This is a genomic window from Marinobacter sp. G5_S1_61_S3 (assembly GCF_054968585.1).
Genome location: NZ_JBQKUK010000008.1, coordinates 115343 through 173013, shown reverse-complemented (window position 1 = coordinate 173013; position 57671 = coordinate 115343). Strand labels below are relative to the sequence as shown.

Sequence of the window (57671 nt, the reverse complement as noted above, 5' to 3'; positions counted from 1 at the left end):
TGAATAATGACTCCATGGCAACGTTGTCCATGGGTACGCGTGGGGCTGAGGAGTAAGCATTATGGCAGGGCTTATCAATATTGGTCTGACCGGTATCCTCGGACACCAGGCGGCGCTGAACACCACCGGTAACAACATCACCAATGCCAACACGCCGGGCTACAGCCGTCAGGAGGTGCAATTTGAAACCCAGTCGGCGCAACGCACCGGCGCGGGCTCTATCGGCACTGGTGTCAGCATCACCAACATCCGTCGCCTGGCGAACGAATATCTGACGCAACAGGTGCGTGAAGACAGCTCTTTGTTCGGTGAGCAGGAAGCACTGAACTCGGAGTTGTCCCGCCTGGACAACCTGCTTGGCGGCGAAACAACCGGCTTGAGCAATGCCCTGAACAATTTCTTCGCGAGCCTGCAGAATGCTGCAGAAGATCCGGCCTCGTTGCCCCAGCGCCAATTGGTGTTGAGCGAGGCGCAACAGGTGGTGAACCGATTTGAAGCCCTGAATCAGGAGTTCATTCAACAGCGGGAATCCGTCAAGACCCAGATGGAGCAGGGCGTCAAGGACGCCAATACGCTGTTGAAAAGCATTGCACAGCTGAACCTGGCGATCTCCGAATCCCCCGGCTTGGCCCAGGGCCGTGAACCCAACGAGCTGCTGGACAAGCGCGACGAAAAACTGCGTGAGTTGTCTGAACTGGTCAACATCAGTGTGGTGCAAGCAGAAGGTAGCCAGGTGAATGTCTCGCTGCGCAATGGGCAGGCGTTGGTGGTTGGTGACAGGGCGGCACAACTGGGAACCCGCGATAACGCGGAAGACCCGACCAGATTGGAATTCACCCTGACGACTGGTGGCCGGACCCTGAACGTGGACAGCCAAATCAACGGTGGCAAACTCGGCGGCTTGCAACGGTTTGAGTCAGAGGCCCTGCAGCCTGCCTTCGCCGAACTCGGCCGGGTTGCGATTGCCTTGTCCGAAACCCTCAATCATCAGCATGAAATTGGCATGGACCTTGAGGGTGACCTGGGTGGTCTGTTTTTCAGTGACGTCAACTCCCAGGCGGCCCAACGCGGCCGGGTAATTGCCAATACCAGTAACGGAGCTCCGCGGGACGCTCAGCTTGCGGTCGAGATTATCGACAGTTCCCAGCTTCCCGCGGGCAGCTGGTCGTTGCGGTTTGGTGGCGACGGTCGGGATTTCGAGTTGGTGGATCGTGCCACGGGTGAGGTGGTTAACCAAGGCCGCCTGCCGGACCCTGTTCAGTCCGAAATATCCATGCCGGGGTTCAATATCCGTATCGAAGGGGGCACCTTCAATGCCGGTGACAGCTTCCTGATCGAGCCGACCCGGAACGCGGCGGCCAATATCGGCCTGGAACTCGATCGTGAAGAGGACCTTGCATTTGCAAGCCCGGTAAGGGCGGAAGGTTCTGCCAGCAATACCGGCGATGCCACTATCAACCAGGGCAAGATGCTGGATGTCAGGGATCCGTTTACCAATTCGTTGCTGAGCAATTTCCGACAGGACGGACAACTGGACCCACCGCTGGATATTCAGTTCCGGGACGATGGTGGCCAGTTGGTCTATGACATTGTCGACGCCAATACGAACACGGTGCTGCAGGCCGGTGATGCCGCGGCCGTGCCTCCGGTCAATGTGTTCCAGTCAGGCCAGTCCAATAAGCTGTTCACTGAGGATCCGCGTTCGCCGGACTATTTCGGCTTTCAGTTCGAGATCTCCGGCAACCCGAGGCCCGGGGATTCGTTCAGCATCAATTACAACTCCAACGGTGTATCGGACAACCGCAATGCTGAGTTCCTGGCGGCGTTGGGAACCGAGAATACCCTTAACAGCGGTAGCCAGAGTTTTGCTGAAGGCTACGCAGGGTTGGTGGAAGCTGTTGGTGTGAAAACCCGACAGAGCCAGCTGGATAAAGACGCCGGTAGCACGCTACTGGAGCAGTCCACCAATCAGCGGGAATCCGTCTCTGGCGTCAACCTGGACGAAGAGGCCGGCAAGCTGATCCAGTATCAGGCGGCTTACAACGCGTCCGCCCAGGTGGTGAGCGTGGCTCAGGATTTGTTCAATACCCTGTTACAGAGTTTCCGGTAACAGTGCGAGGTGATGTGACATGATCAGAATTTCATCACAACAGATATTCTCCGGCGGTATAAACCGGCTGCAGGAACTGAATAGTAGCCTGAACCAGACCCAGGAGCAGATTTCGACGGGCAAGCGGGTCAATAAACCGTCAGACGACCCGGTTGCGGCGGCGCGTATCCTGAAGCTTGATCAGGAGCTGTCCCGGATCGAGACCTATCAGCGCAACGCTGGGCTCGCAGAAAACCGGTTGCAGCAGGAGGAAAGCGCGTTGGCCAGTTCGGTGGATGTTATCCAGCGGATACGGGAGCTGACCGTCCAGGCTGGTAACGGCTCGCTGTCACCAAATGATCGCAAATCCATCTCCTCGGAAATGAAAGAGCGCATCGGGCAGCTGGCCAACATCGCCAATACCCGTGATGCGTCCGGCGAGTACATTTTCAGTGGCTTTCAGGGTTCCACCGCGGCTTTTGGGAAAGACGCATCCGGCAGTTGGGTGTACCAGGGTGATGAGGGCCAGCGGGTGCTGGAGATCGACGATGGCGTAACGGTGCCTATCAGCGATCATGGTAAAGGCATCTACTCTTCGGTTCCCGCAGCAGTGTTTGCCGAGAGTGACCCTGGCAATGCGGCCGCCGCTCGAATCGATGGTATTCAGGTGATCAATGATGGCGCACTGTCGGCGGTTTCACCGGACGATATCACCATTACCGTTGATACCGTTGCGGGAACGGTCAGTGCTGTGAATAGCCGCACCGGCGATCCCCTGACTGTGACTCCGGCGGCGTATACCAGTGGTGAGTCCTTCGAAGTTGCCGGTGTGCAGGCGACGATTACCGATGCGGGCGATGGCGATGAGTTCACCCTTCGCGCGGGGGAGAGGCAGTCGGTTTTTGCCACCATCGAAAACCTGATTGACGGCCTCGATAACATCGACAAAGGTTCGCCGGCCGGGCAGGCGGCCTATGACGACCTGATCGCAGCGTCTTTGCAGAACCTGGACAATGCCCAGGAAAGCATTGTGCAGAAGCAAACGGAAATCGGCGGGCGCCTGAACGCCGTGGACTCTACCAAATCGTTCCTGGAAGACTCGTCTGTGTACAGTGAGGACATCCGTTCGCAACTGCGTGACGTGGACTACGCCGAAGCTATCAGCAACCTGAGCTTCCAGAGCTTCGTGCTGCAGGCTGCACAGCAGTCGTTTGCTCAGGTCTCTCAGCTGTCGTTGTTCGATCGCTTGTAAAAAGCCTGCCGGAACAAGGAAGTCCGGCACTTGTTATTGCTTTCAGATTCAACCTCAGTATAATCCCCAGCACTCTCCGATGGCGGCGTGGTGAAATTGGTAGACACGACGGATTCAAAATCCGTTGGGGTAAAACCCGTGGCGGTTCGAGTCCGCCCGCCGCTACCATTTACGATCCGCACAGTGCGGTGTAAACAGTCCATCCAATGAACGTCTCCGATTTTCACTTTGATCTACCGGATGAGCTTATCGCCCGGTATCCCCTCAAAGAGCGCAGTGCGTCCCGGTTGCTCAGTCTCGATGGGCTGTCCGGTGACACCAGGCACTTACGGTTTACCGATCTTCCAGGCCTGCTTCAGCCGGGCGACCTACTGGTCTTCAACGACACGCGAGTGATTCCCGCGCGCCTTTTTGGCCGCAAGGAAACCGGCGGTCAGGTGGAAGTGCTGGTTGAACGTGTACTTGGAGAGCACGACATTCTCGCTCACGTACGGGCCTCCAAAGCTCTAAAAGAAGGCCAGAAAGTGCTGCTTGAAGATGGCACACCGCTACGGATGAGCGGAAGGGATGATGCGTTGTTTCACCTGCATTGTGACAGCGACGAACCCGTCCTTGAGGTTCTTGAGCGGATCGGTCATATGCCGCTGCCTCCCTACGTGGATCGCCCGGATGAATCCTCGGACCGCGAACGCTACCAAACGGTGTACGCCCGGGAAGCCGGTGCGGTGGCGGCTCCGACCGCCGGCCTGCATTTTGATGACCGGATTCTGGCCGAGCTTGAATCGCGGGGCATTGAAACCGCGTTTGTAACCTTGCATGTGGGCGCTGGCACATTCCAGCCGGTGCGTGTGGAGGGTATTGAAGATCATGTGATGCACAGTGAAGTGGCCCATGTATCGCAAGAAACGGTTGATGCGGTGAATGCAGCCCGAGCCCGGGGAGGTCGTGTCGTAGCCGTTGGTACCACCTCTGTGCGGTCCCTGGAATCCGCCAGTCGCGGCGGTGTGGTTCGACCTTTTCAGGGCGAAACCGATATTTTTATTTACCCCGGCTATCGTTTCCAGGCCGTGGACGCCATGGTGACGAATTTTCACTTACCGGAGTCAACGCTGATCATGCTGGTCAGCGCGTTTGCCGGTTATCAGAACGTGATGTCGGCCTATCAAGCGGCTGTCGACGAGCGTTACCGCTTTTTCAGTTACGGTGATGCGATGTTTATCACAGCGCAGGAGCCAAGCCTGGGCGCCCTCTCTTCCTGTTCAGGGAAGGGCAGCCAGAATCCGGAGAACGATGATGAGTGACCAGTGTTATATGTCCTTTGAAAAACTCGGGGAAGATGGCCGTGCACGACGCGGACGCCTGACGTTTCCCCGGGGTACGGTGGAAACCCCGGCTTTCATGCCGGTGGGCACCTACGGCACCGTCAAGGGTATGCTGCCGAGGGACATCAAGGATATTGGGGCCGAGATCATCCTTGGCAACACCTTCCACCTGATGCTGCGGCCGGGTACGGAAGTGGTGAAGGCCCATGGCGATTTGCATGACTTTACCCAGTGGCAAGGCCCGATCCTCACAGATTCCGGCGGATTCCAGGTGTTCAGCCTGGGCGAGATGCGCAAAATCACCGAAGCGGGCGTGACATTCCGTTCGCCAATCGATGGTTCACCGGTAGAGCTGTCACCGGAGATCGCCATGCAGGTGCAGCGCGATCTCGGGTCGGACATTGTGATGATTTTTGACGAGTGTACGCCGTACCCGGCCACCGAGAAGCAGGCGAGTGAGTCCATGGAGCTGTCCCTGCGTTGGGCTGCCCGGAGCAAACAGGCACACGCCGGTAATCCGGCCGCGCTGTTTGGCATCGTTCAGGGAGGGATGTACGAATCGCTGCGGGACCGCTCACTGGAAGGGCTGACGGAGATCGGATTCGACGGCTACGCCATAGGTGGATTGTCGGTGGGCGAGCCCAAAGAGGATATGATCCGTATCCTGGATCATCTGCCACCCAAAATGCCGGAAGACCGCCCCCGTTACCTGATGGGCGTAGGGCGGCCCGAGGATCTTGTGGAAGCAGTGCGCCGCGGCGTAGACATGTTTGACTGCGTAATGCCCACGAGAAACGCGCGCAACGGTTACCTGTTTACCTCCACCGGCATCATCAAGATCCGCAACGCCAGGCACCGGCACGATACCGCGCCGCTGGACGATCAATGCGACTGCTACACCTGCGAGAACTTTTCGAGAAGTTATCTGCATCACCTCGATAAATGTGGAGAAATGCTCGGCTCGCAACTCAATACTATCCACAATCTGCGGTACTACCAGAACGTGATGGCTGGATTGCGTGGCGCAATTGAAGCAGGTACATTGTCGGACTTTATTAGCGACTTCTATGCCCGCCGCGGTGAAACCGTGCCTCCAATGGCGCAGTGACTGCGGGATAAGCCGATTCTGAACCGCTACCTGAACTTTTCTTAAAAACGGAGATAGTCAATGAAATCAATCAAGTTACTTGTTGCTGCACTCTTTGCTGCGATGCCGGCACTGGCCATGGCACAGGATGCGGGTGCCCAGGGTATGGGAGTGATGGGGCAGGTGATCTTCTTTGCCGGCTTTATCCTGATTTTCTATTTCCTGATCTGGCGTCCCCAGTCCAAGCGTGCGAAAGAGCACAAAGCGCTGATGGCTGGCCTGAACAAAGGCGATGAAGTGGTTACCTCCGGCGGTGTGGCCGGCAAGATCACCAAGGTTTCCGATGACTTTATCGTGGTTGAAATCGCTGACAACGTTGAGATCAAGGTTCAGAAAGTTGCTGTTGCAGCGGCACTTCCGAAAGGAACTCTGAAGGACATCTGATCGACCGGTTTTCGACTCAGGTCTGAATTTGCCAAGCTGAAACATCACAGCCGGCCGACTGGCCGGCTTAAAGGGACCCCATGCTGAACAAGTATCCGCTCTGGAAAAACCTGGTTATCGTGATCGCGCTGGTGATCGGGTTCGTCTATGCCTTGCCTAACGTCTTTCCTGACGACTTTGCCGTACAGATCACCGGTGCCCGGAGCAGTACCGAAGTCGATCAGCGGATTCTCGACAGGGCTGTTGATGCACTCGAAGCCAAGGGGATCCAGGTCAAGGAATCCGAGTTGCAGGAGCGCGACGCCCTGATTCGCCTGAACGACGCCGAATCCCAGCTGAGGGCTCGGCCGGTGGTGCAGGAGGCGCTTGGAAGGGATTATCTGGTAGCCCTGAATATGGCGCCGTCAACACCGGGATGGCTGGAAAGCCTGGGTGCGGGCCCGATGAAGCTCGGCCTCGACCTGCGGGGTGGTGTTCACTTCCTGTTGGAAGTGGATATGGAAACCGCCGTCGACCAGCGCCTCGAAGCCATGTCTGGTCAGATCAAGCGCGAATTGCGTGAAGAGCGTGTGCGCTACCGCGGTGGCGATGTGGAGGGCAACCGTTCCATTGTTCTGAGCTTCCGCGACGAAAGTTCCCGCAGCGAAGCATTTGACCTGATCCGTGACCAGTACAACCAGTTCCTGCTCGATGAGCAGACAGAGGAAGGTGAGTACCTGCTGGTGCTGTCCATGTCGGAAGCCGAAGTGAAGTCCATACAGGACTACGCACTGGAGCAGAACCTGACCACCATCCGTAACCGGGTCAACGAACTTGGCGTGGCGGAGCCTCTGGTGCAGCGCCAGGGTGCGGACCGCATCATTGTGGAATTGCCTGGTGTGCAGGATACCGCTGCGGCAAAGCGTGTACTGGGTGCTACTGCCAACCTGGAGTTCCGTCTTGAGGCCCGCCAGGATGCGTCATCAGCTGATATCGAGACGTTCCCGTTCCGTGACAACCCTAACCGTGAAGCCCGTCTTGAGCGGGAAGTGATCGTCACCGGTGACAATGTCTCTAACGCACAGCAGGCCTTCGACGAGAACGGCCAGCCACAGGTCAACATCACCATGGACTCGGTGGGCGGCGATCTGATGAACCGTGCAACCCGCAACGCCATTGGGCGTCGCATGGCGGTCCTGTTTATCGAATACCGGACAGAGACGGAAGAAGTGGTTGTGGATGGTGAAACCCGCACGGTCGACAACCGCGTTGTCGAAAAGGGCATCATCAGCCTGGCGACGATCCAGTCTGCGCTGGGAAGCAGTTTCCGGATTACCGGGCTGGATTCCATCCCGGAAGCGGCGGAGTTGGCATTGCTGCTGCGAGCCGGTTCGTTGGCTGCGCCAATGTACTTTGTTCAAGAGCGGACGATTGGTCCCAGCCTTGGGCAGAAGAACATTGATGCCGGCATGATGTCGGTCCTGCTCGGCTTTGTGTTGGTTCTCTGCTACATGGTGGTGTACTACCGTGGCTTTGGTGTGATCGCCAACATTGCGTTGACGCTTAACCTGATGCTGCTGATCGCCTGCATGTCGATTCTCTCAGCAACCCTGACGCTGCCGGGTATTGCCGGTATCGTGCTGACGGTGGGTATGGCGGTTGACGCCAACGTGCTTATCTTCGAGCGTATAAAGGAAGAGTTGAAATCGGGCATACCGCCACAGTCGGCGATAAACTCCGGTTATTCCCGGGCCTTCGTTTCGATTTTTGATGCCAATATCACCACCCTGTTGGTGGCGGTGATCCTGTTCGCCATGGGGTCCGGCCCGGTGAAAGGGTTCGCGGTGACACTGTCGATCGGTATTCTTACGTCGATGTTCTCCGGGCTGATGGTCAGTCGCAGCATCGTAAATCTTGTATACGGCGGTCGACAGGTTGAAAAGCTGTCGATTGGGGGGAAACTGGCCAATGTCTGAAGTTGAGAAGAAACCTATCGATTTTATGGGCTTTCGGAAGATTGCTTCCGTTGTGTCCATTGCGCTGATTGTTGCTTCCATTGCGTTGCTGGCAGTGCGCGGCCTGAACCTCGGGCTGGACTTTACCGGTGGTACCTCCGTTGAGCTGGAATACCAGCAGGCGCCCGCTCTGGACAATGTTCGCCAGACGTTGGAAGGCGCGGGATATGAGCAGTTTGTGGTCCAGAACTTTGGTTCGGACACCACAGTGCTGGTGCGGATGGCGGAGTCCGAGAACGACAAGTTGGCCGCTGAAGTCACGGCCGCGTTGTCGGCTGGTGGTAATGAGCTTGAACTGGTGAGCTCCGAATTTGTCGGCTCCCAGGTTGGCGACGAGCTGAAGGAAGACAGTGGTCTGGGAATGCTCATCGCGCTGGCAGTGGTGCTGATTTACGTCGGTATGCGGTTCCAGTTCAAGTTCGGTATTGCCTCTGTTGTGCCACTGGCCCACGACGTCATCATTGTTCTGGGTGTGTTTGCCCTGTTCCAGTGGACGTTCGACCTCAGTGTGCTTGCAGCGTTGCTTGCGGTTATCGGTTATTCCCTTAACGATACCATCGTGGTGGCGGACCGGATTCGCGAGAATTTCCGCAAGATGCGTGAAGGGGGCTCCGAGCACATCATCAACGAGTCCATTCACCAGACCATCAGCCGGACCATCAACACGTCCGGTACGACATTGGTGGTGCTGTTCGCCCTGTACTTCCTGGGTGGTGAAGCGATCAACAACTTTGCGCTGGCTCTCATCATCGGTGTGGTGGTGGGTACCTACTCATCCATCTATGTGTCAGCAAACCTGCTGGTTGCCCTGGGTGTGGCACGGGAGGACCTGATCGTTCCGCCGAAGGAAGGTCTTGCTGGGCAGGAAGAGGAAGAAGAGCAGCCGCCCGAGTGGTTGAACCGGATGTAAGTCGGTCAGCCACAAAAAAGCCGCAACACCAAATGGGGTTGCGGCTTTTTTTATGCCTGGCCGTTGGCCTTTATGCCTAGCGAGGCAGTCGGCCCCGGAACGGGTGAAGTGTCTTGAGTACTTCACGGAACAGCTTGGGGTTTGCGACGATCAACTGCTTTGCTTTCTCCGTTGAGGGGTTGCCGGAGAAATCGCCGGTCAGAGCGCCGGACTCCAGTGCCAGCGTGACGCCGATGGCCAGGTCAGCCGGCTCAGGACGGAAAATAACAGCGGCGTCCAGATGGCCGGAAGCAACCCGGGCGATATCAAGGGCCACGCAACCTGCGGTTCGGAACATGCTGCTGTCACGGGCCAGCAAGGATGCCATCTCGCCCCACATCAGTGGGTCGTCAGAAGAGCGGGTCTGGTCGAGAAGGTTGCTGACCACGGCTGCACGGTCGGCATGCTTGACGTCGCTGGTACGCACCCGCCGACTGTTTAGTGCAGCACCGTGGCCGCGACTGGCAGAGTATTCCTCACCGGTGACCGGATTGATCAGCAGCAGGTTCTCGGTGCGGTTGTTTTTCTTTTGCAGCAACGCAACGGCGAAGTCAGGAATGCCGCGCAAAAAATTCTCACGTCCGAGTACCGGGAAAATGTGCCAGCTCTTGTCGTTACCGTCGGCGTCCGCCTCATTCAAAGGAGCGATGGCGTGGTCCTTGTAGGCTTTGTCGAGCTGTTCGGAAAAATTGTCGTAAATGGACTGTTCGACCCGCTCCAGTTGCTTGCGGCGGTCTTCGCTGTCGCCGTTGGGTTCCTGGCGTTCGAAGTGTGCTTTCAGATAGTCGGACCCCTGACGCGCGACGCGCAGGGCCATTTTGATTGCTGGTTGCATCTGAGTGTTCATTATCCGGGTGTGTGAAGGCCGCATAGCATATCAAAAACTGACCCGCCTTGTATGTTTTTCCACTCCGCAATGTCACGGATGGCGCTGTATCAGGGCATGTCCGGAGAGGCGGGGAAGGGGGTAGATCTGCTATCATGCGCACCTTTCCAGTTTTTACAGAGATTCTACCGCCATGCACAAGCCAGCTAAGCCCCTGGAGGGCCCTGACACCTACAACGACCAGATCCGGATTGTCCTGGTTGAGACGTCCCATTCCGGTAACATCGGTGCGGTCGCCAGGGCCATGAAAAACATGGGGCTGGGAAACCTGTGGCTGGTAAATCCTGCGTCCTTTCCTGATGAGGCCTCCTACGCCCGTGCAGCGGGCGCTTCCGATATTCTCGACAAGGCCACGGTTGTTTCGACTCTGGACGAAGCCATTGCCGATTGTGTGTGCGTTATGGGTACCAGCGCGAGAGGGCGAAAGGTCCCCTGGCCGGTTATCGCTCCACCAGACGCAGCGGCCAAGGCTTCGCAGCAGTCAGAAGCGGGGCAGGTGGCGCTGGTCTTCGGACGTGAGAACCATGGGCTGAGCAATGAAGAATTGCAGCGTTGTCATTTCCACATTCATATCCCGTCAAATCCCGATTACAGTTCCCTGAATCTGGCCATGGCGGTTCAGGTAATGTGCTATGAATTGCGTATGCATTATCTGAAAGGCCTTGAAGGTGGCGACGGCAGCCCATATCTCAAGCCTATGATGGCGCCCGGCGATGAAGGTTGGGATGTGCCGCCCGCGCCTGTCCGCGATGTTGAGGGTTTTTTCAGTCATCTTGAACAGGTGCTTGTGGATGTGGACTTTCACCGCCGGGACAATCCCCGTCAGTTGATGACGCGGCTGCGGCGGCTGTTCCAGCGTGCCGGGCTGGATCAGATGGAGATCAATATCCTTCGGGGAATACTGACCGCCGTACAGAAATCGGCTGGTGCTGCGGATACCGCAAAAAATACGTCAAAGGCTGGTTCAACGGCCGGTGAACAGGAATAGGGTTATGTTTGAACGTCTAAGGGAAGATGTGAACAGCGTGTTTCATCGTGATCCCGCCGCTCGCAATACTTTCGAAGTGCTGACCAACTACCCGGGTTTGCACGCGCTCCTGTGCCACCGGTTCTCCCATTGGCTTTGGGGTCTTGGCCTGAAGTGGATTGCACGAACGTTTTCTTCGATCGCCCGTTGGCTGACTGGCATCGAAATTCATCCCGGTGCCACGATCGGGCGGCGTTTTTTTATCGATCACGGCATGGGTGTTGTCATTGGTGAGACCACGGTAATCGGTGACGACGTCACGCTTTATCAGGGCGTTACCCTGGGCGGGACCAGTTGGAACAAGGGTAAGCGCCATCCGACGCTGGGTGACGGTGTTGTGGTGGGTGCCGGTGCCAAGATCCTTGGGCCGTTTACGGTGGGCGAGGGCGCCAAGATTGGCTCCAACTCCGTGGTGACCAAAGAGGTTCCGCCTGGCGCGACGGTTGTCGGTATTCCTGGTCGGGTTGTGGTGAAGCGCAAAGGGGAAGATGACGCCCGGCGCAAGGAAATGGAAGAACGCATGGGCTTCGATGCCTATGGTGTGACCGAGGAAATGCCGGACCCGGTAGCCCGGGCCATGCGCAGCCTGCTGGATCATATGCATGCTGTGGATGACCGCATTGAGAATATGTGCAAAGCGCTTCGCAAGGTGAACAGTGAATACCAGAACGGCGAGTTGCCGCCGCTGCAGGAGGAGGATTTTGACTGCGTGCGGGACGACGAGCCGTCGCAACGGTGAATACTTGACTGTTTTGGTAGGTCAATTCATACTCGGCGTTGTTAAAGCCGAATCAATCCCTGACCGGGGCTGACGTTATGAGACTGACCACCAAAGGCCGCTATGCGGTGACGGCAATGCTGGATCTCGCCCTTCATGGGGATCAGGGGCCGGTGAGTCTGGCTGACATATCTGCCCGGCAGGAGATTTCCCTCTCGTATCTCGAGCAGTTATTTTCCCGCCTTCGCCGTCACAAACTGGTGACGAGTATCCGGGGCCCTGGCGGTGGTTATCGCCTGAGCCGTGAGGCAGACTCCGTCTTTATTGCGGAAGTTGTCGACGCGGTCAGCGAATCCCTGGATACCACCCGTTGCGGCAACAAGGGTGATTGCCAGAATGGCGAGAAATGCCTGACCCACCACCTGTGGTCTGATCTCAGTGATCAGATTCATCAGTTCCTCAGTGATATCAGTCTTGGGGACCTGATGCGTAAACGGGAGATTCAGGTGGTTGCCGATCGGCAGAACAGGCGCCATTCAGACGGCGACTCACAGACGATTAACACCGAGCGCCTTACGGATCAGGCGCCGGCCTGAACGACTATCCTGAAACTTCTATGAAAAAGCCCGTCTATCTGGATTATGCGGCCACCACGCCCGTAGACCCTGCCGTTGCCGAAGAAATGGTCAAATACCTGACGCCTGATGGTGTGTTTGGCAACCCTGCCTCACGCTCCCATGGCTTTGGCTGGCAGGCCGAAGCCGCCGTTGAAGGTGCTCGCCGTCAGGTGGCCAGTCTGATCCATGCAGACCCACGTGAGATTGTGTGGACGTCCGGCGCTACCGAGTCCGACAACCTCGCCATCAAGGGTGCTGTTACAGGCAAGAACAATCCGCACATTGTGACGTCGATGATTGAACACAAGGCGGTGCTTGATACCTGCAAGTGGCTTGAAGGGCAGGGTGTTGAGGTGACCTGGCTCAAACCGGGCGCGGACGGGCGGGTGTCCTGTCAACAGGTTGAAGATGCGCTCCGGGACAATACCGCTTTGGTCAGCCTGATGATGGTCAACAATGAACTGGGTAGCCAAACGGATATCGCAGCCATCGGTACCATGCTTCGCGAACGCGGTGTGCTGTTTCATGTGGACGCGGCGCAGGCGGCTGGCAAGACCGAGGTGGATGTGGGAGCTATGCCAGTGGACCTGTTGTCCTTGTCGGGGCACAAGGTATACGGGCCCAAGGGTATTGGCGCCCTCTATGTGCGGCGTTCTCCGGACGTGCGAATTGAATCGCAGATTCATGGCGGTGGTCATGAGCGGGGCATGCGTTCCGGCACACTACCTACGCACCAAATCGTCGGCATGGGCAAAGCCTTTGATCTGGCCGGCGAGAAACTCGAGCAGGAGAAGGCGCGGCTGGAATCCCTGCGGAAGCGTTTCATGTCGGGCCTTGAAGGTCTTGAGGGCGTGACGCTTAACGGCAGTGCCGAACATCGGGTGCCGGGTATCATCAACCTCTCGTTTGCCGGTGTCGATGCGGAATCCCTGATGCTGGGATTGCGTGAATTGGCGGTTTCGTCTGGTTCGGCCTGTTCTTCGGCCACTATTGAGCCTTCGTTTGTACTCAAGGGCATTGGGCTGGATGATGAGCAGGCGCATCGAGCTCTCCGGTTTTCCTTTGGACGCTTTTCGACGGAAGAGGAGGCAGACTTCGCAGCGGCGCAAATCGTTGACGTTGTTACCCGTCTCCGTTCAGTGCGGTAGGCAGTTGCCTCCGGACTGCGTATAATCCCAACCCTGAAATTTTTCTGAACCTGAATGGAGATAGATCATGTCAAATGAGCGCACGCTCTCGATTATCAAGCCCGATGCAGTCGCAAAAAATGTGATCGGCGAAATCTACACACGCTTCGAAAAAGCGGACCTGACCATCGTCGCTGCGAAAATGATGCACCTGACCCAGGAGCAGGCAGAAGGGTTCTACGCCGAGCACAAGGAGCGCCCGTTTTTCAATGATCTGGTTGCGTTCATGACCTCCGGCCCTGTGGTTGTTCAGGTTCTGGAAGGCAATGGTGCTATCCTGAAGAATCGTGACCTGATGGGAGCAACTAACCCCAAGGAAGCGGAAGCAGGCACCATTCGTGCCGACTTTGCATCTTCAATTGATGCAAACGCTGTTCATGGTTCAGATTCCGCCGCGTCAGCTGAGCGCGAAATTGCGTATTTCTTTAATGACAGTGAGATCTGCCCGCGCGGCTGATCAGGCTGTATCGGGCCGGACATACGTCCGGCCCGTATTGGTTATTTGATTGAGGTTATGAAATGACAGCTGTTGCTGAGAAAACCAACCTTCTGGGAATGCCCAAGGCCAAAATGGAGGCCTTTTTTGAGTCCCTGGGGGAGAAACGTTTCCGCGCAACACAGGTGCTGCAATGGATTCACCAGCGCGGGGCCGATGACTTCGATCAAATGACCAATATGAGTCGGGTGCTGCGGGAAAAGCTGAAGGCCGTTGCGGAAATTCGTGGGCCGGAGGTGGTGTACGACGAGTCCTCCAAAGACGGTACTCGCAAATGGGTCATGCGCATGGACAACGGCAACAGTGTTGAAACCGTGCTCATACCTGACGGCGAGCGCGGCACGCTGTGCGTATCGTCGCAGATTGGCTGCAGCCTCGATTGCACGTTTTGTTCGACGGGCAAGCGTGGATTTAACCGCAATCTTACCGCTGCCGAAATCATCGGGCAGGTCTGGGTTGCGCGTAAGGCGTTCATGCCGTTTGAACCCGGCCCGGACCGCCCGATTACCAATGTGGTAATGATGGGGATGGGTGAGCCGTTGCTGAACTTCGACAACGTTGTCGATGCCATGAACCTGATGATGGAGGACCTGGCGTACGGCATTTCCAAGCGACGTGTCACCGTCAGCACCTCTGGGGTGGTTCCGGCACTGGACAAATTGGGTGAAGTTACCGATGTTTCACTGGCCATTTCGCTCCATGCGCCCAATGATGAGTTGCGTAACCAGTTGGTGCCGTTGAATAAAAAGTACCCTATTGCGGAGTTGCTGGCAGCGACGCGTCGTTATCTTGCACGTCTGCCTGACAAGCGGAAGGCAACCATTGAGTACACGGTCATCGAAGGCGTTAATGATCAGCCTGAGCACGCCAGGGAACTCGCTGTTGTTCTTCGCGGCCTGCCGTGCAAGATTAACCTGATCCCGTTCAATCCGTTTCCCGAGAGCGATTTTCGCCGTCCCAGTAACAACGCGACCCGCCGTTTCCAGGCAGTCCTGAACGAGGCCGGCTTTATCGCCACGGTGAGAACCACTCGCGGTGATGATATCGATGCAGCCTGTGGTCAGCTGGTAGGGATGGTGGAAGACCGCACCAAGCGTAGTCAGCGTTATATCCAGGTGCAGCAGGTCAGTCCGTAAACCCGGTGCCGATATGCACCTTCCAATTCAAGAGGAATTGCCGACTGTGACATTTATTCCAGTGAAAAGGATGCGAGCCGCGCTTGTCGTGGTATTGCTGGCGATGTTTGTCGCAGGGTGTGTGACCAATACCGATAGCCGGTTTGCCCGCGAGGCAGATCGCGACAAGGCCGTCAGGAATTATGTCCAGTTGGGTACCGCCTACATCGGCCAGGATAATCTCGAAAGGGCCCGGCATCACCTTGAACGAGCACTAGAATTGTCTCCCGATGACCCCGGGGCGCTGGCAGCCATGGGGCTGATCTATAACGCCGAGGGCGAACCGGAACTGGCTGAGCGGTCGTTCCGGGAGTCACTCGATAGTGATCAGGGCTATACCCGCGGGCGGGTTTATTACGGTGCCTTCCTGTACGGTGCGGGCCGATTCGAGGACTCCCGTGAACAGTTTCTGGCCGCGTCGAGGGATACGTCCTACAACGACAGGGCATCCGTGTTTTTTAACCTAGGATTGACGGAAGAGAGAATTGGCAACCTTGAGGGCGCCACGACGGCGTACCGGCGCGCCGTTGAATTATCCCGTGGTGATGCAAAGTCACTGCTTGCGCTGTCACGGACGTTGGTCGAATCCGGAGAGCTCCAGGCCGCCTCTCGTCACTACAGCCGCCTGATGACGTTGATGCAACGGAACCAGAATCTCCGCCATTCTCCTGAAAGTCTTTTTACCGGCATCCGCATTGCCCGGCATCAGGGCGACAGGAACCGGGAATCGAGTCTTGCGCTCCAACTGAAGAACAATTTTCCAAACTCTGTCGAATACCAACAATACAGGGTGATGACATCCAATGGACAGTGATGACGCACAACAACCGTCGGGCCTGAGTGAGCCTACGGGCCAGTTGCTCAAACGTGCGCGTGAGCAGAAGGGGCTCAGTGTTTCCGCCGTGGCCGATGCCCAGCACCTTCGCCCGGCGATAATACAGGCGATAGAGGACGGGCATTATGAACAGATCGACAGTGAACTGTTCCTTAAAGGCTATGTCAGAACCTACGCACGACAGGTTGACCTTGATCCGGATGCGGTGATCGCGACGCTGGATGAGGAGCTCGAACCGCTACGACAGCAAAAAGTGCAGGCAGAAGAAGCGAATCCGCTGATTGATATCGAGCGTCGCAGGCGTCGCAAGCGACGCGTTGCAAAGTTTCTGCTTCTCCTGCTGGCCATAGCAGTAATTGCCTTTCTCGCATTGCGCTTTATGGGCGAATTGGACGGTATAACAGGCGACACGACGGAACCGGCTGTGTCCTCGGAAACGGCTGCTCCCGCGCAGCCTGAACCGTCCGAAGAGACGGTGTCGGTGGACGACACTGTCGATACCGAGTTAGCCGAGCCTGAAACCGAGGAAGAGGCCGATAGGCTATCCGCGCCGGTTGATGAAGCGTCGATCGTTGAGGACAATAGCGAGTTGGCAGAGCTGCCTGAGGACCCTCAGGTGAATGAGCAGGTCTCTGGCTCTCCGGCCCCGACGGTTGAAGACGATTCCGCTCCCGCTGCGCAACCTGCTGTCGATGAGATTGATGAGAGCCAGGTTCCGGTGGTGACCAGTGAGCCGGAGCCAGCGTTTCAGGAGAGCGCCCAGCCAACGGCTGCCGTCGGCAGCGCTCGCCTGGAAATGACATTCAGCGATGAGTGCTGGGTTCAGGTAACCGATTCGGCGGGCAATCGCCTGGTGGGATCCCTGCAACGGGATGGTGACAGGATTAATGTATCAGGCAGGCTGCCCATCGACGTTGTTGTCGGCGCAGTCGATGCCATCGAATCTATAAGATTTGATGGCCAACCGATTGACCTTTCCGGTTATCGGGTCGTCAACAACCGAGCAGAATTCTCGCTGGATATCTGAACGTTTCGAACCCTCTTTTGCGGTTAGCAGGCTATATGAATCACGAATCTCCGATCAAAAGACGCAAATCACGCCAGATAATGGTAGGCGATGTTCCCGTGGGTGGCGATGCGCCTATTGCTGTCCAGAGCATGACCAACACCAACACCTGTGACGTGGATGCAACCGTTGGCCAGATCCGCGCCCTGCAGGAAGCTGGAGCGGACATTGTGCGGGTATCCGTGCCTACAATGGATGCTGCGGAAGCGTTCGGCAAGATTCGCTCAATGGTGTCGGTACCATTGGTGGCTGACATCCATTTCGATCACCGAATTGCTCTGCGGGTGGCGGAACTGGGTGTTGATTGTCTTCGTATCAACCCGGGTAATATCGGTCGGGATGACCGTGTCAGCGCCGTGATCAGCGCCGCGCGGGATGGCAATATCCCGATTCGTATTGGCGTCAACGCGGGCTCGCTGGAAAAGGCACTGCAACGTAAGTACGGGGAACCGACACCCGAGGCTCTGGTTGAGTCGGCCATGCGCCATATCGACATTCTCGACCGTCATGATTTTCAGGACTTCAAGGTGAGCCTGAAGGCCTCAGAGGTCTTCATGACGGTGGCGGCATATCGTCAGATTGCTGCACAGATAGAACAACCCCTGCATCTGGGTATTACCGAGGCTGGTGGCTTTCGCTCCGGGACAGTGAAGTCCTCTGTTGGCCTGGGCATGCTGCTGATGGACGGCATTGGGGATACCATCAGAGTATCGCTCGCGGCAGACCCGGTGCAGGAAATCAAGGTCGGCTACGATATTCTCAAAAGCTTGCGCCTGCGCAGCCGGGGTATCAACTTCGTCGCGTGCCCAAGCTGCTCACGCCAGAATTTCGATGTCATCCAGACCATGAATGACCTTGAGGCTCGTCTGGAAGATGTCAACGAGTCCCTGGATGTTGCCATCATTGGCTGTATTGTAAACGGGCCGGGCGAGGCAAAGGTTGCTGACCTGGGCTTGACCGGCGGCAGCCCCAAGAACCTGTTCTACGCGTCGGGCAAGCCTAATCAGAAGCTCGACAATGCCAACCTGACCGACGACCTGGAACGGCTGATCCGTGAGGAAGTGGCGCGTCGCAAGGAAAAGGAAGAAGCGATCATTACCCGCTCGGCCGACTGAGAGCAGATCGTCAAATCACCGACACAGATAAGGTAGTAACTTGGCTAAGATCCAGGCAATCCGCGGGATGAACGATATCCTGCCAGAGCAGACGCCGGTGTGGCAGTTTGTGGAAGACACGGTCAGGAAAGTGCTTTCCCAGTACGGTTATCAGGAAATTCGCATGCCGGTGGTTGAGCAGACGGACCTGTTCAAGCGCTCTATTGGCGAAGTGACAGATATCGTTGAGAAAGAGATGTACACCTTTGAGGATCGCAACGGTGACAGCCTGACCCTGCGCCCCGAAGGTACGGCCGGCTGTGTGCGTGCCGCCGAAGAACACGGTCTGCTTTTTAATCAGACCCGCCGGCTTTGGTACACCGGCCCCATGTTTCGTCATGAGCGCCCCCAAAAAGGCCGTTACCGTCAGTTCCACCAGATCGGCGTGGAATGTTTTGGCATGACCGGCCCGGATATTGATGCTGAGCTCCTCGTGTTGACGGCCAGGCTCTGGCGCGCGCTAGGACTGAGTGAACACACCCGCCTGGAAATCAATTCCATAGGTACGTCTGCTGCCCGTCGGGAATACCGCGAGGCGCTGGTCGCGTACCTCTCGGACTACCGGGATCAATTGGACGAAGACAGCCAAAGGCGTCTTGGCTCGAACCCGCTACGCATTCTGGACAGCAAGAACCCGGTCACACAGAAGCTTCTGGTGGACGCGCCTCGCCTGGATGACTACCTCGATGATGAATCACGGGATCATTTCCGCCAATTGCGTTCGTTGCTGGACGCGGCTGGCATTGAGTATACGGTGAATCCAAAGCTGGTTCGCGGGCTCGATTATTATGGCAAAACCGTATTCGAGTGGATTACCGACAGCCTGGGCTCCCAGGGGACGATCTGCGCCGGTGGTCGCTACGATGGGCTGGTGGAGCAGTTGGGAGGCAAGCCAACGGTGGCGGTCGGTTTCGCCATGGGGCTCGAACGACTGATTTTGCTGCTGGAAACGCTCAATCTTGTGCCAGACAGTGCCAATGGCAATGCAGACGTGTATGTTGCGGCTATGGGTGAATCCACCGTGGCCCCAGCATTGGCGTTGTGTGAATCCCTTCGCGATGCCTTGCCGGGTGTGACGGTGATGGGGCACTGCGGTGGCGGTAGTTTCAAGAGTCAGATGAAGAAGGCTGATCGCAGTGGCGCCCGTTACGCAGTCATTCTGGGTGAGAATGAGGTTGCCAGCGGGACCGCCGGCCTTAAGCCGTTACGTTCGGATGAGGCGCAGCAAGACGTTGCCCAGGGCGACCTGGCAGTGGCACTGAAAGAATTGCTTGGCCGCTGATGGCGCGCCGACGAGCTACAGCATAATAAACATCTATTGCAGGAGTCATCATGGCTGAAATGCGTACTGAGGAAGAAACGGTCCAGGCAATCAAGGACTGGTGGAAAAAGAATGGCAGCTCGCTTCTGATCGGTGTCGGTGCGGCGCTGGCTATTGTTTTCGGGTGGCAGGCCTGGCAGAACCATCAAATGCAGCAGCGTACGGAAGCGGCTTCCCAGTTTGCCGAGCTGATCAATGCCTACAGCGATGAGAGCGATGAAAATCGCGCAGATACCGTTGCTTACGTGGCCGAGAACTTGCGAGAAGAATACAGCGACAGCGCTTTCGCTATCTATGGCATGTTGATGCTTGCTCGCCAGCAGGTTATGGACCAGGGCGATCCGGAAGGGGCGATCGAGTCCCTGACCTGGGCACAGGAAAAAGCCGGCGAAAGCGGAGCGTTGGCGCTGGTTATTCGCAACCGCCTGGCCCGCGCCCAGTTCTCGGCGAAACAGTACGAAGATGCTTTGGCAACCATTGAGGGTACGGACAATACCGGCAGTTTCGGCGCTATTTTTACCGAGCTTAAAGGCGATATCCTGCTAGCCCAGGGTAATCGTGAGGGGGCTCGAGAAGCGTATCTGGCGGCCCGTGAAATGAACCAGCAGGGTCGTAGCGGCATTCTTGAGCTCAAGCTATCCGACCTTGGTGTTGAGGAGGGAGCCTGATGCCCTGGTTGGTTAACGGGCATACCAGACTCCTTTCGCTTGCGGGTATGCTGACACTGGCTGTCCTTGCAGGATGTAGTACCAGTGACACCTTTGAGCAACCTGCACCGGTTCCGGAGATTTCATCCAGTGTCGGGCTTGAGCCTGTCTGGAGTATGGGTGTTGGGGACGGGCATGATGACAACTTCCTGTACCTCGCCCCTCTGAACACCGGAGACCGTTTGTATGCGGCATCAGCCGATGGCGAGGTTTATGCCGTCGGCTCCGAAAACGGCGAGGTATTCTGGTTCCGGGATCTTGACGAGGAAATCAGTGCCGGCGTTGGTGGCGATCAGGGAAACCTGTACCTGGTCACCCGTGATGCTGAGCTGATGGCACTGTCGCGCGAAGATGGTTCTGAGCTTTGGCGGCAGCCTTTGCCCAACGAAGTGTTGGCGTCCCCCCAGTCCAACGGACGCCTGGTGGTGACACAGACCATTGATGGCAAGGTGCTGGCGTTTGATACCGCCTCCGGGGAGCAGGCATGGCAATACGACAGTGATGTCCCGGTCCTGTCAATACGTGCAGCGGCGTCGCCGCTTGTCGGGGCAGACCTTGTGCTGGCTTCACTGGCCAACGGCAAGCTCATGGCGATCTCCACTGAGACCGGCCAGCCCGTTTGGCAGTATGAAGTCGGCCAGCCGCAGGGCCGTACCGAGCTTGAACGGCTTGTTGATGTGGCCGGTGAGCCGCTGATTCTAGAGAGCGCAGCGATGATTGTGGGCTATCAGGGCAAGCTTGCGCTGGTTGACCTGCAAACCGGACAGGAAATCTGGAGTCGTCCCGCCTCCAGCCTGCAGTCACCAATGATCGGCAACGGTAATATTTTTGTCGCGGGTGCCAACGGCGATATCACGGCCTACCGCGGTTCCGACCGTCGCGAGCTGTGGGTTCAGGACCGGTTATCCTGGCGGCAGCCAACGCAGCCGGTTGTCTATGAGGATTACCTGTTGATTGGTGATTTCGAGGGGTATATTCATATGTTGTCGTTGGAAGACGGCAGCCTGGTGGGTCAGCTTGAATTTGACGACGAGGGCCTGCGGGTGCCTTTCCAGCGCCTGCAGAACGGTAACCTTCTTGTGTATGGCAATAGCGGTAAACTGTCGGTATTGAAACTCCGGACGCTCGACTGAGTGCTCCTTTCCGGCCCTATCGCTGTGAAGCGCGGGCCCTGTTTAATGTGTAGCGAAAGACTATGACCCCTGTAATTGCTCTTGTCGGGCGCCCCAACGTGGGCAAATCGACACTGTTTAATCAAATGACGCGGTCCCGGGATGCGCTTGTAGCGGATTTCCCCGGCTTAACCCGTGATCGTAAATACGGTGAGGGCAATTACGAAGGGCAGCGCTTTATCGTGATTGATACCGGTGGCCTGACCGGGGGTGAGGAAGGCCTGGACGCTGAAATGGCCCGCCAGTCCATGCAGGCTGTCGAGGAAGCTGACATTGTCCTGTTTCTGGTAGATGGCAAGGCCGGCCTCAATGGCGGCGACGAACTGATTGCTGCCCATCTTCGGAAAACCGGCAAGCGGGCGCATCTGGTGGTCAACAAGACGGATGGCCAGGACCCCGACATCGCCGCTTCCGATTTCTACGGCCTGGGCTTTGAGTCTACCTATCTGATTGCTGCCTCTCACAACCGGGGCATTCGCTCCATGCTGGAAGAGTTGCTGCCGTCCGAGGAAGAGCGCGAAGGGCAGGACCGTGCCGATCGTTATCCGGGCATACGCATTGGTATTGTCGGGCGACCGAACGTGGGCAAGTCAACATTGGTCAACCGCATGCTCGGAGAGGACCGGGTGATCGTCTATGACATGCCCGGCACCACCCGGGATAGCGTTTACATCCCGTTTGAACGCATGGATAACCAGTACACACTGATCGATACGGCCGGTGTGCGCCGGCGCAAGAATGTCAGTGAGGTGGTGGAGAAGTTTTCCATCATCAAGACCCTCCAGGCTATCGATGACGCCCATGTGGTCATCCTGGTTATCGACGCCCGGGAAGGTCTGGTGGACCAGGATCTTCATCTGATTGGCTTTGTTCTGGATGCCGGCCGTTCCCTGGTGATTGCGGTCAACAAATGGGACGGCATGGACCCGGACGACCGGGCCAAGGTAAAAGAGCAGGTTCAGCGCCGCCTGGACTTTCTTGATTATGCTGACAAGCACTACATATCTGCCCTTCACGGCTCCGGTGTGGGCGTCATGTACGATTCGGTTCACGCCTGCTATGAGTCAGCGATGGCCAAGTGGCCGACCAATCGCCTGACGGCCATCCTCCAGGATGCTACCGCCCAACATCAGCCGCCGCTTGTGCAGGGGCGTCGAATAAAGCTGCGGTACGCCCACCAGGGTGGGTCCAACCCTCCAGTGATTGTGGTGCATGGCAATCAGACTGACGCGTTGCCAGGGGCTTACAAACGCTATCTGGAGAATACCTTCCGTAAAGTGCTGAAGGTCAATGGTTCTCCCATTCGCTTCGAGTTCCGTTCCAGTGAAAACCCGTTCGCTAATAAGGTTAGCCGGCTTACGCCGCGTCAGAAGGTCAAACAGGACAATGACCTGAAGAAAGGGCGGCCGGTACGGAAGAAAGCGCGAATGAAGAGCAAGAAACGCTGAAACGATCCGACCGTCGGGGCAGCGCCAGGCAGTCGGTGCTGCATCAAAGGGCGCGATGGTTGGTCTTTAGCCACTCCTGAAACTCGTTTTCGGGCATCGGCCTGCTGTAGAAATAGCCTTGTGAATAATCACAGCCTTCCTGTTGCAGGAAGTGTGTCTGGGCTTCTTCTTCCACGCCTTCTGCAATTACACTCAAGCCAAGACTGTGGGCCATGTTGATGATGGCCTTCACCAGCGAGGCGTCCTCCCGCTCCTTCATCACGTCCTGAACAAAGGATTTGTCGATTTTCAGAGTATCGAAAGGGTAGCTCTTGAGGTAGCTGAGCGCGGAATAGCCGGTACCGAAGTCATCAACTGACAGGCGAATGCCGGATTGATCGAGTTGCCGCAGGATATCGGCGGTTTCTATGGTGTTATCAAGGATCAGCCGCTCAGTGATTTCCAGTTCCAGTTGCTGGGGGGGCAAACCGCTGGCTTTGAGAGCATTCATGACGGTGTCGACAAAGCCCGGATCCCTGAATTGCCTGGGAGATACGTTGACTGAAATGCCGATGTCCGTACCAGTGGACTCTTTCCAGCGTATGGCCGCCAGGCAGGCTTCCCGTAACACCCATTCACCAATCGGCGTTATCAGGCCGGTTTCTTCCGCCAGGGGTATAAACCGGTCGGGCATGACCATACCCATACCGGGGTTATTCCAGCGCAGCAGGGCTTCGGCAGAGCACAGTTGTCCGGACTCAGTGCGAACAATGGGCTGGTAGTAGAGCTCAAACTCTTTTTGCTCCAGGGCCCGGCGCATCAGCGATTCCATCTGCAGCCGTTCATGGGAGACTTCCGTCATTTCCGGAGCAAAGAGAGCATAGGCACTTTTACCCTTGTGTTTGGCCTGGTACATGGCGGCATCGGCGTGTTGAAGCAGGGTGCCGCTGTTATCGGAGTCGTTCGGGAAAACGGAGATACCGATACTGGTGGTTACGAACACTTCCTGGCCATTCAGCAGGTAAGGAGGGGCAAAGGTCTTGAGGATACGCTCTGCCACCTGTGACGTCGCCTCGGGGCCCGTCAGGCCGGGCAATATCACCAGAAACTCATCACCGCCAAGCCTGGCGACAGTGCTGGTACCCCGAAGGCAGCTGGAAATCCGTCGTGCGGCCTCTATCAGGAGGTTGTCACCGGCGTCGTGCCCAAGGGTATCGTTAATGTGCTTGAAGTTGTCCAGGTCGAGAAACATCACGCCAACCAGGGAGCTTTCGCGTCTTGCCTGGGCCAGGGCCAGTTTCAGGCGATCCAGGGCGAGCATCCGGTTGGGAAGCCCGGTCAGGATGTCGTAGTTAGCCTGTCTGAGCAGTTGTTGCTCGTAGCGCTTGCGAATGCTGATATCTTCGCCAAGAATTAGGTAGCCGGTGGCTTCGCCCTTGGAATTCTTGATGGGGGTTACGATCAGTTGTTCCCAGAAGCGCTCACCGTTCTTGCGAACGCTGTTGATTTCCCCCTGCCAGACCCCCACGCGTTGGACCTGAAGTCGGATGGATTGCCACAGTTGGCGGTTTTCTCGATGGGCCTGTGCATCCTCGGATAGCACGCCCGGGTGTTTTCCGGCGATGGTGGCAGCGTCGTAGCCGGTGAGCTGGCTGAATTTCTGGTTGGCGTATTCGATACGCCACTGGCGATCACAAATCAGCACCGATGACGGGCTTTGCTCAATCGCCTTGGAGAATTTTCGGATTTCCTGGGCATCGCGCTCCTGTCGTTCGAGGTCATCGTTGAGACGTTCCCGCATCTGGTTGATGGCAACGGTGACCTGGGCCAGTTCGTCATTTCGATTCAGTTGGGTGTCCGGTCGGTCCAGTTCAAGCGGGTCTGACAGGTTGTTGAGTGAGAAATTGCGGGCGTAGTTGGCCATGGTGGTCAGGTGCCGCGCAATGAAGTGCTGGAAAATCCAGATGATCAGGATCGAAACGAAAAAGGTCTTCAGGAACTGGGTGGTCAGCACCACTACGACTTTTTGGCGCATGTCCGAGAACACCCGCTTCAGATCGGCGGTGATGGTCAACTGACCCAAACTGAACATTTCATCACCCTGGTGGGTGAGCTTGAACGTATGGCTGATTGTCTGGGCGTTGCGAGGGATTTCGCCCATGACCAGTTCGGAATCCGGTTCAATTTTGAGGCGTAGGTGAACGATGTCTGGCAGGCTGAGTATGCCTTCGAGCTGGGTCTGTAGGAGTTTCTGATCCAGCGCCCATAGGCTGCGGGCCAGACTGGAAGTATAGCCGGTTTCGACAACCATCATGCGCCTGTCGATCTGCGACAGGTCCTTCCGGTAATCCGAGTATATCTGGATAGCTGAAGAGATGAGCGTGAACAACGAGCTGAACAACAGGATGTATGCGAGCAGCCTGAAGGACAGGGGAGACCCGGTTCGAAATCGTTGCAGGCGAGTCAACAGTTTTTGCATGTCCTATACTTCGGCCACCCTGGCAGGTTTCAATGAGCATGGTCAGACGGTGTTCTCAGGACTATAGCAGCAGTTTCTTGCAAATGCCTCGCAAATACAGGAAAAATCGGGAGAAATGTGTCACTGTTCAGGATTTGTTAATGTCTTGGGAGCGGGCAGTGTTCGGGGGCGTTGAACGCCTGCGCATGCGGGACTGATCAGGTGGGAGTTCAGGGTGGACCTGCAAAGAAAAAGAAGCTGAAAAAATGGCGTCCCCTAGGGGGTTCGAACCCCTGTTGCCGCCGTGAAAGGGCGGAGTCCTAGGCCACTAGACGAAGGGGACGCATCGCTTCAAAAGCTTGCCTCGTCGAGGTGGCGCGTATATTAAGTAAGGCGATACGAGCTGTCAAACGGTTTTTAAAAAAATAATAGCTTTCGCGAGCACAGCAGGTTGGTCGAGGAAGCTGCCCTGAACCTTTCCGAGGACCGCCTCAGTACCTTACCGAATCCGCCAGGGCTGGGCCCAATTCAGGATACTGGAAATGGAACCCTTCGGCTTCGAGTCTTTCGGGTATGGCCATTTGGCCGGTCAGTAACAACCGGGACATTTCGCCCAGCGCCAACTTGAGGACCGGACTTGGTGCCGGGAAAATGGCCGGCCGGCCCAAAACGCGGGCAAGACACTTTGTAAACTGCCGGTTGGTGACCGGGTTGGGGCTCACGACGTTGTAGGGGCCGTTGGCCTTGTCGGATTCGAGCATCCAGACAAGCGCTGCGACCACGTCGTCCCGGTGAACCCATGGCATGAGCTGTTCGCCATCGCCAAGTCGTCCCCCAAGACCCAGGCGGAAGGGTAGAAGCATGCGCTGCAGGAAACCGCCACCCGGGCCAGCAACAACCCCCGTCCGCGACAGGCATACGCGAACGCCGTCAGCCTCCAGGCTCAGAGCTTCCTGTTCCCAGTCACGGCACATGCGATGAGTGAATTCGTCATGGGGCAACGTTTGCTCAGTCACGCGTTCACGGCCCTGGTCGCCGTAGAAACCCACCGCAGAACCGGACACCAGCACGCGCGGGAGTGATTCCCAGCTCCTTATCACGTTCGCCAGGAGGCTAGTAAGGCCGATACGGCTGTCCCGCAGTTCCTGTTTGCGGCGATCGGACCACCGTTTATCGGCGATGCCTTCGCCAGCCAGGTTGATAACCGCACCGAACCCCGGGTGGCCTCGTAGGAGCTCGAGATCTCCCAACGCCTCTACACGTCCACAAAGAGCCTGAACGTTTGCCGTGGACTGTCTGCTGAAGACGGTTGGGGCGTAGCCTTTGCTGATCAGTTGTTGGCACAATGATTGGCCGATGAATCCGGTGCCTCCGGTGATCAGAATCCGATTATCCATTGCTGCTCGCTCCTGGGTCGGTTAATGGTCGGCTATTGATAGTTGTCGGTGATGGGTTATGCCGGCTGTTTGTGGCTGTCGAGTTCGTGGATCACAACGTCACGAATGGCTTTCCCCAGTTCGGGGTTCTCACCGATGGGTGGTGCAAGCGTAATGCTGACCTCGTGTTGGCTTTGTAGCCCCTCGATCATCGCGGGAACGTCTTTTCTGAGATGACGGCCCGCCGCCAGGAACAGCGGCACGACGGTATACTGTCGGACGCCTTCACTTGCTCCCTCGCTGATAACCGTATCTAGGGAGGGCTCTGCCAGTTCCATATAGGCAATGCGGGACCCGGGTACAGATTCAAGTGTCGGGGTTGCCAATGCTTCGAACGTCCGGCACCAGCGCTCATCGCTGCTTCCATGGGCAAGTAGGATTATTCGGGGAGCTTCTCCGTTCATAGTATCTCCTGGTATGAATAAAAGCTGGGATAGTAATCTAAAGTGTAGCAGCCGCAGGCCTGCCACTGTGCTGCTCGATGACGATAGGATGGGTATATGTTCGATTGGAAAGAGATTCTGGATTTCTGGTTTGGTGAACTTGATGAGCACGGCCTGCCGGACAGCTTTCACAGGAATCGCTGGTTCCGTTCCACGCGTGCCTTCGACCAGGAAATCCGGCGACGCTTCCTGTCGATGGTCCTTTTTGCGTCAGAGGACGGTCTGCGGCACTGGCGCAAGACGGCCGGTGGGGCTCTTGCAGAGATCATCCTGCTGGATCAGTTCACACGGAATATACATCGGGGCGGAGCGCTGGCGTTTTCCAATGACCGGTTGTCTGTAAAGCTCTGTAAGGCAGCGATGCGTGATGGACAGGACATGGAATTGCCCCCGGTAAAGCGGGGCTTCCTCTATATGCCGCTGCAGCACTCGGAAAAACGTGAGGATCAGGATCTGTCTGTGGAGTGTTACTCGCAATTGGCCGCCGCCACCGATGGCATTGTCGGAGATTTTATGGAGAGTTTTCTACAATCCGCCCGTGACCATCGGGATATCATCCACCAATTTGGCCGTTTTCCACACCGCAACCAGGCACTGAAACGCTCCTCAAGCCCGGAGGAGCAAGCCTACCTGACCAACGGTAAGCGCTTCGGCCAATAAATGCCTTCAAATCCGTTCAACAGGCTGGAACTGCCAAGCCCATCAAGGTTTCATGGCGCCTTATGCGGCAGAATTTACAAAAACTAACAAGAATCAGGCTTCGCTGCACAGGTCTCAGGGCCATTGCAGGCGGCCGGCGATCGAAACAAGGAAAACCAGCCATGGGGCAGTTACAGAACCCCGCACTCCAGGCGAACAGTGAACTGCCGGAGAACCGATTACTTCGGCAGTCGATTCGCTACAGGGGGCGCAAGACCTTACGTGTAAAAAGCGAGCTACGGCGTCTTAAAATCCTGGAGGCGACCCTTCGAATTGCAGCTCGTGACGGTTTGCGAGGCATCAAGCATCGAGCTGTTGCGAGGGAAGCGAAAGTGCCTCTGGCCGCCACCACCTATTACTTTCGCGATATTCATGAATTGATCAGTGACTCATTCATGCTTTTCGCTGAAAAAGCCCGGGACAATCTTGATGGCTTTTATGACACCATCAATCTGGTGCTGGATACCACCCCTGCAGAAACCCTTCGGCGCAATGGTCCCCAACGCAAAGAATTGGCTGCGCGTTTGTCGGTAATATCGACGGCCTATCTCCATGAGCAGTTTACAAAGCGAAGGCAGCAGATGCTGGCGGAGCAGGTGTTCCTTATGGAAGCGCTAAGGGATGACCGTCTTGCGGGCCTGGCAAGAAGCTATCGTGAAGCCTGGACCGCAGGCCTGCGGCAGATACTGAAGCGGCTGGACTCGCCATCACCGGAGAGAGACGCAACGCTGCTGGTGAATGTCACTCTGGGTATGGGATACGATTCTTTACTCAACGATCAGCGTGTGGATTACGCTGCACTGTCTGAGACCGTTGCGCGCGTGATCGGGTTGGCGTTAGGCGAACAGGAGATCGTACCGGTCTGAATATGGGGATGAAAAAGGTCCTGAAAAAAGAGTTGACGAACCAGGATGAATCCGTAGAATACGCGTCCGTTGATCAAGCGGGAATAGCTCAGTTGGTAGAGCACAACCTTGCCAAGGTTGGGGTCGCGAGTTCGAATCTCGTTTCCCGCTCCAGATTCCAAAAACCCGGTCTTTTCGAAAGGAAAGGCCGGGTTTTTCATTTTTAGCCTGCAAGCCACGGTCTTCACACCCTGTTCTCGGTTATACTGCCAGGTCATATTGGATGCCTTGTCGTCAGTGTTTCGGGAGCGCCCATGCAGGTACATTCTTTGTATGTCTATCCGGTCAAATCCCTGGCCGGAATCCAGGTTTCTTCATTCCTTCTGGACGAGTTCGGTCCGGCCGATGACCGTCGCTGGATGATCGTTGATTCCGAGCGCGAGTTCGTTACCCAGCGAAGCAATCCGGAACTCGCCATGATCAAAACCCGGTTGGACTCAGGTCAGGTCTTTGTCGATATACCGGGGGAGGGCGAGTTTCCATTGTTGCCGGACACTGAGGAGTGTCGTGTCAGGGTCTGGCGGGACTGGGCGAAAGCAGTGTACGGAGAGGACAAGGCATCTGCTGCGCTGTCCCGCTACTGTGGCCAGACATTTCGCTTTGTGTATATGCCCGAGGAAACCTTCCGCCGCGTTGATGCGAGCCGGGTTACCGAGTATCGTCGGGTCAGCTTTGCCGATGGTTTTCCATTCCTGATCACCAATCTTGCGTCCCTTGAAGAGCTGAACTCGCGCCTTGATTCGGCCATCGATATGCGAAGGTTCCGGCCAAACATTGTTGTTGAGGGCGCGGGGGCCTGGGATGAGGACAACTGGACATCTGCACGCATCGGGGAAACGGCATTCACGCTGGTAAAGCCCTGTTCCCGCTGTGTTATGACCACCGTGGACCCGGACCAAGGTGTAAAGTCCGTAGATCTGCAGCCTTTAAGGATGCTTGGAACCTATCGGCGAACCTCTGACGGCGTCATTTTCGGAATGAACGCCATTCATGAATCGGACGGGACCATCCGGGTCGGTGATCCGATTACTCTGCAAACGACTGCCACAACGGAGAATCAGTAACGTGCCATTGTTAACGCTGGATGCCGTATCCCTTGCTTTTGGCATGCAGCCATTGCTCGACCAAGCCTCTATGACCATCGAGGCAGGTGAACGTGTGTGTCTTCTTGGCAGGAATGGCGAGGGAAAATCCACACTACTGAAGATCGTCAGCGGTGAGGTAACGGCGGACGGCGGTGTTGTCCGGCTGGACGACGGTGCGGTGTTGTCAGTGCTGCCCCAGAATCTCCCCATCAATGATACTCGAACCGCGTATGAGGCCGTTTCCGGTGCTTTCCCGGAGACCGGGGAATTGCTCGCGGAATTTCATCGGTTGTCCCAGACTGCGGATGAAGCCAGCCTGGATCGGCTGATGAAAGTACAGGAGCGCCTTGAGGCGCTGGATGGCTGGCGTCTGGACCAGAAAGTCGGCGCCATCCTCGAGCAATACGGCATCGACCCGGAGCAGCGTCTGAACACGCTCTCCGGCGGTTGGCAGCGACGCGTCCTGTTGGCGCGTGCCCTGGTGACCGAGCCGGATATCCTGTTACTGGATGAGCCTACCAACCACCTGGATGTGCCCGCCATTGCCTGGCTGGAAGAGGCCCTTGGTCAATTCCGTGGCGCGATTCTGTTTGTCAGCCACGACCGCGCGTTTATACGCCGCATGGCCACGCGCATCGTGGAACTGGACCGCGGGCATCTGGTGAGTTTTGCCGCTACGTACGACCGCTATCTGGACCTAAAGGAAAAGGCTCTGGAGGAGGAAGATCGCCAGAATGCGTTGTTCGACAAGCGGCTAAAACAGGAAGAGGCGTGGATACGCCAGGGGATTAAGGCTCGTAGGACCCGCAATATGGGCCGGGTGAGGGCGCTAAAGGCCATGCGTGAAGAACGCCAGCAACGTCGCGAACGCGGTGGAACTGCGAGCTTTTCGGTGGAAGACGCCGCCCGTTCCGGAAAACTGGTGGTGGAAGCCAGTGATGCCGGATTTGCCTATCCTGATGGTACCGCGGTCATTCGCGACATGAACATGACGGTCCTCAGGGGCGATAAGATTGGCCTCGTTGGTGAAAATGGCACTGGGAAGACCACCCTTGTCCGGCTAATGCTGGGAGACCTGAAGCCCACAGATGGCCGAATTCGCCTCGGCACCAATTTGCAGATCGCCTACTTCGACCAGCTCCGGGGTGAGCTCGATCTTGAACGCAATGCGCTGGATAACCTGTCCGAGGGGCGGGAGTTCATCGAAATTAACGGCCAGAGCAAGCACGTACTGGGATATCTGCAGGAATTTTTGTTCAGCCCGGAACGGGCGCGGTCCCCTGTGCGTGTCTTTTCCGGGGGTGAGCGTGCGCGTCTTCTTCTTGCCAAGCTCTTCAGTAAGCCTGCCAATATCCTGGTGCTGGATGAGCCGACCAATGATCTGGACGTGGAGACCCTGGAGTTACTTGAATCCCGGCTGGTGGAATTTGCCGGTACTGTGATCGTTATCAGCCACGACCGCGAGTTCCTCGATAACGTCGCTACTGATACGGTGTTCCTGGACGGCTCTGGCAGAGTCGCGGAGTTTGTCGGTGGGTATACCGATTGGCGGAGGCAGGGTGGCCGGTTCCCTTCTGAGGGGGTAAGCCGAAAGGCCACTAAGCCGCCAAAGAACCAGAGCCCAGTGCCGGAAAAGAAGCCGGAAACGCCCGCAGTGGCAGACACCAAAAAAACAAAACCCGTAAAACTCAGCTACAAACTGAAGCTTGAACTGGAAAAACTTCCGGGCCAGATTGAAGAGCTGGAGGCGGAACTGGAAAAGCTTCGGGCACAGATTTCCGATCCGGAATTCTACTCCGGGCCCGCTGAGAGCGTCTCCACGACCCTGGCGGACCTCGGGGACAAGGAAGCCCACCTGGAGAAGGTCATCGAGCGCTGGATGGAGCTGGAAGAACAGGCGAATCAATGAATGTAACGTACCACTTCAAATTTGAAGACAAGCGTTCCGAGACGTTTAAAGTAACGGACCGGCCAGCTGAGCCGGTGGGCAACCTGCCGAGCTGGACAAGGTTGGAGCACTGCCAATGCGCCAACTGCCCGCTGAAAGCATCGGAGTCGCCACGATGTCCCGCCGCCGTTGAAATGCTTCCGGTTGTGAATGCCTTTCAGGCAGAGGACGCCTACCAGAAGGTGACTGTGGAGGTTACAGACGACCGCAGGCGTTATTCCAAGGACACCACGCTTGAGGAGTCCCTGAGGTCATTGCTGGGGCTGAAAATGGCGACAAGCGGGTGTCCGGTGTTGTCCGAACTGAAGTCGATGGCCGTGCATCACTTGCCGTTTGCCAGCAACGATGAATTCATCATGAGGAGTGTGTCTCACTACCTTTTGCAGCAGTACCTGGCGAAACGTAACCACAAGGAGCCAGACTGGGAACTGAAAGGGCTGGTGGAGAGAAATCAACGCCTGCAGTTGGTCAACCAGGCATTATGGCAGCGGATCCATTCGGTGTGCGAGGGGGACAGTAACCTGAAGGCATTGCTGAACTTCTTCTCAATGGCCTCCAGTGTGAGTTTTTCCCTGGAAAGTCAGCTTCGAAAACTGGAAGCAAAAATGAAGGGCGACGGCGCCGACTAGGGCGCCGCGGCCATCGTCCGGCTACTGGATGCGGATCGCAAGGACATCGCAGACGGTGCCATGCAACACACCGTTGGCGGTTGATCCTAGAAGCAACTGGAATCCTTTGCGGCCGTGGCTTCCCACGATGACCAGGTCCACACTCTGCTCTTCAGACAGCCGATGGATTTCGGATTCAGGGCGCCCCACCGTCACTATCTGATTGTCTTTGCCAACGTTGTACTTTTCACCGTACCCGGCAAGCTGTTCCTTTGCCGCCTTGTCCAGTTGATCCTGAAGTTCCGTCAGGTCCATCGGAATGTCGCCCCCATAGGCGTAGCCAACAGGCTCCACTACGTGCACAAGCATCAACTCAGCACCATGGGCTTTGCTTATTTCGACGGCCTTATTGAGTACCTGGGGGGCCTCTTCGGTCAGATCGATTGCCACCAGTATCTTCTTATAGATCGACATCGCATCGCTCCTTCGCGGATGGGGTCAAACTCTTGGTGTGCCAAAGCAGTACCTTGTCCCATAAGTGTAAACCAACACTGACAGGTATCAATGACTGACTGGAAAGGTGACAAAAGGAGAGTTGGCTGGGGCTACAATCTGCCCCAGCCGGCGTGGACGTCAGGCGTTTTCGCGCAACAGGCCAATGGTTGTTTCCAGGCCCCGGAGAATGCCTTTGGAATAGCGGTCGATCACAAACGCAACGTTGTTGTCGTTATAGTTAATATAGGAGCCCCGAATGAACTCCCACTTGGAGGTCAGGTCGTCCAGAGCGGCTTTTAGTGGGCCCTGGGCACCGCCTTTGGTGATCTGTGACAGGAAGGCGTCAAACTGCTTTGCCTGCTCGTCAAGAGGGATGTCGTTGGAGGAGCCCTGGAAGGTTTGCGATACCGAGGAATGGGTGCGGGCGGAGTACTTGGCCATCATCTGTGCCATAGTGACTGCCGCCGAGCGTGCGGCTTCAACTCTCTGGGCAGTTGCGACTTCGGCGCTTTCCCGGGCAACCGCGTACATCTCTGAAGCCACCTGGTTCATCGATAACGCCTGGTTCGCCATATCGGACACCAGGCGCAGGTCGGGATAACCGGTGTTGCGCACGTCGTTGATGTTGCTCCGCATCAGATCCTTGAATTTGTCGAACTCCACGTTGAGGCTTTCAACCTGTTCTCCGGACAGTACGCCGGCGGTGCTGTCGGCGACCGAATTCATGGATTCGTTGGCGGCATTGATACTGGCGACAATCTCGTTCAGGGTTTCGGTATCGCCGCTTGCGCTGAACCGATAGTAGGCGTCGAGTGCCATGTAGTTATTGACCCGGAAGTTATGCAGGTCCGAAAGAAAGCCGTCGCCTTCCTGGGCGCGGACCGTAAAGGAGGTGATCAGTAACAGCACGAGCGCCGTTACCAGGGAACGTACCCGCAAGCGAGCGTCTTTCATCGGATGGGTCTCCGTTAAGGCTGTTTTATTATTGTGGACTAAAGTCTTAGGCTGAAGGTAAAGTAACTCCGCCGACCAATCAAGTTGTTTTAGGGGGCGCTACGGGAGTAAATGTAAACAAATTTAAAATTTACGTGATAAACCTACCGTTTCGCATCAATACCTCGAACTACATACTTGATAAACAACAATTCCATTCGCCTCCTGATGCCGTTCGGCTGTCCATTTCGAGGCTGGTCGGGTTGATTCTTCCAGAAACAAATTGACAAACGAGCCGTTTTTTTTCATCGTGTCACACCACGATTCAAACGACTGTATGAATTTTTGGATCGCTTGATCGGGTATTGATTGAAAACAGTGACCGAAATCTCGCTGCATCAGCGGTCGTCTTGCGAAGCGCTTGTGCGGCTGTTTCAGCAGTTCCAAACACAGACTGGAGATCAGTTGATGATTTACGAAGGTAAAGCCATCACGGTTAAAGAGATCGAAGGCGGGATCGCTCAGTTGAACTTTGACTTGCAGGGCGAGTCAGTGAACAAGTTCAACCGTCTCACGATTGAAGAGCTCCGCGCCGCGACTGACAAACTGGAAGCGCAGAAGGGCCTGAAAGGCCTGGTTGTGACCAGTTCCAAGGACAGCTTTATTGTTGGCGCCGACATTACGGAATTCACCGACCTGTTTGCCGGGCCGGAAGAAGACCTCGTTGCCAACAACCTCAAGGCCAATGAAGTATTCAGCGCGATTGAAGATCTGCCTTTCCCCACCGTAACGGCGATCAACGGTATGGCGTTGGGTGGCGGCTTTGAAATGTGTCTTGCCACGGACTACCGGGTGATGGACAAGAAGGCCAAAGTAGGTCTTCCGGAAGTAAAGCTGGGCATTTTCCCAGGTTTCGGTGGCACTGTGCGTCTGTCCCGTCTGGTCGGTGTTGACTACGCGGTTGAATGGATCTGCGGCGGCACTGAGAACCGTGCCGACAAAGCCCTTAAAGTCGGTGCAGTTGATGCCGTACTTGAGGGTGAGAAGCTGGTAGATGCGGCCATCAGCATTATCAACCAGTGCAACGACGGCAAGCTGGATTACCAGGCGCGTCGTGAAGAAAAGAAGGGCAAGATCAAGCTGAACGCCATGGAAAGCATGATGGCTTTCGAGATCTCCAAGGCGTACGTTGCCGGCCAGGCTGGCAAGAACTATCCGGCACCGGTCGAGGCGATCAAGGTCATGCAGAAGCATGCCGGCCTTACCCGTGACAAAGCGATCGAGGTTGAGGCTAAAGGCTTCGCCAAGATGGCCAAAACCAACGTGGCAGCCTGCCTGGTTGGCCTGTTCCTGAACGACCAGGAGCTGAAGAAAAAGGCCAAGGCCTGGGAGAAGGAAGCCAATGACGTGAAACTGGCGGCCGTTCTGGGCGCTGGCATCATGGGTGGCGGTGTGGCTTACCAGTCCGCATTGAAGGGTACGCCCATCATCATGAAGGACATCGCCCAGGAAGGCATCGCTCTGGGTCTTAAAGAGGCCAAGAAGCTTCTTTCCAAGCGCGTTGACAAGGGTAAAATGGACGCCAGCAAGATGGCTGACGTTCTGAACAGCATCACGCCGACACTCAACTACGGCGACTTCAAGAACGTCGATCTGGTTGTTGAGGCCGTTGTTGAGAACCCGAAGGTTAAAGACGCTGTTCTGCGTGAGACCGAAGACAATGTTCGTGAAGACGCGATCCTGACGTCCAATACCTCCACCATTTCCATCGATCTTCTGGCCAAGAACCTGAAGCGTCCGGAAAATTTCTGCGGCATGCACTTCTTTAACCCGGTGCACATGATGCCCCTGGTTGAGGTTATCCGTGGTGAGAAGACCAGTGACAAGGCTATTGCCACCACAGTGGCCTACGCCAAGGCCATGGGTAAGACCCCGATTGTGGTCAACGATTGCCCAGGCTTCCTGGTCAACCGTGTGCTGTTCCCGTACTTCGGTGGTTTTGTGAACCTGGTACGTGACGGCGCGGATTTCCAGCACGTCGATAAGGTCATGGAGAAGTTCGGTTGGCCAATGGGCCCTGCCTATCTGCTGGACGTGGTTGGCATGGACACCGGCAAGCACGCTGGCGAAGTCATGGCTGACGGCTTCCCGGACCGCATGAAGCACGAAGGTACTACCGCCATTGACGTGATGTTCGATAACAACCGTTACGGACAGAAGAACGATAAGGGCTTCTATAAGTACGAACTGGACCGCAAGGGCAAGCAGAAGAAGGTTGTCGACGAAGAAACCTACAAGCTGCTTGAGCCGGTTGTTCAGGGTAAGAACGATTTCAGCGACGAGGACATCATCGCACGTATGATGCTGCCTCTGTGCCTCGAAACCGTTCGCTGCCTGGAAGACGGCATTGTTGAAGACCCGGCAGACGCCGATATGGGCCTGATTTTCGGTATCGGCTTCCCGCCGTTCCGTGGTGGTGCCCTGCGTTATATCGACGACATGGGTGTCGACAAGTTCGTCGAGCTGGCAGACAAGTTTGCAGATCTTGGTCCCCTGTACCATCCGACCGAGAAGCTGCGTGAAATGGCCAAGACTGGCGAAAAGTTCTTTGGCTAACCCTGAACGAGATTTCCGAACGGAGAAAGATCTATGAGCCTTAATCCGAGAGACGTTGTCGTCGTCGATTGCGTGCGGACTCCGATGGGGCGTGCCAAAAACGGCTGCTTCCGCAATGTTCGTGCGGAGACCCTGTCGGCTGCGCTTATCGAAGCACTGTTTGAGCGCAACCCGAAGCTCGACCCGAAAGAAGTTGAAGATGTGATCTGGGGCTGTGTAAATCAGACCAAAGAGCAGGGCTTCAACGTGGCGCGTCAGATTTCATTGCTGACCCGCATCCCTCATGAGTCGGCTGCGCAGACCGTGAACCGTCTGTGTGGTTCTGCCATGAGCGCGATCCACACCGCTGCCCAGGCGATCCAGACTGGCAACGGCGATGTGTTCTTCGTGGGTGGTGTTGAGCACATGGGTCACATTCCCATGACCGACGGTTTTGACCACAACCCGGCTGCGTCCAAGTACTCTGCCAAAGCGTCCAATATGATGGGCCTGACCGCAGAAATGCTCGCCAAGATGCACGGCATCACCCGTGAGCAGCAGGACGAGTTTGGCGCACGTTCACATCGCCTGGCGCATGAAGCCACTCAGGAAGGCCGCTTCAAGAACGAAATCGTTCCGATTGAAGGCCATGACGAGAACGGCTTTAAAGTGCTGATCGAGGAAGACGAGACCATTCGTCCCGAAACCACCGCTGAATCGCTGGGTCAGCTGAAGCCAGCGTTCGATCCGAAAAACGGTACAGTGACTGCAGGTACGTCCTCGCAGCTGACTGACGGTGCCGCAGCCATGGTGCTGATGTCCGCAGAGCGTGCTGAAGCTCTGGGCCTGAAGCCGGTTGCCAGGATTCGCAGCATGGCTGTTGCCGGTTGTGATCCCGCGATCATGGGTTACGGCCCGGTTCCGGCCACCAAGAAGGCGTTGAAGCGCGCAGGCCTGAAAGTCGAAGATATCGACTTCTGGGAACTGAACGAAGCCTTTGCGGGTCAGTCCCTGCCGGTCCTGAAAGACCTGAAGCTGTTGGGTGTAATGGAAGAGAAAGTAAACCTGAATGGTGGCGCGATTGCCCTTGGGCATCCGCTGGGTTGTTCCGGTGCACGTATCTCTACAACCCTGTTGAATGTCATGCAGGCCAAAGGCGGTAAGCTTGGTGTTTCCACCATGTGTATCGGCCTGGGGCAGGGCATTGCAACGGTATGGGAGCGTCTCTGATTCATTGAGCAGAATCAGTAACGCTGTCTCAGGAGGCCCGGCAAACGCCGGGCTTTCCTGTCTCTGACTGGAGAAAAAGGCGCCTGGAAATAAAAGAATGGGTTGTCTTGCTTTTCTTGACCCTGTAAAACAATGCACCTATACACTTGTGGCGGCTATGGACTGTTTTCTAGCCGACTGATTTTACAGCGAGTTTCCGGTTTGCTGATTTTTTAACCGATTATCGCCAAGGACACAGATCTCCGATATGGGTAAAAGCCTCGTTATTGTCGAGTCGCCAGCGAAAGCGAAGACCATCAACAAATACCTGGGGTCCGACTTCATTGTGAAGTCCAGCGTCGGGCACATTCGCGACCTTCCGGTCAGCGGTAGCGGCTCAACGTCAGATCCGAAAGAACGTGCCAGGCAGGCCGCGTTGACCCGCAAGATGAGCCCGGAAGAGAAGGTGGTTCACAAGAAACGGAAGTCCAGGGAGCAACTGGTTGCCCGCATGGGGGTAGATCCTGACCAGGACTGGAGCGCCCGATACGAGATACTGCCCGGCAAGGAAAAGGTTGTCAGCGAACTCAAGCGGTTGGCAAAGTCCGCCGATCATATCTATCTCGCGACGGATTTGGACCGTGAAGGGGAGGCGATCGCCTGGCACCTCCAGCAGACCATTGGGGGCGAACCCGAAAAATATCGCCGCGTGGTGTTCAATGAGATAACCAAGCGTGCCATCCAGGAGGCCTTCAAGGATCCGGGGAATCTCGATAACAACCGCGTTAACGCGCAGCAGGCGCGTCGATTCCTCGACCGGGTCGTCGGCTATATGGTATCGCCATTGCTGTGGGCCAAGATAGCACGCGGCCTTTCGGCCGGTCGGGTTCAGTCGGTTGCAGTCCGGCTTATCGTCGAACGCGAACGGGAAATCCGCAAGTTCATTCCCGAAGAGTTTTGGCAGTTGCATGCTGACCTGGCTTCGAAGCAGGCCGAGCAGCCCGTTCGTTTTGAAGTGACCCGATACGACGATAAAGCCTATCGTCCAGTCAGTGAGAAACAGAGTGTCGAACATGTTGACCGCCTGAAAGATGGCACGTTCAAGGTGGCCAAACGAGAGGACAAGCCGACGCGCTCACGTCCCTCCGCCCCCTTCATTACGTCCACGCTGCAGCAGGCGGCCAGCAACCGGATGGGGTTCAGCGTCAAGAAAACCATGATGCTGGCCCAGCGCCTTTATGAAGCCGGCTTCATTACCTACATGCGTACCGACTCGACCAACCTGAGCCAGGACGCCGTGAGCGGTTGCCGCGAATTTGTCAAAAAGCAGTTCGGTGATAAATTCCTGCCGGAGAAACCAAGGGTATACGGTAGCAAAGAGGGCGCCCAGGAGGCCCACGAGGCCATCCGTCCGACCGATGTGAGTCGTAGGCCAGCCGATATAAGCGGCCTGGAGAAAGATGCTGAGAAGCTCTACGACCTGATCTGGCGCCAGTTTATTGCCTGCCAGATGGCTGATGCTGAATTCCTGAGCACGTCCATTGTGGTTGCCAACGGTGATTACGAGCTTCGTACGCGGGGGCGGATCATCAAGTTTGAGGGTTTCCTCAAAGTGGCGCCCCAGTCGGCCAAGAAAGATGAAGATATCGCGCTTCCGGATATCAAGGTTGACGAAACCCTGGCACTGAAGAAGCTCGATCCCAGCCAGCATTTCACCAAGCCGTCGCCGCGCTATACCGAGGCGAGCCTGGTCAAGGAGCTGGAGAAGCAGGGTATTGGGCGGCCATCCACCTACGCATCGATTATCTCCACCATTCAGGATCGCGGCTACGTTCGTTTGCAGAATCGCCGCTTCTACGCTGAAAAAATGGGCGAGATCGTCACCGAACGGTTGTCGGAATCCTTTCCGAACCTGATGGACTTTGACTTCACCGCCAAAATGGAAGGTGAGCTGGATGACATCGCCGGTGGCGAGGTGGACTGGAAAAAGGTGCTCAATGACTTCTACGGTCGTTTCCGTCAGCAACTGGAAACCGCCGAGAGTGGCGAAGACGGAAGCATGCGGGCGAATACCCCGACCGAGACTGACATTCCGTGCCCAACCTGCAGTCGCCCCATGCAGATTCGCGTGGCCAGTACCGGTGTTTTCCTGGGATGCTCAGGGTACTCCCTGCCGCCTAAAGAACGGTGCAAAACGACCATCAACCTGGTGTCCGGTGACGAGGTTGTCAGCGCGGACGAAGATGTCGATGGCGAAGGTGAAACCCGTCTGCTCCGCAAGAAGCGGCGTTGCCCGAAATGCGGAACGGCCATGGACAGTTACCTGGTGGACGAAGGTCGCAAACTCCATGTGTGCGGTAACAACCCGGATTGTTCCGGCTATGAAGTGGAGAAGGGTACGTTCCGAATCAAGGGTTATGAAGGTCCAACCCTGGAGTGCGACAAGTGCGGCTCCGAAATGCAGCTTAAAACCGGGCGTTTTGGGAAATACTTCGGCTGTACCAATACCGAATGCAAGAACACACGCAAGCTGCTGAAAAGCGGCGAGCCTGCGCCTCCCAAGATGGATCCGGTGCCGATGCCTGAGCTGCAGTGCCAGAAGGTTGAAGACACCTATGTGCTGCGTGATGGCGCTTCCGGATTGTTCCTGGCTGCCAGCAAGTTTCCCAAAAATCGGGAGACGCGTCCGCCGCTGGTTATGGAGATCAAACCTCACCGCAAGGAAATTGATCCCAAGTACGGTTACTTGATGGATGCTCCGGAGCGTGACCCGGAAGGTAATCCGACGGTTATCCGTTACAGCCGGAAGAGCAAGGAGCAGTATGTGATGTCGGAAAAGGACGGCAAAGCGACAGGCTGGTCTGCGTGGTTTGTGAACGGCAAATGGCAGCCGAAAGAGAAGTGACTATAGGATGACTGGCAGGTTGGGCTCGACACCTATCCTGCCAGTTGTTTGAAAGCGAACCTCAGGGTTTCTTGCGTAGCCGTTGTATCAGTGAAGACGTATCCCAGCGGCTTCCCCCCATCTGCTGAACATCTCCATAGAACTGGTCAACGAGTGCGGCGACCGGAATCCTTGAGCCGTTTTTTCGCGCCTCTTCGAGGCAGATTGCCAGATCCTTGCGCATCCAGTTGACAGCGAAGCCGTGCTCGAACTCCCCATCAATCATAGTGCCTGAGCGATTTTCCATCTGCCACGACTGAGCTGCTCCTTTTGAGATCACGTCGACGACCTTGCGGACATCCAGTTCCGCCTGTTCGGCAAAGTGAAGGGCTTCCGAGAGGCCCTGAACCAGTCCGGCGATGGCGATCTGGTTGACCATCTTCGTCTTCTGGCCGCTGCCGATCGGTCCCATGTGGTTCAGGGCTTTGGCGTAATGCTCCATCAGCGGTTTCGCTTGCGAAAAAGGGTCGGCCTCCCCGCCACACATAATGGTAAGCTGGCCGTTTTCCGCACCCTGCTGACCACCGGATACCGGGGCGTCAATGAACTCAAGGTTGCGGGCGCTGGCAAGCTGGCCCAGTTGCTCTGCAATGCCTGCCGAAGCAGTTGTATGGTCGACCAGCACGGCGCCGGGCTTGGCGTTGGCAATGATGCCCTCAGGGCCTTCATAGACTTTTTCCAGATCTATATCGGCACCCACACAGGTAAATACGAAGTCTGCGTCAGCAACGGCGGCGGCGATAGAGTCGCAGGCCTTGCCTTTATACTGGCTCGCCCAGCTCTCTGCTTTGGCGTGAGTGCGGTTCCATACCTGGACTGTAAGGCCGGCGTTTGCCAGGTGGCCGGCCATTGGATAGCCCATTACGCCGAGACCGATAAATGCGGCAGTTACGTTCATCACTGTTTCTCCAGACGTGGTTGCTGTTAGCGCGAAGTAGGCATCAATCATTGCAGAATGTGAGGGCACAAAAAAGGCCGCTGATGCAGCGGCCTTTCGATTTCGGCTATCCGGGAGCTACTTCTTGGGGTAGCTTCTTGCTTCGGAGCCTGTGTAGAGCTGTCGCGGCCGGCCAATGCGGTAGTCGCCGCTGACCATTTCGTTCCAGTGTGAGAACCAGCCAATGGTCCGCGAAAGGGCGAATATAACCGTAAACATGGACGTCGGAATGCCGATGGCCTTGAGGATCAGGCCGGAGTAGAAGTCCACGTTCGGGTAGAGTTTGCGCTGGACGAAATACTCGTCTTCAAGGGCAATCTTCTCGAGACGCTGTGCGATCTTCAGGAGAGGGTCGTTCTCCAGGCCGAGCTCAGTCAGAACTTCATGCGCAGTTTCGGCCATTACCTTGGCGCGCGGGTCAAAGTTCTTGTAGACCCGGTGACCAAAGCCCATCAGGCGGAATGGGTCGTCCTTGTCCTTCGCCTTGGCGATGAATTTCTCGATGTTGGACTCGTCCCCGATTTCCGCGAGCATGTCCAGAACTGCTTCGTTGGCGCCGCCGTGTGCAGGGCCCCACAGCGCTGCAATACCGGAGGCAATACACGCGTAGGGGTTGGCGCCGGTTGAGCCGGCCAGGCGAACGGTTGAGGTGGACGCGTTCTGTTCGTGATCGGCATGCAGGATGAAAATCTTGTCCATCGCCTTGGCGAGGATCGGGTTTGGCTTGTATTCCTCGCAGGGAACACCAAACATCATCTGCAGGAAATTCTCAGAATAGGTCAGGTCGTTGCGGGGATACATGAACGGCTGACCAATGCTGTACTTGTAACACCAGGCCGCAATGGTCGGCATTTTGGCGATCAGTCGGTGAGCAGTGATTTCACGCTGCTCGACGTTGGTGACATCCATCTGGTCGTGATAGAAAGCCGACAGGGCTCCAACGACGCCGCACATAATGGCCATCGGATGCGCATCACGGCGGAAACCCTGGAAGAAGTTGCGCATCTGGTCGTGCAACATCGTGTGGTTTTTGATGGTGTCATGGAAGCGCTTGTTCTCTTCCGCTGTCGGAAGCTCGCCGTTAAGCAGGAGGTAGCAGACTTCCAGGTAGTCGGAGTTTTCTGCCAATTCCTCGATTGGGTAGCCTCGGTGCAGGAGAACGCCCTTGGCTCCGTCGATGTAGGTGATCTGGGATTCGCAGGCTGCGGTGGATACAAATCCAGGGTCGTACGTAAAGACGCCTTCCTGGACGAGGCTTCTCACGTCAATGACGTCAGGGCCGACGGTGCCTGAGTAAACCGGTAGCTCAATGGACTTGTCACCCACCGAAAGCGTGGCTTTCCTGTCGGTCATGGTGCTCTCCTATTTATCAGCATTTGGAAGCGCTAGAAGGCGCGTATTATCGCAAAACTGGCGGCAAAATATAGGGCGTTGGCTTTTTTTGTCAATGGAAGAGGCAATAAAACCCATTATTTGACGCCTGCTGTAAATCAGGGAAATCCGGAATACGGCTGCTTTCGAGGTTTAATTGATTTTGTCAATCCTCTTTATAGCGAGTCCCAGGGCCTGATTTAACGGGCCCTGACAGAGTTGCGCGTTTGTAATTGAAAAGGGTACTCCTTATAATCCGTAGCCCGGAATCGGGGATATAACAGGCCGCAGCGTCAGATATCAAAAGAGCGCATGCCGGTTTTTCTCCCTCCTGAACATATCGTGTGCCGGATCCGTTCAGCATACCGATCCTTACATACCAACCATCCGCATCCGGTTTTTTCCGGCCCCGCGGAACCAAGAGAGAGTGTGAGAGCGCTGTGAATAGCAAACGACCAGTAAATCTCGATCTCGGCAAGTTTCATTTTCCGCTGCCAGCCATCACGTCCATACTGCATCGCGTCAGTGGCATCATCATATTTGTGGGTGTTGCTTTCATGTTGTACGGGCTTCAGCTTTCCCTTTCCGGGGAAGAAGGCTTCAGTCGGGTTAGTGGCTTGCTGGACAGCTTCCTTGCGAAGCTGATTACCTGGGGCATTCTGTCTGCCTTGCTGTACCACCTGGTTGCGGGTATCAAGCACCTGCTGATGGATATGGGCATCGGCGAAGAGCTGGAAAGTGGCCGGCTCGCGGCGAAAGCCACAGTCGTAATCTCCGTTATTCTCATCCTTCTGGCAGGAGTCTGGGTATGGTAAACAGCGTCACGAATCTCGGACGTAGCGGTGTTTTCGACTGGATGATCCAGCGTGTTACCGCCTACGTGCTTGCTCTGTATACAGTTTTTCTTTTCGGGTTCATCCTGACCACTGACGTTAATTACGACAGCTGGTCGGCGCTTTTCGACCAGACCTGGTTCCGCATCTTCACCCTGCTTGCACTGCTCTCAATCGGCGCGCACGCCTGGGTTGGGCTCTGGACAGTGACAACGGATTACATCAAGGCGACCCTGCCGCGCTTCCTGGTACAGGCACTTTGCGGTCTGGCCATGTTCGTGTATTTGGTCTGGGGCATTCAGATTCTTTGGGGGCTTTAATTAATGGCTAATATCAAGACCATGTCTTATGACGCGATTGTTATCGGTGGCGGCGGTGCCGGTATGCGTGCCGCCCTTCAGTTGACAGAATCCGGCGTCAATACCGCATGTATCACCAAGGTATTTCCGACCCGTTCCCACACTGTATCTGCCCAGGGCGGTATTACTTGCGCCATCGCCAGTGCCGACCCCAATGATGACTGGCGCTGGCACATGTACGACACCGTCAAGGGTTCCGACTATATCGGTGACCAGGACGCGATTGAGTACATGTGTTCCGTGGGCCCGCAGGCCGTGTTCGAACTGGAACACATGGGGCTGCCGTTCTCCCGTACCGAGCAGGGCCGTATTTATCAGCGTCCGTTTGGTGGTCAGTCCAAGGGGCCGGACAATCCTGCCCAGGCGGCGCGTACCTGTGCTGCTGCGGACCGTACCGGTCACGCGCTCCTGCACACGCTCTATCAGGCGAACCTCAAGGGCGGAACCACCTTCCTGAACGAGTGGTACGCCGTTGATCTGGTGAAGAACAGTAAAAACGAAGTGGTTGGTGTCGTCGCCATCGAAATCGAGACTGGCGAAGTGGCTTACATCAAGTCCAAGGCAACCGTTCTTGCCACTGGCGGTGCAGGTCGTATCTACGCCTCCACCACCAACGCCCTGATCAATACCGGCGACGGTATTGGTATGGCGCTCCGTGCCGGTTTCCCGATGCAGGACATGGAGATGTGGCAGTTCCACCCCACGGGCATTCATGGCGCCGGTACTCTGGTAACAGAAGGTTGTCGAGGTGAGGGCGGTTACCTGATCAATTCCGAGGGTGAACGTTTCATGGAGCGTTACGCTCCGAACGCCAAAGACCTGGCTGGTCGCGACGTGGTTGCCCGCTCCATGGTGATTGAGATCCTGGAAGGCCGTGGATGCGGTCCGGACAAGGATCACGTTCTATTGAAGCTGGACCACCTTGGTGAAGAAACGCTGAACCTGCGCCTGCCGGGTATTTGTGAGCTTTCACGCACCTTTGCGCACGTGGACCCGGTTAAAGAGCCGGTGCCGGTTGTGCCAACCTGTCACTACATGATGGGCGGGATTCCCACCAACGTAGGTGGTCAGGCCCTGACTCAGGATGAGAGCGGTAACGACACGCCCATTCCCGGGTTGTTTGCCTGCGGTGAAGCAGCTTGTGTGTCCGTTCATGGTGCCAACCGTCTTGGCGGTAACTCCCTGCTGGATCTGGTCGTCTTCGGCCGTGCCGCTGGCTTGCACATTGAAGAGCAGCTTCGCGGCGGCTTTGAGGTGGACGGCGCCAGTGAGGAAGACATCAAGAACGCGATGGCGCGCCTTGATCGCCTGAACAGCGCCTCGGAAGGCGAGAGCGTTGCCGAAGTGCGCAAGGATCTGCAGAACTGCATGCAGCTTTACTTCGGTGTGTTCCGTGACGGCAAGAGCATGGAAGAAGGTCTTGAGAAGCTGGAAGCGATTGGTAAGCGCGTACGCAATACCAGGCTCGCGGATACCAGCAATGCCTTCAACACCGCGCGTATCGAAGCCCTTGAGCTTGATAACCTTTATGAAGTTGCACTTGCAACGGCTGTTTCAGCCTACGAGCGCAAGGAAAGTCGCGGTGCTCATGCCCGTAACGACTTTACCGAGCGTGATGATGAAAACTGGCTGAAGCATTCGCTGTACTTCCCGCTGGACAAGCGTGTTGGAAAGCGTGATGTAAACTTCGCTCCGAAAACGGTGGATACATTCCAGCCGAAGATCCGGACTTACTAAGGGGGATTGTGCAATGTTAGTAAGCCTGTACCGCTACAACCCGGAAACCGACAATGCGCCCTATATGCAGGACGTAGAGCTGGATATACCGGAAGGAAAGGACCTGATGGTTCTGGATGTCCTTAACCTGGTCAAGGAGCAAGACCCCTCAATGGCCTATCGCCGTTCCTGTCGGGAAGGCGTCTGTGGGTCCGATGGTATGAACATGAATGGCAAGAACGGTCTTGCCTGCATCACGCCGCTGTCGGAAGTGCTTAAGAACAACAAGCTGGTTGTTCGCCCACTTCCGGGCCTGCCGGTGATTCGTGACCTGGTTGTGGACATGAGCCTGTTCTACAAGCAGTACGAGAAGGTTATGCCGTACCTGGTCAACGACAATCCGGCGCCCGCCATTGAGCGTTACCAGTCACCGGAAGACCGGGAAAAGCTGGACGGCCTGTACGAGTGTATTCTCTGTGCCTGCTGTTCCACGGCTTGCCCCTCATTCTGGTGGAATCCGGACAAGTTCGTTGGCCCGGCCGGATTGCTGCAAGCCTACCGGTTCCTGGCCGACAGCCGGGATACTGCACAGGAGGAGCGTCTTGCCAATCTGGATGATCCGTTCAGCGTATTCCGCTGTCGGGGCATCATGAACTGTGTCAGCGTTTGTCCGAAAGGCCTTAACCCAACACGGGCGATCGGCCACATTCGGAACCTTCTGCTTCAGCGGGCGACGTAAGCAGAATCTGAAACAAACGCTATACTGTGCTGACAAGGCTCGCACCCGGAAGGGCCCGCAACGACGCGGGCCCTTCAACCAAAGGCTTATAGTCAAAAGTCTTAGCAGGGTGCACACTACGCAGGCCGTCACGGGAGCTTAAAAGGTTCCTGACGGATTGCTGAGTATAATAACCACCGGGGAACGGAAAACATCCTTGTTGGATGTGGTGGCCAAAGTCGATCCCGTAAAAACCCGTATTGACTCAGATATACCCCTGGCCGACCATAGCCAGCTCCCCGCACCAGCCCAAGGTGAGCTATTCAAAATGCACGAAAGCATAATGGAGCAGTTGTGGCAGACTTCCCACCTACAAGGAGGGAATCTCGCCTATGTTGAACAGCTTTTCGAAACCTACCTGACAGACCCCAATGCCGTTCCCGAAGAATGGCGCAGCTATTTCGATAAACTTCCCAGTGTGGATGGCTACAAAGGCCGTGATATAGATCATTCGTCCATCCGCCAGCAGTTTGAACACATATCCCGTAACCAGCGCTTTCTAGCCAGCAGCGGCGTACCTGCCAGTGCAACGGTTGATGCCGACAAAAAGCAGATCCGTGTCCTCCAGTTGATCAATGCCTTCCGTTTTCGTGGCCATCAGGAAGCAAAGCTGGATCCCCTCGGTGTATGGAACCGTCCACAGGTTGAAGATCTCGATCCATCCTTTCACGAACTATCGGAAGCGGACTACGACCTCGAGTTTCAGACCGGCTCGCTGAACTTTGGCTCCGAGACAATGAAGCTTCGGGACATCGTTGGTGGTCTTCGGCAGACGTACTGTGAAAGCATCGGTGCGGAATATATGCACGTTGTGGACACTCGTATCAAGCGCTGGTTCCAGCAACGCATGGAGCCGGTACGCTCGCGTCCCAACTACGAGTCTGGAACCCGTAAGCATTTGCTGGAACGGTTAACCGCAGCGGAAGGCCTCGAAAAGTATCTGGGTTCCCGCTATCCGGGCGTAAAACGGTTTGGGCTTGAAGGTGGCGAGAGCCTGATTCCCTGTCTGGATGAGCTGATCCAGCGGGCAGGCAGCTACGGCGCGAAGGAAATCGTGTTGGGCATGGCCCACCGGGGCAGGTTGAATGTTCTGGTTAATACACTCGGCAAGAACCCGAAAGAACTGTTTGACGAGTTTGAAGGCAAGAAACTCGCTGACTCCGGTTCTGGTGACGTTAAATACCACCAGGGTTTCTCTTCCAACGTGATGACCGAAGGTGGCGAAATCCACCTTGCCCTGGCGTTTAACCCGTCGCACCTTGAGATCGTGTCTCCGGTGGTTGAAGGCTCAGTCCGTGCCCGCCAGACCCGGCGCAACGACCCTAACGGCACCCAGTGTGTGCCCATCATCATGCACGGTGACGCAGCGTTCGCCGGGCAGGGTGTGGTTATGGAAACCTTCCAGATGTCCCAGACCCGGGGCTATGGTGTTGGCGGTACTATTCATATCGTCATCAACAACCAGGTCGGTTTTACCACCAGCAAGCAGGAAGATGCCCGTTCCACGGAATACTGCACCGATGTGGCCAAGATGATTCAGGCCCCGATCCTGCACGTGAACGCGGACGATCCCGAGGCGGTCATGTTTGTGACCCAGATGGCCATGGATTACCGCCACGAGTTCAAGAACGATGTGGTGATCGATCTGGTGTGCTATCGCCGCCGCGGACACAATGAGGCAGATGAGCCGGCCGCAACACAGCCGGTGATGTACGAAAAGATTCGCAAGCTGACAACCACCCGCAACCTCTATGCGGAAAAACTGGTTGCTGACGGTGTGATCACTGAGGACGAAGCCAAACAGATCGAACTGGACTACCGGGACGAGTTGGATAAGGGCGACCACGTGGTCAAGTCCCTGGTCAAGGAGCCCAACAAGGATCTGTATGTCGACTGGACGCCGTACCTGGGGCATGAGTGGACTGCCAAGTGCAAATCCAGTGTCGCCCTCAAGACGATCCAGAAACTGGGTAAGAAACTGACTCACGTGCCGGAAGGCTTCAGTGTTCAACGCCAGGTGTCCAAGATTGTCAGCGACCGGGAAAAAATGACCGCCGGCGCGCTACCGATCAACTGGGGCTACGGTGAAGTGATGGCCTACGCCACGCTTCTGAACGAAGGGCATCCCATCCGGATTACCGGCCAGGACGTTGGTCGCGGCACCTTCTCTCACCGCCATGCGGTACTGCACAACCAGAAGGACGGTGCCCACCATATTGCGCTGGAGCACATTGCCGAGAACCAGCCGAAGTTTGAAATCTACGACTCACTGCTCTCAGAAGAGGCGGTGATGGCGTTCGAGTATGGTTATTCCACCACGGCACCCAATGGTCTTGTGGTCTGGGAAGCCCAGTTTGGTGACTTCGCCAATGGCGCCCAGGTGGTGATTGACCAGTTCCTGACCAGTGGTGAGCACAAGTGGGGGCGTCTGTGCGGCCTCACGCTGCTGTTGCCACATGGCTATGAAGGCCAGGGTCCGGAGCACAGTTCGGCAAGGCTGGAGCGTTTCCTGCAGTTGTCCGCGGAACACAACATCCAGGTTTGCGTGCCAACCACGCCATCCCAGGTGTTCCACATGCTGCGTCGTCAGGTCAAACGTCCGCTGCGTAAACCTTTGGTTGCGATTACGCCAAAGAGCCTGTTGCGTCATAAGGAAGCTACCTCGGAACTGGACGACCTGACATCGGGTACCTTCAAGACGGTACTGCCGGAGAAAGAACCCTCCGACCCGAAAAAGGTCACTCGTCTGATTCTGTGCAGCGGTAAGGTCTACTTCGACCTGTTGGAGCGCAAGAAAGCGGACGAGCGGGATGACGTTGCTATTGTTCGTATCGAACAGCTATACCCATTCCCGGGTGACGATCTGGACGAGCTCCTGAGCCAGCACAGCAAGCTCAAGCACGTGGTCTGGTGCCAGGAAGAGCCCATGAACCAGGGGGCTTGGTATTGCAGCCAGCATCATATGCGTAATGCGCTGCATCGTCATAATCCCAAGCTGTATCTTCAGTATGCCGGTCGTGACGCCTCCGCTGCTCCGGCTTGTGGCCATATGTCGGTTCACATTGAAGAGCAGAAAAAACTGGTTAACGACGCGTTTGAAATCTGACGAGCTACCGAACTAAGGATCCGAGATGTCAACTGAAATAAAAGCCCCCGTATTCCCAGAGTCGGTCGCAGAAGGGACAGTCGCGACCTGGCATAAGCAGCCTGGCGAAGCCTGTTCACGTGACGAACTGATTGTCGATATTGAAACCGACAAGGTCGTACTCGAGGTGGTAGCTCCGGCGGATGGTGTTATCGAGGAAGTACTCAAGGGCGAAGGCGACACCGTAGAAAGTGGTGAAGTCGTCGGTAAGTTCAAGGAAGGCGCAGCTGGTGATTCCAAGCCTGCAGCCAAAGATGACAGCAAGAAAGAAGAGAGTAAGCCCGAAGCGACTTCGGAAAAGTCCTCCGAAGCACCAGCCAAGTCATCTGGCGAAGCCATCCTCAGCCCGGCAGCGCGGAAGCTGGCGGAAGAGAATAGCGTTGATCCAGACGCCGTCGAAGGTACCGGAAAAGACGGTCGCGTAACAAAAGAAGATGTTCAAAATCATATAGATGCTGGTAACTCTTCAGGGTCTTCTTCAACTCCTGCATCGAAGCCGGCCGGCGATATGCCGCAGGTGGATGTTGGTTCCGGCGAGCGTCCGGAGAAGCGGGTTCCCATGACGCGTCTGCGCGCCAGTATCGCGAAACGACTGGTCAATGCTCAGCAGACCGCGGCCATGCTCACCACGTTCAACGAAGTGAACATGGGGCCGGTCATGGAGCTGCGCAAGCAATACAAGGAAAGCTTCGAGAAGCGCCATGGGGTCAAGCTCGGTTTCATGTCCTTCTTTACCAAGGCAGCGACCGAAGCGCTGAAACGCTTCCCTGCGGTTAACGCCTCCATCGACGGTAACGACATGGTTTACCATGGTTACCAGGATATCGGTATTGCTGTGTCAAGTGATCGCGGCCTCGTTGTGCCTGTGGTTCGTGACACCGACGCGCTCGGCCTGGCCGACATTGAGAAGAAAATCGTCGAGTACGGAACCAAGGCCAAAGACGGCAAGCTCGGTATCGAGGATATGACCGGTGGTACCTTTACCATCACCAACGGTGGTATCTTCGGTTCACTGATCTCCACGCCGATCCTCAACCCGCCACAGACGGCCATTCTGGGTATGCACAAGATCCAGGAGCGTCCGATGGCAGTGAACGGCAAGGTCGAGATTCAGCCGATGATGTATCTGGCGCTTTCCTACGACCACCGCATGATCGATGGCAAGGAAGCAGTGCAGTTCCTGGTGGCTATCAAGGAAATGCTTGAAGACCCAGCGCGCATTCTGCTGGACGTCTGAGCTGACACTTAACGAATTGGAAAACGGGATAAAACATGTCTGACAAGTACGACGTAATCGTCATTGGCGCTGGCCCGGGCGGCTATGTTGCCGCCATCAAAGCGGCTCAGCTGGGCCTGAAAACCGCGTGCATCGAGTCCTGGACCGATAAAGAAGGCAAGAACCGTCTAGGCGGTACCTGCCTGAATGTGGGCTGCATTCCATCCAAGGCGTTGCTGGAGATTTCCCATAAATATGAGGAAGCCAGCCACGATTTTGCCGAGCAGGGCATTATCGCCAAGGAAGTCGGCTTCGACATCGCCAAGATGATGAAGCGCAAAGAAGGCATCGTGGACCAGTTGACCGGTGGCATCGGCGGCCTGTTCAAGTCTAATGGCGTTACACCGATCTATGGCCACGGGAAACTGTTGGCCAACCGTAACGTGGAAGTGACCGACAAGGATGGCAAGAAAAAAACCTACGAGGCGGAGAACGTGATTATCGCCACGGGTTCGCGTCCCATCCAGATTCCACCTGCGCCGTTCGATGGCACGCACATCGTGGACTCTGAGGGCGCTCTGGAATTCACTGAGGTTCCCAAGCGTCTCGGCGTTATCGGGGCAGGTGTTATCGGTCTCGAACTGGGCAGCGTATGGGCTCGCCTGGGGGCAGAGGTAACAGTACTTGAAGCGGTTGACACCTTCCTGCCAGTCGTTGACCAGCAGGTTGCCAAGGATGCACTGAAACAGTTCCAGAAGCAGGGGCTTAACGTTGTGCTGGGCGCACGTATGACCGGTGCGGAAGTCAAGCGCAAACTGGTTAATGTGACCTATGAAGATTCGAAGGGTAAGCAGGAAGCCAAGTTTGACAAGCTGATCGTCGCCGTTGGCCGTCGCCCATATACCGATAACCTGCTGTCTGAAGACTCCGGTGTTAAGTTGGACGAACGCGGTTTCATCTTCGTGGATGACAACTGTAAAACCGAAGCGCCCGGTGTCTGGGCGGTTGGTGACGTGGTTCGTGGTCCGATGCTGGCCCACAAGGCGTCCGAAGAAGGCGTTATGGTTGCTGAGCGTATTGCCGGGCACAAGCCGCAGGTTAACTACGACTGCATCCCGAACGTGATCTACACGTCGCCGGAAGTTGCCTGGGTCGGGAAGACCGAGCAGGAGATGAAAGCGGAAGGTGAGGAGTACAATGTGGGTACTTTCCCATTCGCCGCCAATGGTCGAGCCATGGCAGCGAATGCGGCGTCCGGCATGGTCAAGATCATCGCCGACGCGAAAACCGACCGTATTGTCGGTTTCCACGTGGTGGGTCCCCAGGCCTCTGAAATCGTTGCTCAGGGCGTCATCGCCATGGAGTTTGGTTCCAGTGCCGAAGATCTCGCCCTGACCTGTTTTGCACATCCGACTCTGTCCGAGTCCGTGCATGAAGCGGCTCTGGGTGTTGCCGGCGGAGCGATTCACATCGCCAACCGTCGCAAAAAGAAGTAACGCGAGCCAGGAAACAGGGGCGCCAATGACGGCGCCCCGCTGCTATTAAAACGGCTGGTTTTCGGTCGCGTTAAGGATGCGCTGAGGTGATCCCCGGCGCATCAAACCGAATTCGCACTGCGCGGGTTCAATTTCCGTATGTGGTTATCCTCCATCAGAAAGCGGGACATTAACTATGAATTTGCATGAATATCAGGGCAAACAGCTTTTCGCTGAATATGGCCTGCCAGTATCCAAGGGCATTGCCTGCGATACCCCCAAAGACGCAGTGGCCGCTGCTGACGAAATCGGCGGCGACGCCTGGGTAGTAAAAGCTCAGGTTCACGCTGGTGGCCGCGGCAAGGCCGGCGGTGTAAAACTGGTCAAGAGCAAGGACGATATCCGCGCCTTCGCTGAGAACTGGCTTGGCAAGAATCTGGTGACCTACCAGACCGACGAAAACGGCCAGCCAGTCAGCAAGATTCTTGTTGAGTCCCTTACCGATATCGACCAGGAACTCTACCTGGGCGCGGTTGTTGATCGCGGTACCCGTCGTATCGTGTTCATGGCTTCCACCGAAGGTGGTGTTGAAATCGAAAAGGTTGCCGAAGAAACCCCGGAAAAGATCCTGAAGGCCGAAGTTGACCCACTGGTCGGAGCACAGCCATTCCAGGGGCGCGAACTGGCGTTCAAGCTAGGCCTGGAAGGCAAGCAAATTGGTCAGTTCACCAAGATTTTCCTGGGCCTGGCGAAACTGTTCGAGGAGTGCGATCTGGCGCTGGTTGAGATTAACCCACTGGTTGTCACTCCAGCCGGTGACCTGCACTGCCTGGACGCCAAGATTGGCGTTGATGGTAACGCGCTGTACCGTCAGAAGAAGATCCACGAGATGCACGATCCCTCCCAGGAAGATTCCCGGGAAGCGGAAGCTGCCAAGTGGGAACTCAACTACGTGGCGCTGGATGGCAACATCGGCTGCATGGTTAACGGCGCTGGATTGGCCATGGGTACCATGGACATCATCAAGCTGTCTGGCGGCCAGCCTGCGAACTTCCTGGACGTTGGCGGCGGTGCCACCAAGGAACGTGTTTCCGAAGCGTTCAAGATCATCCTGTCTGACGACAACGTGAAAGCGGTACTGGTCAATATCTTCGGCGGCATTGTTCGCTGTGACATGATTGCCGAAGGCATCATCGGCGCCGTAAAAGATGTTGGCGTCAAGGTTCCTGTGGTTGTGCGTCTGGAAGGCAACAACGCCGAGAAGGGCACTAAAGTACTCGCTGACAGTGGCCTGAACATCATTGCCGCCACCAGTCTGTCGAATGCGGCAGAGCAAGTCGTTAAAGCCGCGGGGGGTAAATAATGAGCATCCTGATCAACAAAGACACCAAGGTTATCTGCCAGGGCTTTACCGGCGCACAGGGTACGTTCCACTCTGAGCAGGCCATCGAATATGGCACCAAAATGGTTGGTGGCGTAAGCCCCGGTAAGGGTGGCACCGAACACCTGGGCCTGCCGGTGTTCAACACCGTGCGTGAAGCGGTCGAGAAGACGGGCGCCGAAGCCACGGTTATCTACGTTCCGGCGCCGTTCTGTAAAGACGCCATCGTTGAAGCCGCTGACGCTGGCATCCAGCTGATCGTCTGCATCACCGAAGGCATCCCGACCATCGACATGCTCTACGCAAAAGAGTACGTCGATCGCAAGGGTGTTCGCATGATCGGGCCGAACTGCCCGGGTGTGATCACGCCAGGCGAGAGCAAGATCGGTATCATGCCGGGCCACATCCACAAGCCGGGCAAAGTGGGCATCGTGTCCCGCTCTGGTACCCTGACGTACGAAGCGGTCAAGCAGACCACCGACTTTGGTTACGGCCAGTCTACCTGCGTTGGCATCGGTGGTGACCCGATTCCGGGTTCCAACTTCATCGACATCCTGCAGTTGCTGCAGGACGATCCGCAGACAGAAGCCATCGTGATGATCGGCGAGATCGGCGGGACCGCTGAGGAAGAAGCCGCTGCGTTCATCAAGGACAACGTCAGCAAGCCGGTGGTGTCTTACATCGCGGGTGTGACGGCGCCTCCTGGTAAGCGTATGGGCCACGCCGGTGCGATTATCTCCGGTGGTAAGGGTACGGCGGATGAGAAATTCGCGGCCCTGAACGACGCCGGTGTCAAAACTGTGCGCAGCCTGGCTGAAATTGGCAAGGCGCTGAAGGAAGTGACTGGCTGGTAAACTACCGCCGGTGAATGAAAGCCCCCGGGTCTGTTTTGCGGACTGCCGGGGGCTTTTTGTTTTCTGGCGTCAGCGCAGGTTTTTCAATGCCTTCTTAACGCGGGCCACACATAAGACTATAATGCCCGGTCAGCCTGCAATATGATGGCTGTTCCCTATAAATAAAAGGAGTTCATGCTTTGAGTTCTGTCGATTCCCAGCAACGGATTTTGTCCGGCATGCGTCCCACCGGCAAGTTGCACCTCGGCCATTATCACGGTGTTCTGAAGAACTGGGTGAAACTCCAGCATGAATTCGAATGCTTCTTCTTCGTTGCCGACTGGCACGCGTTGACCACCAACTATGATGATCCCAGCGGCATTGAGGATAGCGTCTGGGATATGGTGATCGACTGGCTCGCGGCAGGCGTCAATCCCGGGTCCTCAACGATGTTCATCCAGTCCAAGGTGCCGGAACACGCGGAGCTTCATCTTTTACTGTCGATGATTACCCCATTGGGCTGGCTTGAGCGTGTACCCACGTACAAGGATCAGCAGGAAAAACTCCGCGAGAAAGACCTGGCTACCTACGGCTTTCTCGGCTATCCGCTGCTGCAGAGCGCGGACATTCTGATGTATCGGGCCGGTCGGGTACCCGTGGGTGCAGACCAGGTGTCCCACGTGGAAATCACGCGCGAAGTCGCTCGCCGCTTCAATCACATCTACGGCCGTGAGCCGGGATTTGAAGAGCAGGCAGAGGGCGCCATCGTCAAGATGGGCAAGAAAAACGCCAAGCTTTACCGCACCCTAAAGAAGCGTTACCAGGAAGAAGGTGATATGGAAGCCCTGGAAACGGCGCGGGCATTGCTCAAGGAGCAGCAGAACATCTCCCTGGGCGATCGTGAGCGGCTGTACGGTTATATCGAAGGTGGCGGTAAGGTGATCCTTCCGGAGCCCCAGCCCCTGCTGACTCCGGAATCGAAGATGCCAGGACTGGACGGCCAGAAAATGTCCAAGTCCTACAACAACTATATCGGTTTGCGCGAAGAGCCTGACAGCGTCGCCCAGAAAATCCGTACCATGCAGACCGACCCCCAGCGGGTACGGCGTACCGATCCGGGCGAACCGGAGAAGTGTCCGGTTTGGGGGCTTCATCAGGTTTATTCCGATGCGGATACCCAGGAATGGGTGCAAACCGGCTGCCGCTCGGCGGGCATTGGGTGCCTGGAATGCAAGAAGCCGCTGATTGACTCGATTATTGAAGAGCAGCGGCCCCTGCATGAACGTGCTCGTGAATATGAAGGCAATCCGGACCTGGTTCACGCCATTATTGAAGAAGGCTGCGAGCATGCCAGGGATGCCGCGAGGGATACCCTTGAGGAAGTTCGGACAGCCATGGGCCTGAACTACCGCTGAGCCCCGACGCTGACAATTCCGGAGAGACCATGACAGAGGACACCACAGGCAATACGACGGCGGATGAGGGGGCTGAGGCGCCCGTTGAGCAGGCGCCACTTGCCCGTGTCTCCGGTAAGCCGGTGGTTGATCTGCCTCGTGACCTGTATATACCTCCCGATGCCCTGGCGGTCTTCCTTGAGGCCTTTGAGGGGCCATTGGATCTGTTGCTGTATCTGATCCGACGTCAGAACATGGACATCCTCGACATTGATGTCAGTGAGATTACCAAGCAGTACATGGATTACATCGGCGCCGTTGAAGCCATGCGGTTCGAGCTGGCCGCAGAGTATCTGGTTATGGCAGCGACCCTGGCGGAGATAAAATCCAGGATGCTGCTGCCGCGACAGGAATCCGAGGACGAAGAGGACATCGATCCGCGAGCGGAGCTGATACGCAGGCTCCAGCAGTATGAGCGCTTCAAGCAGGCCGCGGAAGATATTGACGACTTGCCACGGCTTGAACGGGACAATTTCGTTGCCTCTGCAGCGTTGCCCCGGATGCCTTCCAGTCAGCCCCATCCGGACGTGGAACTGCGGGAAATACTGTTTGCGTTGCAGGGCGTGCTCAAGCGTGCAGACCTGTTTACCAGCCACCACGTGGAGAGGGAGCGTTTATCCACCCGTGAACGTATGTCGGCAATATTGTCGGTCCTGCGGGATGACCAGTTCGTGACATTCGAAAGTCTGTTCACTCCAGAGGAGGGACGATTGGGGGTCGTGGTGAGTTTTCTGGCGACCCTGGAACTGGTCAAGGAGCAATTGATCGAAGTGGTCCAGGCCGAGGTGCTGGGGCCGATCCATGTCAGGGCGAGAGCGGTATGAACGAGGACAATCTCCGGAAAATACAGGCCATAACCGAAGCTGCATTGCTGGCAGCCGGCAAACCCTTATCGGTCGACCAGTTACGGGATCTTTTCGAAGAAGGTGAGCGCCCGGCCCGTCAGATAATGGAGCATGTGCTGGTCTTGCTGGAGCAGTCTTGCCAGGGGCGGGGATTCGAGCTGAAGAAAACCGCCAGTGGTTACCGTCTTCAGGTGCGGGAAGAGTTTGCTCCGTGGGTGGGGCGTTTATTCGAAGAAAAGCCCCAGAGGTACTCCCGAGCACTGCTGGAGACGCTGGCACTGGTTGCCTATCGCCAGCCCATAACCCGCGGTGAGATTGAGGATATTCGGGGCGTCACCGTCAGCAGCAACATTGTCCGCACGCTGCTTGAGCGGGAGTGGGTGAGGGTAGTCGGGCACCGCGACGTGCCGGGTAGGCCTGCTATGTATGCCACCACCCGTCAGTTTCTGGACTATTTCAATCTGGAAGGTCTGGACCAGATGCCGCCCTTGTCAGAAATCCGGGATCTGGAAGAGATCGGTCGGGAAATCGAAAAGAACATGCAGGCCGAGATCGAATTTGAATCTCCGGCCCGGAATACTGGTGACGATGGGGATGACTCCAATCCCGATAACGCGCCAGGACAAACACTTCACTGATGCCACC

The 57671-nt window shown here is 56.3% G+C and carries 49 protein-coding genes and 3 tRNA genes (1 of these 52 cut by a window edge); 43 read left to right on the top strand and 9 right to left on the bottom strand.

What is annotated here, in order from left to right:
- From flgJ to secF, 9 genes are all read left to right on the top strand, one after another.
- Window positions 1–56, top strand: partial view of a flagellar assembly peptidoglycan hydrolase FlgJ gene (gene flgJ / locus ACTRWH_RS09900; protein ID WP_228210710.1) — the end only. It extends 934 nt beyond the left edge of the window; the window shows 56 of its 990 coding nt (coding positions 935–990); its start codon lies off the left edge, out of view; its stop codon occupies window positions 54–56.
- Window positions 57–61: 5 nt separating this feature from the next.
- Entirely contained in the window at window positions 62–2110 is a 2049-nt protein-coding gene (gene flgK, locus ACTRWH_RS09895) for a flagellar hook-associated protein FlgK (protein WP_126812863.1), read from the top strand.
- Between the two features lie 19 nt (window positions 2111–2129).
- Complete coding sequence (flgL, locus tag ACTRWH_RS09890; protein ID WP_041333186.1) at window positions 2130–3341, top strand: flagellar hook-associated protein FlgL; 1212 nt, start codon at window positions 2130–2132, stop codon at window positions 3339–3341.
- 81 nt (window positions 3342–3422) lie between these two features.
- Window positions 3423–3509 (top strand) — tRNA-Leu (locus ACTRWH_RS09885).
- A gap of 38 nt (window positions 3510–3547) precedes the next feature.
- On the top strand, window positions 3548–4642 hold the full coding sequence (gene queA, locus ACTRWH_RS09880) for a tRNA preQ1(34) S-adenosylmethionine ribosyltransferase-isomerase QueA (RefSeq protein WP_228210709.1): 1095 nt from the start codon (window positions 3548–3550) through the stop codon (window positions 4640–4642).
- Between the two features lie 10 nt (window positions 4643–4652).
- Window positions 4653–5771, top strand: coding sequence for a tRNA guanosine(34) transglycosylase Tgt (gene tgt, locus ACTRWH_RS09875; RefSeq protein WP_041336522.1), 1119 nt, complete (start codon window positions 4653–4655; stop codon window positions 5769–5771).
- Between the two features lie 60 nt (window positions 5772–5831).
- The gene (gene yajC / locus ACTRWH_RS09870) at window positions 5832–6194 is read left to right on the top strand and encodes a preprotein translocase subunit YajC (RefSeq protein WP_036208174.1); all 363 of its coding nucleotides are present in this window, start codon (window positions 5832–5834) and stop codon (window positions 6192–6194) included.
- A gap of 80 nt (window positions 6195–6274) precedes the next feature.
- On the top strand, window positions 6275–8149 hold the full coding sequence (secD, locus tag ACTRWH_RS09865; protein ID WP_085680861.1) for a protein translocase subunit SecD: 1875 nt from the start codon (window positions 6275–6277) through the stop codon (window positions 8147–8149).
- Window positions 8142–9098 (top strand): protein translocase subunit SecF, encoded by a 957-nt coding sequence (secF, locus tag ACTRWH_RS09860; RefSeq protein WP_041333189.1) that lies wholly within the window; start codon window positions 8142–8144, stop codon window positions 9096–9098. The genes secD and secF overlap by 8 nt, the downstream gene beginning before the upstream one ends.
- A 76-nt stretch (window positions 9099–9174) precedes the next feature.
- Here secF and ACTRWH_RS09855 read toward each other — a convergent pair whose 3' ends face one another.
- Window positions 9175–9972 (bottom strand): inositol monophosphatase family protein, encoded by a 798-nt coding sequence (locus ACTRWH_RS09855; RefSeq protein WP_036208165.1) that lies wholly within the window; start codon window positions 9970–9972, stop codon window positions 9175–9177.
- A gap of 184 nt (window positions 9973–10156) precedes the next feature.
- On the opposite strand from ACTRWH_RS09855, the gene trmJ reads away from it, so the two are divergent.
- From trmJ to der, 13 genes are all read left to right on the top strand, one after another.
- On the top strand, window positions 10157–11011 hold the full coding sequence (gene trmJ / locus ACTRWH_RS09850) for a tRNA (cytosine(32)/uridine(32)-2'-O)-methyltransferase TrmJ (protein ID WP_228210708.1): 855 nt from the start codon (window positions 10157–10159) through the stop codon (window positions 11009–11011).
- 4 nt (window positions 11012–11015) lie between these two features.
- On the top strand, window positions 11016–11789 hold the full coding sequence (cysE, locus tag ACTRWH_RS09845) for a serine O-acetyltransferase (RefSeq protein WP_041333191.1): 774 nt from the start codon (window positions 11016–11018) through the stop codon (window positions 11787–11789).
- A gap of 77 nt (window positions 11790–11866) precedes the next feature.
- Window positions 11867–12364: a Fe-S cluster assembly transcriptional regulator IscR gene (gene iscR / locus ACTRWH_RS09840; protein WP_036208160.1), complete on the top strand. Its 498-nt coding sequence runs from the start codon at window positions 11867–11869 to the stop codon at window positions 12362–12364.
- Window positions 12365–12384: 20 nt separating this feature from the next.
- On the top strand, window positions 12385–13533 hold the full coding sequence (locus ACTRWH_RS09835; RefSeq protein ID WP_127401122.1) for an IscS subfamily cysteine desulfurase: 1149 nt from the start codon (window positions 12385–12387) through the stop codon (window positions 13531–13533).
- Between the two features lie 67 nt (window positions 13534–13600).
- Complete coding sequence (gene ndk / locus ACTRWH_RS09830) at window positions 13601–14029, top strand: nucleoside-diphosphate kinase (protein ID WP_007152369.1); 429 nt, start codon at window positions 13601–13603, stop codon at window positions 14027–14029.
- 62 nt (window positions 14030–14091) lie between these two features.
- Window positions 14092–15204: a dual-specificity RNA methyltransferase RlmN gene (gene rlmN, locus ACTRWH_RS09825; protein WP_036208154.1), complete on the top strand. Its 1113-nt coding sequence runs from the start codon at window positions 14092–14094 to the stop codon at window positions 15202–15204.
- Window positions 15205–15274: 70 nt separating this feature from the next.
- Window positions 15275–16057 (top strand): type IV pilus biogenesis/stability protein PilW, encoded by a 783-nt coding sequence (gene pilW / locus ACTRWH_RS09820; RefSeq protein WP_126813246.1) that lies wholly within the window; start codon window positions 15275–15277, stop codon window positions 16055–16057.
- Window positions 16047–17105, top strand: coding sequence for a RodZ domain-containing protein (locus tag ACTRWH_RS09815; RefSeq protein ID WP_127401124.1), 1059 nt, complete (start codon window positions 16047–16049; stop codon window positions 17103–17105). Before pilW ends, ACTRWH_RS09815 begins: the two co-directional genes overlap by 11 nt.
- A gap of 35 nt (window positions 17106–17140) precedes the next feature.
- A complete protein-coding gene (gene ispG / locus ACTRWH_RS09810) occupies window positions 17141–18259 on the top strand; it encodes a flavodoxin-dependent (E)-4-hydroxy-3-methylbut-2-enyl-diphosphate synthase (RefSeq protein WP_036208144.1) in 1119 nt (372 codons plus the stop codon).
- A gap of 40 nt (window positions 18260–18299) precedes the next feature.
- A complete protein-coding gene (gene hisS, locus ACTRWH_RS09805) occupies window positions 18300–19580 on the top strand; it encodes a histidine--tRNA ligase (RefSeq protein WP_127401126.1) in 1281 nt (426 codons plus the stop codon).
- Window positions 19581–19630: 50 nt separating this feature from the next.
- Window positions 19631–20287, top strand: coding sequence for a YfgM family protein (locus tag ACTRWH_RS09800; protein WP_127401128.1), 657 nt, complete (start codon window positions 19631–19633; stop codon window positions 20285–20287).
- Window positions 20287–21459: an outer membrane protein assembly factor BamB gene (bamB, locus tag ACTRWH_RS09795; RefSeq protein WP_151982032.1), complete on the top strand. Its 1173-nt coding sequence runs from the start codon at window positions 20287–20289 to the stop codon at window positions 21457–21459. The genes ACTRWH_RS09800 and bamB overlap by 1 nt, the downstream gene beginning before the upstream one ends.
- A gap of 62 nt (window positions 21460–21521) precedes the next feature.
- The gene (gene der, locus ACTRWH_RS09790; protein WP_036208124.1) at window positions 21522–22946 is read left to right on the top strand and encodes a ribosome biogenesis GTPase Der; all 1425 of its coding nucleotides are present in this window, start codon (window positions 21522–21524) and stop codon (window positions 22944–22946) included.
- 43 nt (window positions 22947–22989) lie between these two features.
- Here der and ACTRWH_RS09785 read toward each other — a convergent pair whose 3' ends face one another.
- From ACTRWH_RS09785 to ACTRWH_RS09770, 4 genes are all read right to left on the bottom strand, one after another.
- Window positions 22990–25404, bottom strand: a complete 2415-nt coding sequence (locus tag ACTRWH_RS09785) for a bifunctional diguanylate cyclase/phosphodiesterase (RefSeq protein ID WP_036208121.1) — start codon at window positions 25402–25404, stop codon at window positions 22990–22992.
- A 246-nt stretch (window positions 25405–25650) separates the two neighbouring features.
- Window positions 25651–25726 (bottom strand) — tRNA-Glu (locus ACTRWH_RS09780).
- Window positions 25727–25874: 148 nt separating this feature from the next.
- Window positions 25875–26780, bottom strand: a complete 906-nt coding sequence (locus ACTRWH_RS09775; protein ID WP_228210707.1) for a TIGR01777 family oxidoreductase — start codon at window positions 26778–26780, stop codon at window positions 25875–25877.
- Window positions 26781–26836: 56 nt separating this feature from the next.
- Window positions 26837–27223 (bottom strand): sirohydrochlorin chelatase, encoded by a 387-nt coding sequence (locus tag ACTRWH_RS09770; RefSeq protein WP_036208116.1) that lies wholly within the window; start codon window positions 27221–27223, stop codon window positions 26837–26839.
- Window positions 27224–27319: 96 nt separating this feature from the next.
- On the opposite strand from ACTRWH_RS09770, the gene ACTRWH_RS09765 reads away from it, so the two are divergent.
- The 6 genes from ACTRWH_RS09765 (at window position 27320) to ACTRWH_RS09740 (ending at window position 32528) form a co-directional block, all read left to right on the top strand.
- The gene (locus tag ACTRWH_RS09765; protein WP_036208113.1) at window positions 27320–27922 is read left to right on the top strand and encodes a DUF924 family protein; all 603 of its coding nucleotides are present in this window, start codon (window positions 27320–27322) and stop codon (window positions 27920–27922) included.
- A 161-nt stretch (window positions 27923–28083) separates the two neighbouring features.
- A complete protein-coding gene (locus tag ACTRWH_RS09760; RefSeq protein WP_051946981.1) occupies window positions 28084–28827 on the top strand; it encodes a TetR/AcrR family transcriptional regulator in 744 nt (247 codons plus the stop codon).
- Window positions 28828–28904: 77 nt separating this feature from the next.
- Window positions 28905–28980: transfer RNA gene (locus ACTRWH_RS09755), tRNA-Gly, on the top strand.
- A gap of 140 nt (window positions 28981–29120) precedes the next feature.
- On the top strand, window positions 29121–29930 hold the full coding sequence (locus ACTRWH_RS09750; protein ID WP_085680842.1) for an MOSC domain-containing protein: 810 nt from the start codon (window positions 29121–29123) through the stop codon (window positions 29928–29930).
- 1 nt (window position 29931) lies between these two features.
- The gene (locus tag ACTRWH_RS09745; protein WP_228210706.1) at window positions 29932–31860 is read left to right on the top strand and encodes an ATP-binding cassette domain-containing protein; all 1929 of its coding nucleotides are present in this window, start codon (window positions 29932–29934) and stop codon (window positions 31858–31860) included.
- A complete protein-coding gene (locus ACTRWH_RS09740) occupies window positions 31857–32528 on the top strand; it encodes a DUF6901 family protein (RefSeq protein WP_075196843.1) in 672 nt (223 codons plus the stop codon). Before ACTRWH_RS09745 ends, ACTRWH_RS09740 begins: the two co-directional genes overlap by 4 nt.
- A 21-nt stretch (window positions 32529–32549) precedes the next feature.
- Here the strand turns inward: ACTRWH_RS09740 and ACTRWH_RS09735 are convergent, their stop codons facing one another.
- Entirely contained in the window at window positions 32550–32981 is a 432-nt protein-coding gene (locus ACTRWH_RS09735; protein WP_036208100.1) for a universal stress protein, read from the bottom strand.
- 159 nt (window positions 32982–33140) lie between these two features.
- Entirely contained in the window at window positions 33141–33956 is an 816-nt protein-coding gene (locus tag ACTRWH_RS09730; RefSeq protein ID WP_085680839.1) for a hypothetical protein, read from the bottom strand.
- Between the two features lie 447 nt (window positions 33957–34403).
- Here ACTRWH_RS09730 and fadB point away from each other — a divergent pair, with 447 nt between their 5' ends.
- The 3 genes from fadB (at window position 34404) to topA (ending at window position 40644) form a co-directional block, all read left to right on the top strand.
- On the top strand, window positions 34404–36551 hold the full coding sequence (gene fadB, locus ACTRWH_RS09725; RefSeq protein WP_036208096.1) for a fatty acid oxidation complex subunit alpha FadB: 2148 nt from the start codon (window positions 34404–34406) through the stop codon (window positions 36549–36551).
- A 33-nt stretch (window positions 36552–36584) separates the two neighbouring features.
- Window positions 36585–37760 carry an acetyl-CoA C-acyltransferase FadA gene (gene fadA / locus ACTRWH_RS09720; RefSeq protein ID WP_036208088.1) on the top strand — a complete coding sequence of 392 codons (1176 nt, stop codon included), beginning with the start codon at window positions 36585–36587 and terminating at the stop codon, window positions 37758–37760.
- A gap of 247 nt (window positions 37761–38007) precedes the next feature.
- The gene (topA, locus tag ACTRWH_RS09715; RefSeq protein WP_228210705.1) at window positions 38008–40644 is read left to right on the top strand and encodes a type I DNA topoisomerase; all 2637 of its coding nucleotides are present in this window, start codon (window positions 38008–38010) and stop codon (window positions 40642–40644) included.
- Between the two features lie 61 nt (window positions 40645–40705).
- On the opposite strand, the gene ACTRWH_RS09710 is transcribed toward topA, so the two are convergent.
- Complete coding sequence (locus tag ACTRWH_RS09710) at window positions 40706–41581, bottom strand: NAD(P)-dependent oxidoreductase (protein WP_036208083.1); 876 nt, start codon at window positions 41579–41581, stop codon at window positions 40706–40708.
- Between the two features lie 117 nt (window positions 41582–41698).
- Window positions 41699–42973 (bottom strand): citrate synthase, encoded by a 1275-nt coding sequence (gene gltA, locus ACTRWH_RS09705; RefSeq protein WP_036208079.1) that lies wholly within the window; start codon window positions 42971–42973, stop codon window positions 41699–41701.
- 458 nt (window positions 42974–43431) lie between these two features.
- Between gltA and sdhC the strand changes: the two genes are divergently transcribed.
- The 12 genes from sdhC (at window position 43432) to scpB (ending at window position 57664) form a co-directional block, all read left to right on the top strand.
- On the top strand, window positions 43432–43806 hold the full coding sequence (gene sdhC / locus ACTRWH_RS09700; RefSeq protein WP_036208076.1) for a succinate dehydrogenase, cytochrome b556 subunit: 375 nt from the start codon (window positions 43432–43434) through the stop codon (window positions 43804–43806).
- Window positions 43800–44144 (top strand): succinate dehydrogenase, hydrophobic membrane anchor protein, encoded by a 345-nt coding sequence (gene sdhD, locus ACTRWH_RS09695; RefSeq protein WP_036208073.1) that lies wholly within the window; start codon window positions 43800–43802, stop codon window positions 44142–44144. Before sdhC ends, sdhD begins: the two co-directional genes overlap by 7 nt.
- Window positions 44145–44147: 3 nt before the next feature.
- Window positions 44148–45920, top strand: a complete 1773-nt coding sequence (sdhA, locus tag ACTRWH_RS09690; RefSeq protein ID WP_075196838.1) for a succinate dehydrogenase flavoprotein subunit — start codon at window positions 44148–44150, stop codon at window positions 45918–45920.
- A 13-nt stretch (window positions 45921–45933) separates the two neighbouring features.
- A complete protein-coding gene (locus tag ACTRWH_RS09685) occupies window positions 45934–46638 on the top strand; it encodes a succinate dehydrogenase iron-sulfur subunit (protein WP_036208067.1) in 705 nt (234 codons plus the stop codon).
- Window positions 46639–46945: 307 nt separating this feature from the next.
- Entirely contained in the window at window positions 46946–49783 is a 2838-nt protein-coding gene (locus tag ACTRWH_RS09680) for a 2-oxoglutarate dehydrogenase E1 component (protein ID WP_036208482.1), read from the top strand.
- A 25-nt stretch (window positions 49784–49808) separates the two neighbouring features.
- A complete protein-coding gene (gene odhB / locus ACTRWH_RS09675) occupies window positions 49809–51059 on the top strand; it encodes a 2-oxoglutarate dehydrogenase complex dihydrolipoyllysine-residue succinyltransferase (protein ID WP_228210704.1) in 1251 nt (416 codons plus the stop codon).
- Between the two features lie 35 nt (window positions 51060–51094).
- Window positions 51095–52534, top strand: a complete 1440-nt coding sequence (gene lpdA, locus ACTRWH_RS09670; RefSeq protein WP_036208061.1) for a dihydrolipoyl dehydrogenase — start codon at window positions 51095–51097, stop codon at window positions 52532–52534.
- Window positions 52535–52709: 175 nt separating this feature from the next.
- On the top strand, window positions 52710–53876 hold the full coding sequence (sucC, locus tag ACTRWH_RS09665) for an ADP-forming succinate--CoA ligase subunit beta (protein ID WP_462826375.1): 1167 nt from the start codon (window positions 52710–52712) through the stop codon (window positions 53874–53876).
- Complete coding sequence (gene sucD, locus ACTRWH_RS09660; protein ID WP_036208055.1) at window positions 53876–54748, top strand: succinate--CoA ligase subunit alpha; 873 nt, start codon at window positions 53876–53878, stop codon at window positions 54746–54748. Before sucC ends, sucD begins: the two co-directional genes overlap by 1 nt.
- A gap of 179 nt (window positions 54749–54927) precedes the next feature.
- A complete protein-coding gene (locus ACTRWH_RS09655; RefSeq protein WP_174447630.1) occupies window positions 54928–56142 on the top strand; it encodes a tryptophan--tRNA ligase in 1215 nt (404 codons plus the stop codon).
- A 29-nt stretch (window positions 56143–56171) separates the two neighbouring features.
- The gene (locus ACTRWH_RS09650; protein WP_269399990.1) at window positions 56172–57005 is read left to right on the top strand and encodes a segregation and condensation protein A; all 834 of its coding nucleotides are present in this window, start codon (window positions 56172–56174) and stop codon (window positions 57003–57005) included.
- The gene (gene scpB, locus ACTRWH_RS09645; protein WP_041333225.1) at window positions 57002–57664 is read left to right on the top strand and encodes an SMC-Scp complex subunit ScpB; all 663 of its coding nucleotides are present in this window, start codon (window positions 57002–57004) and stop codon (window positions 57662–57664) included. The genes ACTRWH_RS09650 and scpB overlap by 4 nt, the downstream gene beginning before the upstream one ends.
- Window positions 57665–57671: the final 7 nt, after the last annotated feature.

What these genes read in the sequence shown, in the direction of transcription:
- queA (WP_228210709.1), top strand. Translation starts at nt 3,548, where the DNA reads ATGAACGTCTCCGATTTTCACTTTGATCTACCGGATGAGCTTATCGCC.
- sdhD (WP_036208073.1), top strand. Translation starts at nt 43,800, where the DNA reads ATGGTAAACAGCGTCACGAATCTCGGACGTAGCGGTGTTTTCGACTGG.
- topA (WP_228210705.1), top strand. Translation starts at nt 38,008, where the DNA reads ATGGGTAAAAGCCTCGTTATTGTCGAGTCGCCAGCGAAAGCGAAGACC.
- ispG (WP_036208144.1), top strand. Translation starts at nt 17,141, where the DNA reads ATGAATCACGAATCTCCGATCAAAAGACGCAAATCACGCCAGATAATG.
- gltA (WP_036208079.1), bottom strand. Translation starts at nt 42,973, where the DNA reads ATGACCGACAGGAAAGCCACGCTTTCGGTGGGTGACAAGTCCATTGAG.
- ACTRWH_RS09680 (WP_036208482.1), top strand. Translation starts at nt 46,946, where the DNA reads ATGCACGAAAGCATAATGGAGCAGTTGTGGCAGACTTCCCACCTACAA.
- ACTRWH_RS09765 (WP_036208113.1), top strand. Translation starts at nt 27,320, where the DNA reads ATGTTCGATTGGAAAGAGATTCTGGATTTCTGGTTTGGTGAACTTGAT.
- ACTRWH_RS09735 (WP_036208100.1), bottom strand. Translation starts at nt 32,981, where the DNA reads ATGTCGATCTATAAGAAGATACTGGTGGCAATCGATCTGACCGAAGAG.
- flgK (WP_126812863.1), top strand. Translation starts at nt 62, where the DNA reads ATGGCAGGGCTTATCAATATTGGTCTGACCGGTATCCTCGGACACCAG.
- lpdA (WP_036208061.1), top strand. Translation starts at nt 51,095, where the DNA reads ATGTCTGACAAGTACGACGTAATCGTCATTGGCGCTGGCCCGGGCGGC.
- ACTRWH_RS09740 (WP_075196843.1), top strand. Translation starts at nt 31,857, where the DNA reads ATGAATGTAACGTACCACTTCAAATTTGAAGACAAGCGTTCCGAGACG.
- odhB (WP_228210704.1), top strand. Translation starts at nt 49,809, where the DNA reads ATGTCAACTGAAATAAAAGCCCCCGTATTCCCAGAGTCGGTCGCAGAA.
- iscR (WP_036208160.1), top strand. Translation starts at nt 11,867, where the DNA reads ATGAGACTGACCACCAAAGGCCGCTATGCGGTGACGGCAATGCTGGAT.
- fadB (WP_036208096.1), top strand. Translation starts at nt 34,404, where the DNA reads ATGATTTACGAAGGTAAAGCCATCACGGTTAAAGAGATCGAAGGCGGG.
- ACTRWH_RS09800 (WP_127401128.1), top strand. Translation starts at nt 19,631, where the DNA reads ATGGCTGAAATGCGTACTGAGGAAGAAACGGTCCAGGCAATCAAGGAC.
- sucC (WP_462826375.1), top strand. Translation starts at nt 52,710, where the DNA reads ATGAATTTGCATGAATATCAGGGCAAACAGCTTTTCGCTGAATATGGC.
- bamB (WP_151982032.1), top strand. Translation starts at nt 20,287, where the DNA reads ATGCCCTGGTTGGTTAACGGGCATACCAGACTCCTTTCGCTTGCGGGT.
- ACTRWH_RS09750 (WP_085680842.1), top strand. Translation starts at nt 29,121, where the DNA reads ATGCAGGTACATTCTTTGTATGTCTATCCGGTCAAATCCCTGGCCGGA.
- ACTRWH_RS09710 (WP_036208083.1), bottom strand. Translation starts at nt 41,581, where the DNA reads ATGAACGTAACTGCCGCATTTATCGGTCTCGGCGTAATGGGCTATCCA.
- ACTRWH_RS09685 (WP_036208067.1), top strand. Translation starts at nt 45,934, where the DNA reads ATGTTAGTAAGCCTGTACCGCTACAACCCGGAAACCGACAATGCGCCC.
- ACTRWH_RS09760 (WP_051946981.1), top strand. Translation starts at nt 28,084, where the DNA reads ATGGGGCAGTTACAGAACCCCGCACTCCAGGCGAACAGTGAACTGCCG.
- tgt (WP_041336522.1), top strand. Translation starts at nt 4,653, where the DNA reads ATGTCCTTTGAAAAACTCGGGGAAGATGGCCGTGCACGACGCGGACGC.
- secD (WP_085680861.1), top strand. Translation starts at nt 6,275, where the DNA reads ATGCTGAACAAGTATCCGCTCTGGAAAAACCTGGTTATCGTGATCGCG.
- flgL (WP_041333186.1), top strand. Translation starts at nt 2,130, where the DNA reads ATGATCAGAATTTCATCACAACAGATATTCTCCGGCGGTATAAACCGG.
- sucD (WP_036208055.1), top strand. Translation starts at nt 53,876, where the DNA reads ATGAGCATCCTGATCAACAAAGACACCAAGGTTATCTGCCAGGGCTTT.
- fadA (WP_036208088.1), top strand. Translation starts at nt 36,585, where the DNA reads ATGAGCCTTAATCCGAGAGACGTTGTCGTCGTCGATTGCGTGCGGACT.
- pilW (WP_126813246.1), top strand. Translation starts at nt 15,275, where the DNA reads ATGCGAGCCGCGCTTGTCGTGGTATTGCTGGCGATGTTTGTCGCAGGG.
- trmJ (WP_228210708.1), top strand. Translation starts at nt 10,157, where the DNA reads ATGCACAAGCCAGCTAAGCCCCTGGAGGGCCCTGACACCTACAACGAC.
- der (WP_036208124.1), top strand. Translation starts at nt 21,522, where the DNA reads ATGACCCCTGTAATTGCTCTTGTCGGGCGCCCCAACGTGGGCAAATCG.
- ndk (WP_007152369.1), top strand. Translation starts at nt 13,601, where the DNA reads ATGTCAAATGAGCGCACGCTCTCGATTATCAAGCCCGATGCAGTCGCA.
- ACTRWH_RS09770 (WP_036208116.1), bottom strand. Translation starts at nt 27,223, where the DNA reads ATGAACGGAGAAGCTCCCCGAATAATCCTACTTGCCCATGGAAGCAGC.
- scpB (WP_041333225.1), top strand. Translation starts at nt 57,002, where the DNA reads ATGAACGAGGACAATCTCCGGAAAATACAGGCCATAACCGAAGCTGCA.
- ACTRWH_RS09855 (WP_036208165.1), bottom strand. Translation starts at nt 9,972, where the DNA reads ATGCAACCAGCAATCAAAATGGCCCTGCGCGTCGCGCGTCAGGGGTCC.
- ACTRWH_RS09815 (WP_127401124.1), top strand. Translation starts at nt 16,047, where the DNA reads ATGGACAGTGATGACGCACAACAACCGTCGGGCCTGAGTGAGCCTACG.
- secF (WP_041333189.1), top strand. Translation starts at nt 8,142, where the DNA reads ATGTCTGAAGTTGAGAAGAAACCTATCGATTTTATGGGCTTTCGGAAG.
- ACTRWH_RS09730 (WP_085680839.1), bottom strand. Translation starts at nt 33,956, where the DNA reads ATGAAAGACGCTCGCTTGCGGGTACGTTCCCTGGTAACGGCGCTCGTG.
- cysE (WP_041333191.1), top strand. Translation starts at nt 11,016, where the DNA reads ATGTTTGAACGTCTAAGGGAAGATGTGAACAGCGTGTTTCATCGTGAT.
- ACTRWH_RS09835 (WP_127401122.1), top strand. Translation starts at nt 12,385, where the DNA reads ATGAAAAAGCCCGTCTATCTGGATTATGCGGCCACCACGCCCGTAGAC.
- ACTRWH_RS09650 (WP_269399990.1), top strand. Translation starts at nt 56,172, where the DNA reads ATGACAGAGGACACCACAGGCAATACGACGGCGGATGAGGGGGCTGAG.
- rlmN (WP_036208154.1), top strand. Translation starts at nt 14,092, where the DNA reads ATGACAGCTGTTGCTGAGAAAACCAACCTTCTGGGAATGCCCAAGGCC.
- ACTRWH_RS09775 (WP_228210707.1), bottom strand. Translation starts at nt 26,780, where the DNA reads ATGGATAATCGGATTCTGATCACCGGAGGCACCGGATTCATCGGCCAA.
- yajC (WP_036208174.1), top strand. Translation starts at nt 5,832, where the DNA reads ATGAAATCAATCAAGTTACTTGTTGCTGCACTCTTTGCTGCGATGCCG.
- sdhA (WP_075196838.1), top strand. Translation starts at nt 44,148, where the DNA reads ATGGCTAATATCAAGACCATGTCTTATGACGCGATTGTTATCGGTGGC.
- ACTRWH_RS09785 (WP_036208121.1), bottom strand. Translation starts at nt 25,404, where the DNA reads ATGCAAAAACTGTTGACTCGCCTGCAACGATTTCGAACCGGGTCTCCC.